The sequence below is a fragment of the Streptacidiphilus albus JL83 genome, assembly GCF_000744705.1.
GTDB classification, from domain to species: Bacteria; Actinomycetota; Actinomycetes; order Streptomycetales; family Streptomycetaceae; genus Streptacidiphilus; species Streptacidiphilus albus.
The window spans coordinates 8,798,966-8,856,636 of sequence record NZ_JQML01000001.1; the positions used below are offsets into that span (position 1 = coordinate 8,798,966).

31 protein-coding genes and 2 pseudogenes (2 of these 33 running past the window's edge) are annotated in these 57,671 nt (G+C 70.8%); 19 read left to right on the forward strand and 14 right to left on the reverse strand.

Annotated elements, in window-relative coordinates; all coding sequences use genetic code 11:
* The 4 genes from BS75_RS38265 to BS75_RS38280 all read right to left on the reverse strand — a co-directional run.
* Positions 1 to 1,008, reverse strand: partial view of an MFS transporter gene (locus BS75_RS38265; RefSeq protein WP_081983029.1) — the 5' portion only. It extends 309 nt beyond the left edge of the window; only the first 1,008 of its 1,317 coding nucleotides appear in the window; it begins with the start codon at positions 1,006 to 1,008; its stop codon lies off the left edge, out of view.
* Between the two features lie 221 nt (positions 1,009 to 1,229).
* The gene (locus BS75_RS38270; RefSeq protein ID WP_034091514.1) at positions 1,230 to 4,133 is read right to left on the reverse strand and encodes a helix-turn-helix transcriptional regulator; all 2,904 of its coding nucleotides are present in this window, start codon (positions 4,131 to 4,133) and stop codon (positions 1,230 to 1,232) included.
* Between the two features lie 115 nt (positions 4,134 to 4,248).
* Positions 4,249 to 5,025, reverse strand: a complete 777-nt coding sequence (locus BS75_RS38275; RefSeq protein ID WP_034091515.1) for a leucyl/phenylalanyl-tRNA--protein transferase — start codon at positions 5,023 to 5,025, stop codon at positions 4,249 to 4,251.
* A gap of 65 nt (positions 5,026 to 5,090) precedes the next feature.
* On the reverse strand, positions 5,091 to 5,306 hold the full coding sequence (locus tag BS75_RS38280) for a hypothetical protein (RefSeq protein ID WP_034091516.1): 216 nt from the start codon (positions 5,304 to 5,306) through the stop codon (positions 5,091 to 5,093).
* 361 nt (positions 5,307 to 5,667) lie between these two features.
* Between BS75_RS38280 and BS75_RS38285 the strand changes: the two genes are divergently transcribed.
* On the forward strand, positions 5,668 to 6,663 hold the full coding sequence (locus BS75_RS38285) for a helix-turn-helix transcriptional regulator (protein WP_042439330.1): 996 nt from the start codon (positions 5,668 to 5,670) through the stop codon (positions 6,661 to 6,663).
* Positions 6,664 to 6,777: 114 nt separating this feature from the next.
* On the opposite strand, the gene BS75_RS47340 is transcribed toward BS75_RS38285, so the two are convergent.
* Together BS75_RS47340 and BS75_RS51740 are read right to left on the reverse strand one after the other, a co-directional pair.
* The gene (locus tag BS75_RS47340; protein WP_081983465.1) at positions 6,778 to 9,885 is read right to left on the reverse strand and encodes a non-ribosomal peptide synthetase; all 3,108 of its coding nucleotides are present in this window, start codon (positions 9,883 to 9,885) and stop codon (positions 6,778 to 6,780) included.
* Between the two features lie 214 nt (positions 9,886 to 10,099).
* Positions 10,100 to 15,610 (reverse strand): annotated as a pseudogene (locus BS75_RS51740) (amino acid adenylation domain-containing protein); the annotation flags it as partial.
* Positions 15,611 to 15,851: 241 nt separating this feature from the next.
* On the opposite strand from BS75_RS51740, the gene BS75_RS38300 reads away from it, so the two are divergent.
* The 11 genes from BS75_RS38300 to BS75_RS51745 all read left to right on the forward strand — a co-directional run bounded on the left by BS75_RS38300 (position 15,852) and on the right by BS75_RS51745 (position 42,512).
* Positions 15,852 to 16,292 carry a cobalamin B12-binding domain-containing protein gene (locus BS75_RS38300; protein WP_231608015.1) on the forward strand — a complete coding sequence of 147 codons (441 nt, stop codon included), beginning with the start codon at positions 15,852 to 15,854 and terminating at the stop codon, positions 16,290 to 16,292.
* The gene (locus tag BS75_RS38305; RefSeq protein ID WP_034091517.1) at positions 16,279 to 17,577 is read left to right on the forward strand and encodes a methylaspartate mutase; all 1,299 of its coding nucleotides are present in this window, start codon (positions 16,279 to 16,281) and stop codon (positions 17,575 to 17,577) included. Before BS75_RS38300 ends, BS75_RS38305 begins: the two co-directional genes overlap by 14 nt.
* An 8-nt stretch (positions 17,578 to 17,585) precedes the next feature.
* A complete protein-coding gene (locus tag BS75_RS38310; RefSeq protein ID WP_034091518.1) occupies positions 17,586 to 18,599 on the forward strand; it encodes an asparagine synthetase A in 1,014 nt (337 codons plus the stop codon).
* Positions 18,596 to 19,891, forward strand: coding sequence for a glutamate synthase-related protein (locus BS75_RS38315; RefSeq protein ID WP_042440959.1), 1,296 nt, complete (start codon positions 18,596 to 18,598; stop codon positions 19,889 to 19,891). The genes BS75_RS38310 and BS75_RS38315 overlap by 4 nt, the downstream gene beginning before the upstream one ends.
* Positions 19,892 to 19,905: 14 nt before the next feature.
* Positions 19,906 to 20,898: a 2,3-diaminopropionate biosynthesis protein SbnA gene (gene sbnA, locus BS75_RS38320; protein WP_034091519.1), complete on the forward strand. Its 993-nt coding sequence runs from the start codon at positions 19,906 to 19,908 to the stop codon at positions 20,896 to 20,898.
* 31 nt (positions 20,899 to 20,929) lie between these two features.
* Positions 20,930 to 21,937 (forward strand): 2,3-diaminopropionate biosynthesis protein SbnB, encoded by a 1,008-nt coding sequence (gene sbnB, locus BS75_RS38325; protein ID WP_034091520.1) that lies wholly within the window; start codon positions 20,930 to 20,932, stop codon positions 21,935 to 21,937.
* A gap of 39 nt (positions 21,938 to 21,976) precedes the next feature.
* Entirely contained in the window at positions 21,977 to 23,419 is a 1,443-nt protein-coding gene (locus BS75_RS38330; RefSeq protein WP_174515108.1) for an MFS transporter, read from the forward strand.
* A gap of 273 nt (positions 23,420 to 23,692) precedes the next feature.
* Positions 23,693 to 30,451: a non-ribosomal peptide synthetase gene (locus BS75_RS38335; RefSeq protein ID WP_197092000.1), complete on the forward strand. Its 6,759-nt coding sequence runs from the start codon at positions 23,693 to 23,695 to the stop codon at positions 30,449 to 30,451.
* A 75-nt stretch (positions 30,452 to 30,526) separates the two neighbouring features.
* Positions 30,527 to 38,383 (forward strand): non-ribosomal peptide synthetase, encoded by a 7,857-nt coding sequence (locus tag BS75_RS38340; protein WP_231608016.1) that lies wholly within the window; start codon positions 30,527 to 30,529, stop codon positions 38,381 to 38,383.
* The gene (locus tag BS75_RS38345) at positions 38,380 to 42,390 is read left to right on the forward strand and encodes a non-ribosomal peptide synthetase (RefSeq protein WP_034091522.1); all 4,011 of its coding nucleotides are present in this window, start codon (positions 38,380 to 38,382) and stop codon (positions 42,388 to 42,390) included. Before BS75_RS38340 ends, BS75_RS38345 begins: the two co-directional genes overlap by 4 nt.
* A complete protein-coding gene (locus tag BS75_RS51745; RefSeq protein WP_267970532.1) occupies positions 42,387 to 42,512 on the forward strand; it encodes a hypothetical protein in 126 nt (41 codons plus the stop codon). The genes BS75_RS38345 and BS75_RS51745 overlap by 4 nt, the downstream gene beginning before the upstream one ends.
* 74 nt (positions 42,513 to 42,586) lie before the next feature.
* Here the strand turns inward: BS75_RS51745 and BS75_RS48835 are convergent.
* Positions 42,587 to 42,703: pseudogene (locus tag BS75_RS48835) on the reverse strand (SAM-dependent methyltransferase); the annotation flags it as partial.
* A 343-nt stretch (positions 42,704 to 43,046) separates the two neighbouring features.
* Here BS75_RS48835 and BS75_RS45265 point away from each other — a divergent pair.
* Entirely contained in the window at positions 43,047 to 44,777 is a 1,731-nt protein-coding gene (locus BS75_RS45265) for a hypothetical protein (protein WP_052070237.1), read from the forward strand.
* A 198-nt stretch (positions 44,778 to 44,975) separates the two neighbouring features.
* Here the strand turns inward: BS75_RS45265 and BS75_RS49670 are convergent, their stop codons facing one another.
* From BS75_RS49670 to BS75_RS38370, 4 genes are all read right to left on the reverse strand, one after another.
* Positions 44,976 to 45,242, reverse strand: coding sequence for a tannase/feruloyl esterase family alpha/beta hydrolase (locus BS75_RS49670; protein WP_034091523.1), 267 nt, complete (start codon positions 45,240 to 45,242; stop codon positions 44,976 to 44,978).
* 173 nt (positions 45,243 to 45,415) lie between these two features.
* A complete protein-coding gene (locus tag BS75_RS38360) occupies positions 45,416 to 46,072 on the reverse strand; it encodes a response regulator (protein ID WP_034094621.1) in 657 nt (218 codons plus the stop codon).
* Entirely contained in the window at positions 46,020 to 46,559 is a 540-nt protein-coding gene (locus BS75_RS38365; RefSeq protein ID WP_052070239.1) for a DUF7134 domain-containing protein, read from the reverse strand. Before BS75_RS38365 ends, BS75_RS38360 begins: the two co-directional genes overlap by 53 nt.
* A gap of 85 nt (positions 46,560 to 46,644) precedes the next feature.
* Positions 46,645 to 47,163 (reverse strand): hypothetical protein, encoded by a 519-nt coding sequence (locus BS75_RS38370; protein ID WP_152646114.1) that lies wholly within the window; start codon positions 47,161 to 47,163, stop codon positions 46,645 to 46,647.
* Between the two features lie 636 nt (positions 47,164 to 47,799).
* Here BS75_RS38370 and BS75_RS38375 point away from each other — a divergent pair.
* Entirely contained in the window at positions 47,800 to 48,495 is a 696-nt protein-coding gene (locus BS75_RS38375) for a response regulator transcription factor (RefSeq protein WP_034091526.1), read from the forward strand.
* Entirely contained in the window at positions 48,492 to 49,907 is a 1,416-nt protein-coding gene (locus BS75_RS38380) for a sensor histidine kinase (RefSeq protein WP_034091527.1), read from the forward strand. Before BS75_RS38375 ends, BS75_RS38380 begins: the two co-directional genes overlap by 4 nt.
* Positions 49,908 to 50,248: 341 nt before the next feature.
* On the opposite strand, the gene BS75_RS38385 is transcribed toward BS75_RS38380, so the two are convergent.
* Positions 50,249 to 50,620: a hypothetical protein gene (locus tag BS75_RS38385; RefSeq protein ID WP_034091528.1), complete on the reverse strand. Its 372-nt coding sequence runs from the start codon at positions 50,618 to 50,620 to the stop codon at positions 50,249 to 50,251.
* A 1,110-nt stretch (positions 50,621 to 51,730) separates the two neighbouring features.
* On the opposite strand from BS75_RS38385, the gene BS75_RS51075 reads away from it, so the two are divergent.
* Positions 51,731 to 53,665: a putative Ig domain-containing protein gene (locus tag BS75_RS51075; protein ID WP_063771565.1), complete on the forward strand. Its 1,935-nt coding sequence runs from the start codon at positions 51,731 to 51,733 to the stop codon at positions 53,663 to 53,665.
* A gap of 103 nt (positions 53,666 to 53,768) precedes the next feature.
* On the forward strand, positions 53,769 to 54,194 hold the full coding sequence (locus tag BS75_RS38395; RefSeq protein ID WP_034091529.1) for a hypothetical protein: 426 nt from the start codon (positions 53,769 to 53,771) through the stop codon (positions 54,192 to 54,194).
* A gap of 32 nt (positions 54,195 to 54,226) precedes the next feature.
* Here the strand turns inward: BS75_RS38395 and BS75_RS38400 are convergent, their stop codons facing one another.
* Both BS75_RS38400 and BS75_RS38405 read right to left on the reverse strand, forming a co-directional pair.
* Positions 54,227 to 54,649, reverse strand: a complete 423-nt coding sequence (locus BS75_RS38400; RefSeq protein ID WP_152646113.1) for a DUF6069 family protein — start codon at positions 54,647 to 54,649, stop codon at positions 54,227 to 54,229.
* 382 nt (positions 54,650 to 55,031) lie between these two features.
* A complete protein-coding gene (locus BS75_RS38405) occupies positions 55,032 to 55,658 on the reverse strand; it encodes a flavin reductase family protein (RefSeq protein WP_034091531.1) in 627 nt (208 codons plus the stop codon).
* A gap of 289 nt (positions 55,659 to 55,947) precedes the next feature.
* Here BS75_RS38405 and BS75_RS38410 point away from each other — a divergent pair, with 289 nt between their 5' ends.
* Together BS75_RS38410 and BS75_RS38415 are read left to right on the forward strand one after the other, a co-directional pair.
* Entirely contained in the window at positions 55,948 to 56,682 is a 735-nt protein-coding gene (locus tag BS75_RS38410; protein ID WP_231608017.1) for a VOC family protein, read from the forward strand.
* A 204-nt stretch (positions 56,683 to 56,886) separates the two neighbouring features.
* Positions 56,887 to 57,671 carry the 5' portion of an FUSC family protein gene (locus BS75_RS38415; protein WP_034091533.1) on the forward strand. Its footprint extends 1,570 nt past the window's final position, so the window shows 785 of its 2,355 coding nt (coding positions 1-785); the start codon lies at positions 56,887 to 56,889; its stop codon lies beyond the right edge, outside the window.

The window sequence follows — 57,671 nt, forward strand, 5'->3', positions numbered from 1 at the left end:
GTTGCCGATGGCGATGAACGAGACGCTCGCCCAGCCGACGAACAGCATCGCGGCGTAGGCGAGGGCCAGCGCCGGAGCGAACGCGGTGACGAGTATCCCGAGGCCGAAGCCGGTGGAGGCGACGATCATGGGCCGGATCCCGGTGCGCCCCCGGGCTGCGGTGAACAGTCCGCCGATCACCGCACCGATGCCCATGGCTGCGGTCATGAACCCGTAGGTCTCCGAGTTGCCGTGGAAGGTGTGCGAGGCGAGCACCGGCAGCGACACCTGGAACTCGTAGGCGAGCAGCCCGACCAGGCCCATCATCGCCAGCGGCACGGCGATCGAGGGGACGCCCGCCGCATAGCGCAGTCCCTCGCGCAGCTGTCCGGCCACCCTGGGCGCGGGCGGGCTCGGCCGCAGCGCGGAGCGGTCCATCAGCAGCAGGGAGGCGACCACCGCGACGAAGCTGGCGGCGTTCAGCAGGAAGCACACGCCGGTACCGACGGTCGCGATCAGGATGCCGCCGAGTCCGGGGCCGACCGCCCGGGCAGCGTTCACGGTGACCGAGTTCAGCGTGATCGCGTTGCGCAGCTCGTCCTTGCCGACCATCTCCCGCACGAAGGACTGCCGGGCGGAGTTCTCGAAAGCGTTGTTCAGCCCGAGGACCACCGCCAGCAGGCAGACCTGCCAGAACCGCACGGTGTCGAGAACCACCAGCAGGCCCAGCACCAGCGCCTGGACCCCCATCGCGACCTGGAGCCAGATCATCAGCCGACGTTTGTCGGAGCGATCCGCGATCACTCCGCCGTAGGGCCCCAGGAGCAGCACCGGCAGGGTCTGCAGGGCGACGGCCAGGCCCAGGTCAGTACTCGAATGGGTGAGCTGCAGCACCAGCCAGGACTGCGCCGTCATCTGCATCCAGGTGCCGATGAGCGAGACGGACTGGCCGGTGAAGTAGAGACGATAGTTCGGGATCCTGAGCGAGGAGAACGTCACCCGCCAGAACCCGCCGGACTGCTGAGCCACTGCCACCCTTCCCTGGCGACGGGGCGCCCGCTGCCGCGGTCAGCCTACCCACGTCGGTCCCGCCACCGTCGCCGCCCCCACCACCATCACCACCGTGTCGGGGAACCCCGGCGGCGTCTCCCAGTAGGGGTCACCGAGCGCCGTGGCGCGGTGGAGTGCGCCGCTCCGCCCTCCGGCAGAGGCGAGTGCGAGCAGCCCGGCCGCGCCGGCGAAGGCGGTACTCAGCCGCCGCCGACCAGCTCGGAGAGCCCCCTGCGGTCGGCACGGTCCAGCTTGTCCAGCAGGCTGGCCACGTGCTTCTCCACTGTCCGTGGGGAGATGAACAGCAGCTTGGCGATCTCCGGGTTGCCCCGGCGTTCGCCGAGCAGCATGAGTACTTCGAACTCACGGGCGGTGACGCCGCGGCTGGAGAACTGCGCGGGCACGGCGCTGTTGCCGGTCCGGCGCTGCATCACCCGGGCACCCGTCTTGCGCAGCAGCGTGCGGCAGGCCCCGGCGATGCCGGCCACATCGGCGCTGTGGAAGTGCTGCTCGGCGGCGCGCAGCCAGTCGACCGGCTCACCCCACCCGTCGGCGAGCGCCGCCTCGGCGACCAGCCGCAGGGCGAGATGGCGGGCCATCGGGTAGGGGGCCGCCGCGGCCTGGGCCTCGGCCATCTTCACCGCCGCCAGCGGATCACCTTCCCGGCCCAGCAGCACCGCCTCCGCCGCCAGCACGAACTGCAGGTTCCAACGCAGGTGGGAGGCCTCGGCGGCGCGGGTCTCGGCGAGCTCCGCCCGACCTGCGCGGTCGGCCAGCACCTCCAGCAGCAGGCCCAGTCCGTAGCGGCCCGACTGGTAGTAGATCGTCGGGTGCGTGCGCTCCCACTCGCGGATGCGCGCCATCTCCGCCTCCGCGCCCGGCCGGTCCTCGCCCAACAGTGCGCAGATGGCGCGGTGGCCGAAGACGACCGGAGCGTGGAAGGACTGCTCCCCACCGAGCCGGCGGAACTCGGCCAGCATCCGGCGCATCCCCTCCTGGCGCCCCTGGTGCGCCTGGACCGCGATCTTGATGACCAGGGAGAACTGCGCCTCGCTCTCCTGGTGCATCCGGGTCGTCGATTCCAGCAGCTGTTCGGCCAGGCTCTCGGCCTGACCGAACTCGCAGAAGAGCACCTGTTGCATCGCCACGGTGGCGTCCGCCTGCGCTCCGGCGGTGATCGCGCCCAGGCTGAGGGCTGCTTCACGGGCGAGCATGATCTGCTCGGTGTCCCCGGTGCGCATCAGTTCGTTGGTCGCCAGCCGGATCTGCGCCCGCAGCCGCCAGATCGGCAGCCCGTACGCGTCCGCGGTCGCGAACATGCTGCGCAGATGGACGTCCGCGTCCTCGAAGCTGCGCCGCCGGGCGAGCAGGGCGAGCACCTGACGGCCCTGGCAGGCGGTGGCCGGCAGGGGGATCTCCTCGGCGATCCGTACCGCCCGCAGCGCCAGTGCCTCGGCCCGGGCCGCACGGTCGTCGCCCTGGTTGTCGGCCAGCGTGAACAGGTGCGCCTCGACCACGTCCAGCGGTGCGAATTGGGCCGGTGACGGCGATTCGGCCAGCAGCCTGCGGGCGATGGCCACCTGCTCTGCGGCCTTCTCCCAGTGGCCGCCGACCACGCAGACCCAGGCCAGCCGGGTCAGCAGTTCGGCCCGCTGGGCCGGTGCGAGCAGCGTGGAGCCGTAGAGGTCGACGCCCCGGCGCAGTGCCTGATCGACGTCGCCGGCCTCCGTCAGGGCGTAGAGCAGCGACTCCAGCGCCTCGGCGCGCTGGACCGCGTGGGACTGGGCCGGGATCAGCTCGATCGCCCGGTTCAGCAGGCGTTCGGCCGAGGCCGCCGCGCCGTCGGCCAGGGCCCTGCGTCCGGCCACCGCGAAGAGCAGTCCTGCGGCGGGCTCGTCGCCGGCCGTGAGCCGCAGCGTGGCGGCCAACTGGCACAGTTCGCCGGGCATGTCGGGGTAGAGCGACTCCACGGCTGCCGCCGCGGCGGCAGCCAGGGACCGGCGCTTGGCGGGCATGACCTGGATGGCGAAGGCTTCGGCGGTCCACGCGTTGCGGAAGGTGCACCAGTCGGGCGAGCTGCGCGACGGCTCCAGCAGCTGTGCCTCGGAGCCGACCTGGACGAGGGTGTAGAGCTCGTCGTCGGACAGGCCGCACATCTGCTGGAGTACGTCCAGCGGGAACCGTCGCCCGATGACGGAGGCGGCTTCGAGGGCGTGGTGCCACTGGGGTCCCAGCCGCCGGGCGCGGTCGATCACGCTGGCGGCCACCGTGGACGGGACGTTGCGCGGCACGCCGTCGACGACCTGCCATCCGGCGCCGGAGCGGACCAGCGCTCCGGCGTCGATGCCGCCGCGCAGCAGCTCCTCCACGACGAAGGGGTTGCCGTCGGCGCCCTGGGTGAGCCATCGCAGCAGGCTCTCCGGCAGCTCGTCGGCGGCGACGCCGAGCGACGCGGCAGCGAGCTCGCAGACCTGATCGTCGGTGAGTGGACGGAGCTCCATCAGCTGTGCCGCACGGTCGCGCGCGCTGGACTGGGCCAGGCTCAGTGCGGGCGAGGGTGTGGACCGGATGGTGGCCAGCAGCAGGACCGGCTGCCCGGACAGGTTGTCCACCAGGTACTCGAGGATGCCCATGGTCTCGGCGTCGCAGTCCTGCAGGTCGCTCAGGCAGATCAGGGCTCCGCGGCCCCGGCCGACGACGCTCAGCAGTCGCAGGATCGATTCTGCAAGCACGATCGGGGAGTCGTCCTCCCGGTGTCCCGCGCCCTCGCTCCACTCGGGGATCAGCCGGCCCAGGGCGGCCCGGTACGGAGCCAGCGCAGGGTCGTCCGGCACTCCACCGGCGCGCATCAGCGAGAACAGCGCCTCGGTGAGCGGACGGAAGGGAACCGTCGCGCCGGCCTCGGTAGCCCTGCCCCGGAGCACGGCCATCCCGCTGCGGGTTGCGTCGGCGATGCACTCGTGGACGAGCCGGGACTTACCGAGGCCGGCTTCGGAGACCACGAAGACAGTTCCGCCGTGTCCGGTTCGGGCACCGGACAGAGCGTTGTGAAGAGCACTCAGTTCTGCTGCACGACCGACCACACTCGGTGACGAAACCTGCACGCTGGCACATTACCCCCAAACCCCTGATCGCACCCCTGTTCGGCCGAACTTGTGCGAGTCAGGGGGCCGGCGGCGGCTCGGGGGTCCCCACCGTCCCCGTCAATCGCACCACGGGTCAGCCGAACGGCAGGGGGCGGACGGAGAGCACGCCCTCGCGCGGTGTCAGCGGCATGTCCACCGACAGCAGGGCCTCCAGGTACTGCTCGCGGCGGATCGGCGAAGTGCCGAGCGCCGCTGTGTAGTCGTGCAGGACCTGAAGGTCGATCAGGTCCGCCTGGCCGAGCAGCCGGCGACTGAGGTCGGCGAAGGCCACCCGGGTCGCCCGCGGGCGTCGTTCGAACGCCGAGTCGACGCTGAAGACATTGCCCATGCCGATCCCGAAGAGGCCTGCGATCAGTCTGTCCTCGGACCAGACCTCGATGCTGTGCGACCAGCCGGCCCGGTGCAGGGCGATGAGCGAGGCACGGAGGTCGTCCGTGATCCAGGCGGCGTCGGCTTCGGCCCGGCAGGCGTCGAGGACCTCGGCGAAGGCGTGGTTGCCGGTGACGATCCAACGCGGGCCGTCGGACCGGCTGTGCCGCAGGTGCCCGGCCAGCTGGATCGACCCGACCCGCACCACTGGCCGCTCGGCCGGGTTCCACCAGGTGACCGCGTAGCCGTCATCGCTCTCGGCCGCAGGGAAGGCGGTGATCCGCCGGTCGGCGACATGCTGTTCGTAGAGGGTCCGCCTGGTGACTCCGGCCTGGACCGGCTGCTGCCGGGGGAAGGGGAAGGCGCCGTGGCGGTGGGCCTCCAGCAGGCGGTGGGGCTCGGTGGAGCCGCCGACCGCGATGGGTAGGTCGAGCGCGGCTGCGGAGAGATCGACCTGCTCCCAGGCCATCTCGCCCTTCAACGTGGGTCCTTCATGATCTTGTCCAAGGGATTGAGTGTGCGGATCGTCCAAGGCGGTGCCGTCGATCAGCCGTTGGCGGTGCCGCCGTCGGCCGGGGCGACGGTGCTGGTGGGCGCCGGAGTGGGGGTGGTGCCGTCCGCCTGGATGACGCAGGACTGGGCGCGGCCCGCGCAGTGGGCGGTCGTGCCGAGCGATGCCACCGTTGCTCCGGTGAGCGCCGCGAAGCCCAGGACCGTCATCGCCACGATCGACCGGGCCCGGGTCCAGGTGTTGTTCGCCATGTCCGTGTCTCCCTCATCCGCTTGTCCGCCTGCTGATGGACACAGCCTGGCCGCGGCGGAGGAGGGGGTCATACGTATGTCTCACCCATATTTGCGGGACGCGTACGCATTCGCCCACCCATGCCGTCCCGGAGTGGGTGGCTGCGACTCGGCCACGGCTCTGGCAGGGGCCGGAGCCTCATTGCCCGGGCGGCCCGCCGGGCCGGCGGAGTCCGCTGCAGAGGGGGCCGTAGCCGGTACGTGCCCGGTACGTGCCCGGTCCGGAACATGGGTGTCCGGTACGCATGTACGCCGTATCGGAAGCCCGTTGACTCTCTCCCAGCAGGCGAGCCGACCGGGGAACACACTGGGAGCGTAGAAAATGCTGACCACTCTGGGGATTGATTCCGTGGCCAAGAGCGTCTATCTGGCGATGGTGGCCCAGCCGCACGCGGAGATACCGAAGCTGGCCGAGGAACTGGACGAGAGCGACGACGCGATCGCCGGGGCGCTGGAGCAGCTGGCGAACCTGTCGCTGGTCGCCCCGGGCGCCGGCGCCACCGGATGGCTGCCGGTGGCGCCCGAGTTCGGCCTCGCCTCACTGCTCGCCCGGCAGCAGGCGGATCTGGCCCGGCATCAGCTCCAGGTCGACGACAGCCGGCGGGAGGTCGCTCAGCTGCTGGCCAGCCACGGCCGCCGCTCGCAGGGGCAGGTCCCCGGGGTGGAGTGGCTCTCCGGTGAGGCGGCGGTCTGGCAGCGGGTCGCCGAGCTGGCCGACGGCTGCCAGGAGGAGGCGCTCTCCCTGGGCCCGACGGAGCGGTTGACGGAGTCGGTCATCGAGGCCGCCCGGCCGGTGGACGAGGCCCTGCTCCGGCGGGGCGCGCGGTCGCGCTCGATCCTGCTGGAGAGTGCCCGCAACGACAACTCCTCCATGCCCTACCTGCGGTGGAAGATGGAGGCGGTCGGCGGTGTGCGGATGCTGCCGTCGCTGCCGGTATGGATGATGATGATCGACCACCGGTATGCCGTCGTGCCGGTCGCCAACGGCCGCTCGGTCGTGGGCGGCCTGGTCTGCACCGCCGAGTCGATCATCAGCGCGTTCGCGGCGCTGTTCGCCACGCTGTGGAAGGAGGCACTGCCGCTGACCGAGGCCCGCCCGCGCACCGGCGGCCGGCTCTCGCTCCAGGAGCAGCACATCCTCCGGCTCTGGGCTCAGGGCCTCACCGATGCCTCCGCGGCGCGGCAGATGGACGTCTCGCTGCGCACGGTGCGTCGGCTCTCCGACAAGCTCACCGAGCGGTTCGGTGCCCACAGTCGGTTCCAGCTCGGGGCGATGGCGATCGCCGAGGGCAGCATCCGCGCCGAGGACATGATCTGACGGTCGGTCCGGGTCGCCATCGGCCAGTGGCCGGACAAGGGATGTCCGGCCACTGGCTGCGCTGTGCTCCGGCGCCGACCGGCCCTGACTGGTGCGGCTCTGACTGGTGCGGCCCTAACTGGCCCGGCCGAACTGGGCCGAGAGCGAGGCCATCATGATCTCGGCCATGGCGGTGCCGAGTTGGGCCGGGGTGGGATTGCTGAAGAGGGTGCGGACGGGGAGGTCGATGCCGAGCGTCTTCCGGATGCGGCTGGTGACCTGGGTGGCGAGCAGGGAGTGCCCGCCGAGTTGGAAGAAGTTGTCGTGGATGCCGACGGGGTCGATGCCGAGCAGGTCGGACCAGATGGCGGTGAGTGCCCGCTCGACCGGGGTGCGCGGTGCGGTGTAGGCGGCGTCCAGTTCGGGCCGCTGGTGGTCGGGGGCGGGGAGGGCCTTGCGGTCGATCTTTCCATTGGGGGTCAGCGGCATTCGGTCCAGGACGACGAACGCCGCCGGGACCATGTAGTCGGGCAGGTGGCGCTGCAGGTGCGCGCGCAGCTCGCCGGCGGTCGGCCCGGACGGGTCGCTGCCGGGGGCCGGGACCAGGTACCCGACCAGGCGCTTGCCGCCGGGGGCGTCCTCGTGGACGACGACGGTGACGGCGGTGATGTCCGGGTGGGTGAGCAGGGTGGCTTCGATCTCGCCCAGTTCGATCCGGAAGCCGCGCAGCTTGACCTGGTTGTCGATCCGGCCCAGGAACTCCAGCTGCCCGTCCGGACGCCGGACGACCAGGTCGCCGGTGCGGTAGACGCGCCGGGTCGAGCCGTCGTGGCCCCGGTACTCGGGGAACTTCTGCGCGGTCAGCTCCGGCTGGTGGAGGTAGCCGCGGGCCAGCCCGGCGCCGCTGATGAGGAGCTCGCCGGGGACACCGACGGGGACCGGGCGGTTGTGCCGGTCCACCACGTGGACCTGGGCGTTGGCCATCGGGCGGCCGATCGGGGGGAGCGGGTCGCCGGGGGTGACCTCGGTGGAGGTGGCCAGCACGGTCGCCTCGGTGGGCCCGTAGAGGTTGACGACCCGGAACGGCAGGCGGACTCCGGCCGGCAGGCGCAGCTGGTCGCCGCCGGTGGCGATGTACTCGATGCTGCTGCCGTCCCAGGGGAGGGCCGCGAGGGCCTCCAGCATCGGGGTGGACAGGAAGGTGCCGCGGATGTGCTGGTCCTGGAGCCACTGCTGGAGCAGGGTGGGGGAGAGGCGGACGGAGTCGGTGGTGATGCAGCAGGTGGCTCCGGCGGCCAGGGCGGGCCAGAGCTCCAAGGCGGAGGCGTCGAAGGCGACCCCGGCGAGCAGGGCGACCCGGTTCCCCGGTTCCAGCGCGAAGGTGTCGAGCGTCCAGTGGACGAGGTTGACGAGGCTGCGGTGCTCGATCTGGACGCCCTTGGGCCGGCCGGTCGAGCCTGAGGTGTAGATGACGTAGGCCAGGTTGTCCGGTCCGGCGGCGGGGACGGGGTTGCCGGTGCCGTCGGTTGCGGGCCAGTCCTGGTCGACCAGCAGCCGGGGCACGCCGGACGGGAGCCGGTTCGCGTGGTCGGTGTGGGTGATGACCAGGGGCGCGGCGGTGTCCTCGATCATGTAGGTGAGACGGTCGACGGGGTTGCCCGGGTCGAGCGGGACGTAGGCGGCACCGGCCTTGAGGATGCCGAGGACGGCGCAGAGCAGTTCAGGGCTGCGGTCCAGGCAGACTGCGACCAGGCTGTCCGGAAGGACTCCGAGCCCGCGCAGGTGGTGCGCCAACTGGTTCGCGCGCTCGTTGACCTGGCGGTACGTCAGGATCGTCCCGGGGCTGTGCACGGCGACGGCGTCAGGGGCGGAGGCCACCCGCTGCTCGAAGAGCTGGTGGACGGTGGCGGTGTCGGGGTAGCGGGCGGCGGTGCGGTTCCACTCGACGGTGAGCTGCTGCCGCTCCGGCTCGGTGAGCATGTCCAGCTCGGACAGCGGGGCCCCCGGTGTCGCCGTGGCAGCAGCCAGCAGCGACCGGAAGTGTCCGACCAGACGGGTCACCGAGGCCTGGTCGAAGAGGTCGGTGCGGTACTCGACCGAGGCCCGTAGATCGCCCGCCGCTGCGTCGTGGACGGTGAGGGTCAGGTCGAACTTGGCGCTCGGAGCAGTGACCGTCCGGGGTTCGACGGTCAGTCCGGGGAGGTCCCAGGCGTGGGTGTCGGGGGTGTTCTGGAGGACGAACATGGTCTGGAAGAGGGGGTTGCGGGAGAGGTCGCGGTCGGGGGCCAGTTCTTCCACCAGTCGTTCGAAGGGCAGGTCCTGGTGGTCGTAGGCGCCCAGCGCGGTGTCCTTGACCCGGTCCAGTAGCTCGGTGAAGGTCGGGTCGCCGGACAGGTCGGTGCGCATGACCAGGGTGTTGACGAAGAATCCGATCATGTCCTCGATCTCGGCCCGGTTCCGGCCCGCGATCGGCGTCCCCACCGCGATGTCCTCCTGACCGCTGTACTTCGACAGCAGCAGCTGGAACACCGACAACAGCGTCATGAACAGACTCGCGCCACTGCCGGCGGCAGCCTCCCGCACCCGCTGCGCGATGTCGGCCGGGATGGTGAACAGCACGGTTCCGTCGTCGATGCGCTCTGCGGACCGCCGGTGCTGGTTGGGCAGTTCGAGGGGTTCCAGGCCGGTGAGGTGGTCGCGCCAGTAGCCGAGCTGCCGGTCCAGGGTGTCGCCGGTCAGCCACTGCCGCTGCCAGAGCGAGAAGTCGGCGTACTGCACCGGCAGCGCGGGCAGCACGGCCTCCCGCTGCTGGAGGGCGGCGCTGTACAGCTCCCGCAGTTCACGCGCCAGGATGGCCTCGGACCAGCCGTCGGCGACGATGTGATGGACCGTCAGCATCAGGTACTGGTCCTCGTCGGCGAGTCGGACCACGTCCGCGCGCAGCAACGGTCCGGCCGCCAGGTCGAACGGTCGGCGGCCCTCGGCCGCGACGAGCTGCAGGGCCGCGGCCTCGCGGGCGTCGGCGTCCGCGATGTCCCGCAGATCGTGCAGGGCGGGGGCCAGTGGCCCGGGCGGGTCGATGAGCTGCGCGGGCCGGCCGCTGTCGTCGGCGACGAACCGGGTCCGCAGGATCTCGTGCCGGGCCACCAGCGCGCTGAGCGCGGTCGCCAGCGCGTCGGTGTCGAGCAGGCCCTTGACGCGGAGCACGAAGGGGATCAGGTACTCGGCGCCTCCGGGCTTCAGCTGGTCGAGGAACCAGAGGCGTTGTTGGGCGAAGCTGAGGGGGGTGGGGTGTGGGTGTGGGTGGGGTGAGGGGTGTGGGGTGGTGGTTTGGGTGGGTGGGTGGTGTGGATGGTGGTGGCGAGTTGGGCGGGGGTGGGGTTGGCGAAGAGGGTGCGGAGGGGAGGTCGATGCCGAGGGTTTTGCGCAGGCGGCTGGTGACCTGGGTGGCGAGGAGGGAGTGTCCGCCGAGTTGGAAGAAGTTGTCGTGGATGCCGATGGGGTCGATGCCCAGGAGGTCGGTCCAGATGGTGGTGATGGTGGTTTCGGTGGGGTTGGTGGGGGCGGTGTAGCCGGTGTCGAGGTCGGGGCGGTGGTGGTCGGGGGCGGGGAGGGCTTTGCGGTCGATTTTTCCGTTGGGGGTGAGCGGGAGGGTGTCCAGGGTGGTGAAGGTGGCGGGGACCATGTAGTCGGGGAGGTGGTGCTGGAGGTGGGTGCGCAGGTCGGTGGTGGTGGGTGCGGTGCGGTCGGTGGGGACGAGGTAGGCGGCGAGGCGTTTGTCGCCGGGGGTGTCCTCGCGGACGGTGACGACGGCGGCGGTGACGGCGGGGTGGGTGAGCAGGGTGGCTTCGATCTCGCCGAGCTCGATGCGGTAGCCGCGCAGTTTGACCTGGTTGTCGATGCGTCCGACGAACTCCAGCTGTCCGTCCGGGCGCCACAGGGCCAGGTCCCCGGTCCGGTAGACCCGGTGGCTGGTCCCGGCGATCACCCGCTCGGTGAACCTCTCCCGCGACAGCTCCGGCTGGTTGAGATACCCCCGCGCCAACCCGGCTCCGCCGATGAGCAGTTCCCCGGGGATTCCCACCGGGACCGGGCGGTCGTGCCGGTCCACCAGATAGACGCTGGAGTTGGCGACCGGGCGTCCGATCGGCGGGACCGGGTCCCCCGGGGTGACCTCGGTCGAGGTCACCAGCACCGTGGCCTCGGTCGGGCCGTAGTTGTTGTAGACCCGGAACGGCAGCGGGGAGTCGGCCGGCAGGTGGAGTTGGTCGCCGCCGGTGAGGACGTAGTCGAGGGAGGTCGTGCTGTCCCAGGGAAGCGCGGCCAGGGCTTCGAGCATGGGCGTGGGCACGAAGGTGCCCCGGATCCCCTGCTCCTGGAGCCACTGCTGGAGCAGGGCGGGGGTGAGCCGGACGGTGTCGGTGGTGATGCAGCAGGTGGCCCCGGCGGCCAGGGCGGGCCAGAGCTCCCAGGCAGCGGCGTCGAAGCCGACCCCGGCGAGCAGGGCGACCCGGTCGCCGGGTGCGATGGCGAAGGTGGTGGCCGTCCAGTGGACGAGGTTGCCCAGGCTGCGGTGCTCGATCTGGACGCCCTTGGGCCGGCCGGTGGAGCCGGAGGTGTAGATGGTGTAGGCGAGGTCCTCCGGCCCGGCCCAGGGCTCGGGGTCGGTGACCGGCTGCCGGGCGACCACGGCCCAGTCCTGGTCGATCAGCAGCCTGGGGGTGGTGGCCGGCAGCCGGTCCGCATGCTCGCTGCGGGTGATCACCACCGGAGCGGAGGAGTCCTCGACCATGTAGCCGAGCCGGTCGGCGGGGTGGTCAGGGTCGAGCGGCACATAGGCTGCGCCGGCCTTCAGGACGCCGAGGAGCGCACAGATCAGCTCCGGGCTGCGGTCCAGGCACACGGCCACCAGCGCACCGGGGCCGACCCCCTGCGTGCGCAGCTGGTGTGCCAGCTGATTGGCCCGCTCATTGAGCCGACGGTACGTCAGTGACCGGCCGCCGTCGCGGACGGCGACCGTGTCGGGGTCGACCGCCACCCGCTGCTCGAAGAGCCGGTGCACGGTCGAGGTCTCGGGGTAGTCGGTGGCGGTGTCGTTCCAGTCGACCAGTATCTGCTGCCGCTCGGCGGCGGTCAGCAGCTCCAGCTCGGACAGCCGGGCCTGCGGGGTCGCGGCGACGGCCGCCAGCAGCGTCTGGAAATGTCCGGCCACGCGCTCCACGGTGGGCCCGTCGAACAGGTCGGTCGCGTAGACCAGGGTCCCGCCGAGGGAGCCGTCGCGCTGCTCGGTGAGGAACAGGGTGAGATCGAACTTGGCGTCCTGGGCCTCGACGCCGATGGGTTCGACGGTCAGTCCGGGGAGGCTCCAGGTGTGGGCGTCGGGGGTGTTCTGGAGGACGAACATGGTCTGGAAGAGGGGGTTGCGGGAGAGGTCGCGGTCGGGGGCGAGTTCTTCCACCAGTCGTTCGAAGGGCAGGTCCTGGTGGTCGTAGGCGCCCAGGGCGGTGTCCTTGACCCGGTCCAGTAGCTCGGTGAAGGTCGGGTCGCCGGAGAGGTCGGTGCGCATGACCAGGGTGTTGACGAAGAATCCGATCATGTCCTCGATCTCGGCCCGGTTGCGGCCGGCGATCGGCGTCCCCACGGCGATGTCCTCCTGGCCGCTGTACTTCGACAGCAGCAGCTGGAACACCGACAACAGCGTCATGAACAGACTCGCGCCGCTGCCGGTCGCGGTACTGCGCAGCCGACCGGTGAGCTCCTCGGGGACGGTGAACGTCAGTACCCCGCCATCACTGCTGCGGACCGGTGGGCGACGGCGGTCGGTCGGCAGCTCCAGCGGCTCCAGGCCCGTGAGCACACCGCGCCAGTAGCCCAGCTGGCGGTCCAGCAGGTCACCGGCGAGCCATTCCCGCTGCCGGACCGAGAAGTCGGCGTACTGCACCGGCAGGGCGGGCAGCCGGGCCCCGCGCTGCTCCAGCGCGGCCGCGTAGTGCTCGTGCAGCTCCCTGGCCAGGATGCCCTCCGACCAGCCGTCGGCGACGATGTGGTGCACGGTGACCAGCAGGTAGTGGTCCTCGTCGGCGATCCGGGCGAGCACCGCGCGCAGCAGCGGTCCGGTGGCCAGGTCGAACGGGCGGACGGCCTCGGTTTCGAGCAACCGCCGCGCCGCGCTCTCGCGCTCCGCGTCGTCGCCGACGCCGCGCAGGTCGTGCAGGCCGGCCGCCACGGGCCAGGGGCCGTCGACGATCTGCTGAGGACGGCCGTCCTCGTCGGCGACGAACCGGGTCCGCAGGATCTCGTGCCGGGCCACCAGTGCACTCAGCGCGGTCTCCAGCACGGCGGTGTCCAGCGGGCCGCGCACGCGCAGTCCGAAGGGGATCACGTACTCGGCGCTGCCGGGCGCCAGTTGGTCGAGGAACCAGAGCCGCTGCTGGGCGAAGGAGAGCGGCAGCGGGCCGTCCGTGCGCGGGGCCGGCGTGATCGCGCCGAGCCCGGCGCCGGCGTCCGCGCCGCCGACGGCGGCGGCGAGCAGGGCCGGCGTGGGTGCGTCGAAGAGGGCGCGGACCGGCAGGTCGACGCCGAGGTCCTGGCGCAACCGGGAGGTGACCCGGGTGGCGAGCAGGGAGTGCCCGCCCAGCTCGAAGAAGTTGTCGTGGACGCCGAGCGAGTCGATGCCCAGCACCTCGCACCAGATGGCGGTGACGGCGGCTTCGGTGGCGGTGGTGGGGGCGGCGTAGCCGCTGTCGAGGTCGGGTCGGTGGTGGTCGGGGGCGGGCAGGGCCCTGCGGTCGATCTTTCCGTTGGGGGTCAGCGGGAGCCGGTCCAGCGTGGTGAAGGAGGCCGGGACCATATGGCCGGGGAGGTCCCGCAGCAGGTGTGCGCGCAGGTCGCCGATGGTGGGCGCGGTCTCGTCGGCGGGGACGAGGTAGGCGGCGAGGCGCTTGTCGCCGGGGGTGTCCTCGCGGACGGTGACCACGGCGGCGCCGACGCCTGGGTGGGTGAGCAGGGTGGCTTCGATCTCGCCCAGCTCGATCCGGTAGCCGCGCAGCTTCACCTGGTCGTCGATGCGGCCCAGGAACTCCAGCTGCCCGTCCGGACTCCAGCTGACCAGGTCGCCGGTGCGGTAGACGCGGGCACCGGGCTCGGTGGAGAACGGATGCGCGACGAACCGGGCCTCGGTCAGCTCCGGCCGGTTGAGGTAGCCCCGGGCCAGTCCGGCCCCGCCGATGAGCAGCTCGCCGGGCACCCCGACCGGGACGGCCCGGTTGTGCCGGTCGACCACGTACACGGTGCAGTTGGTGATCGGTGCGCCGATCAGCGGGAGGCTCTCGCCGGTGGTGGTCCCGGCCGAGGTGACCAGGACCGTGCATTCGGTGGGCCCGTAGTTGTTGACCACCCGGAACGGCAGTGCGCCCTCCTCGGGGAGGTGCAGCTGGTCGCCGCCGGTGAGCAGGTATTCGAGGCTGCTGTCGGCGCTCCAGGGGAGGGCGATCAGGGCTTCGAGCATCGGGGTGGGGACGAAGGTGCCGCGGATGGACTGGTCCTGGAGCCACTGCTGGAGCAGCGGCGGGCTGGTGCGGACGGTGTCGGGGGTGATGCAGCAGGTGGCTCCGGCGGCCAGCGCGGGCCAGAGCTCCCAGACGGCGGCGTCGAAGCCGACCCCGGCGAGCAGGGCCACCCGGTCCGCCGGGCGCATCCCGAAGTTCCCGACCGTCCACTGGATGAGGTTGACCACGCCCTGGTGCTGGATCTGCACACCCTTCGGCCTGCCGGTGGAGCCGCTGGTGTAGATGACGTAGGCGAGGTCCTGCGCGGTCGCGGCCGGGGCCGGGTCGTCGGCCGGCTGATCGGCCGGGGTCGGCCAGTCGCGGTCGGTCAGCAGGCGCGGCGTCGAGCCGGGGAGCAGCTGTGCGAGCCGGGTGTCGGTGACCACCAACGGGGCGGCGCTGTCCGCCAGCATGTAGGCGAGCCGTTCGGCCGGGTAGTCGGGGTCCAGCGGGATGTATGCGGCGCCCGACTTGAGGATCCCGAGCAGCGCGCAGATCATGTCCGGGCTGCGGTCGAGGCAGACGGCGACCAGGCTGCCCCGGCCGATGCCCCGGTCGAGCAGGTGGTGGGCAAGCAGGTTGGCGCGCTCGTTGAGCGCGCGGTAGCTCAGCTCGCCGGTCCCGGTGGAGAGGGCCACCGCCTCGGGGTGCAGGGCGGCGCGCTCCTCGACCAGCTGGTGCACGGTCTTGGTGTCGGCGAAGTCACCGGCGGTGTCGTTCCACTCGACCAGGATCTGCCGCCGCTCGGACTCGGTGAGCATGTCCAGTTCGGAGAGGCGGGCGCCGGGCTCGGCCGCGGCGGCGGCCAGCAGCGTCCGCAGGTGACCGACCAGCCGCTGGGCCGCGGGCCGCTCGAACAGGCCGGGCCGGTAGCGCAGCGTCGCGTGCAGGCCCTCGGCGGTCTCGGTGACCTCCAGGGCCAGCTCCGCGTCCTCCGCTCCCTCGGCGCCGCCGGTCAGGACGGATCCGCCGTCCGCCCGGCGCAGCGCGAACGCCGGGTGGCGGCGCAGGTCGCAGCCGTCCGGGAACGCCTCGGCCAGTTGTGCGAGCGGCAGCTGCTGCGGACCGGCCGCCGCGAGGACGTCGCGCACCTGATCCACCAGCCCGGTGAAGGCGGGGTCCCCGGCCAGGTCGGTGCGGACGATCACACCGGCGCGGACGGCGACGTCCTGCCGGCCGGTGTAGCGGGCCAGCAGCAGCTGGTACGCCGACAGCAGGGCGACGGACAGGTCCGCACCCCGGTCGGCCGCGATCCGGGTCAGTCGGCCGGCGAGGCCGGAGGGGAGGTCGAAGGCGATCGTTCCGCCTGCGAGGGGCGACCCGGACCGGCGACGGTCAGTGCGCAACTCCAGCGGCTCAAGGCCCGCCAGTGTCTGCTTCCAGTAAGCCAACCGGTGATCGGTCACCGTCTCACTCCCCACATCGTCGGTCCTGCGTCGGTCATACGGCGACGCTAGGCGGCCCTCGCGGACGGCCCCAGTGGTCGGAAGTGCCAAGCCGGCCGGTGGTCACAACTACCCAGTTCCGGGCGGCGGTTGCGCTGGACACCATGAGATCCGTCGCTGGTGGACACCCTGGTGGACACCGGAGCCTGTCAACGAGAGAGGTAGGTCGGCTGTGCCGCGTCAGCAGCCCCCGAGCATCGAGCGCCCACCCCGCGTCGTGCTCAGTACGATCCCGTCCGATTCGCACACCTGGAACCTGCTGTTCCTGCAGCTGCTGCTGGAGGAGCACGGCTGCGACGTCGCCAATCTCGGCGCCTGTGTCCCGGTGGAGACCCTGGTCCGCGAGTCGGTGCAGTACCTGCCCGACCTGATCGTGGTGAGCACCGTCAACGGGCACGGTCTCCACGAGGGCCTGGACATCGCCTGGGCCGTCCGCGGCAGCAAGGAGCTGCGGCACGTCCCGCTGGTCATCGGCGGCAAGATCGACACGTCCGGATCGCAGACAGCGGCGGACTTCGGACCGTTGCTGGACGCGGGATTCGACGCGGTGCTGGTCGGCGGGACCGCGGTGCCGGACCTGCTCTCGCTGCTCGACCGGCTCCCCCCGGCGGAACCGGCTGCGGCCCCGCAGAGAGCCTACGCCGATGCCAACGTCTGAGCCCGCGGCCCCCGGTGGCGCCTTCCACGACTTCCTGGAGGCGGCCCGCCGCCGCGGCGACCTGGTCGTCCAGCCGCGGATGGGATTCAGCGACACCGCCCGGATGCGGGCGGGGCTGATCGCCACCAGGAACGCGGATGCCGTCACCGTCGGCACCCTGACGCTGGACAGCTTCACCCGGGTCGGGGACTTCGCCGCCGCCGACCGTGCGCTGCGCCAGGGCCGGCCCCTCAACGGCTACCCGATCGTCAGTCACTCCACGTCCACGACGAGGACCATGGTCGAGGGGGTGTCCGGGCCCGGGTTCCCGATTCAGGTCCGGCACGGGTCGCCGCTGCCGGGCCGGATCTTCGACGCCCTGATCGACGCCGGGATCGACGCCACGGAAGGCGGACCGATCTCCTACTGCCTGCCCTACAGCCGCACCCCGGTGCAGAAGTCGGTGGAGGCGTGGAAGGAGGCCTGCGGCAAGCTCGCCTCGCTGCGGGACCGGGGCGTGGAGCCGCACCTGGAGAGCTTCGGCGGCTGCATGCTCGGGCAGCTGTGCCCGCCCTCGCTGCTGATCGCCATCACGGTGCTGGAGGGCCTGTTCTTCCGCCAGCACGGGATCCGCAGCCTCTCGCTGAGCTACGCCCAGCAGACCAGTGCCGAGCAGGACGAGGAGGCTGTGCTCGCGCTGCACGAGATCGCGGCCGACCTGCTGCCGAACGCCTCCTGGCACGTGGTGGTCTACGCCTACATGGGCCTGTACCCGAGCACGGAGTCCGGAGCGCTGGGGCTGGTCGCCGACGCGGCCAGGCTGGCGGTGCGGACCGGTTCGACCCGACTGATCGTCAAGACCGCTGCGGAGGCCTCGCGGATCCCCACCATCGCGGAGAACACGACCGCGTTGGAGGTGGCCGCCGCCGCGGCGAGGGTCACCGGCCGGCGCAGGCCGCCGAGCGCGGGGACGGGCATCGGGGACGAGGCCCGGGCGATCATCGACGCGGTCCTGGACCTCAACGACGACATCGGCAAGGCGCTGGTGCAGGCCTTCGCCCAGGGCTACCTGGACGTCCCGTACTGCCTGCACCCGGACAACGCCGGCCGCACCCGCAGTGCCATCTCCGACCGCGGACACCTGGAGTGGTCCCGGACCGGCTCACTGCCGATCGCCCACCTGGCGCCGGCCCGGCGGTCGGCCCAGCTGACCTCCTCCCGCCTGCTGCAGGCCCTCAGTTACGTCAAGAACCGCTACGACGAAGCCGCGACCGTCGGCTCCCCCCGTCAATTCGAACTGACCTAGGACCGGACATGACCATTCAGGCAGACCGCCCGCTCACCCCGGGCACCCAGATCCTTCCCTCCCCCCGCACGCACCTGGCCGACCCCCGTACCCGGGCGACGCTGCGGATCCAGCAGACGCTGCTGGCCGGTGCCCGCGAGTTCCTGCGCGCCGGCGAGGCCGTGGAGATGGGGCACCCCATCATCGGCCCGGTCACCGACCCGGGTTCGCGCGGTGCCAAGCAGGCGGACATCGACTACTACGGGCACCACTACAAGCTGATGACCAGCGCCATCCTCTACAAGCAGGCCTCGCTGCTGGCATTCGACCGGATCTTCCTGATAGCGCCGAACGTCAGACTGGAGCCCATCGAGACCAGTTCCACCCGGCGACACCTCACCGAGTTCCGGCAGATCGACGTCGAGGTCGCCCGGGCCACCCGCGACGACGCCATGGACCTGGTCGAGGGCGTGGTCCGGCACGCGGTCACCAAGGTGCTCACCGAGAGCGCGGACGACCTGGCGGTGCTGGAGCGCGACCCGGAGGTCCTGCGGGCCTTCGTGGCCAAGCCGTTCGCCCGGGTCCCGCACGGGGAGGTGGTCGAGCAGCTGCGCGGCGGCGGTTATCCGCAGGCGGCCGGCACCGAGATCGAGTGGGAGGCCGAGGAGATCATCTCCCGGGAGGCCCCGGCACCGTTCTTCATCGTCGGCTACCCGAAGGGCTCCCGGGGCTTCTACGACAAGGAGAGCACGACGGAGCCGGGGACGCTGCTGAACTTCGACCTCATCGCCCCGGAGGGCTGCGGCGAGATCTGCAGCGGCAGCGAGCGGGAATTCGAGTACGTCAAGATCATCACCCGGATGCGGGAGACCGGCGAGAACCCGTCGAAGTACGCCTGGTACCTCGACGTGGTGCGCAACGGCATCCCGAACAGCGCCGGCTTCGGGATCGGCGTCGAGCGCCTCACCCGCTGGGTGACCGGACTGGACTCGGTGTGGCAGGCGACGGCCTTCCCCAAGCTGGCGGGGGTCGTGTCGCCGTGACCTACCTCAACGCACCCGGATTCCCCGAGGACGCCGTACGGCGCCGCGCACGCGAGGGCGCAGCCGCCCTCTTCCCCCCACTGGAGGACTACGGCACCGCCGTCTACGGCGCCGACCCCGCTGACCGGGCGTCAGCACCCGAGGACGGGATCGACGCACTGAGGCTGGCCCCGCCGGTCTTCATGCCGGGCCGGCTCGCCGAACTGATCGAACTGGGACGCGAACCGCTGTACTCCGACGTCCGCCTGCAGTCCGAGTTCGGCGGGCTCCGCTCGCCGCTGCCCGTCTACATCTCGGCGCTCGGCTCCACCCGGGTCGCCGGCGGCAGCCTGGCCATCAGCCGCCAGGCCGGCCGGATCGGCCTGCCGATGATCATCGGTGAGAACGTCGCGCCGATGAACGGCTTCCGCGCCGGCGGCGACGACCAGCGCAAGGGCCTGCTGGAGCGGATCCAGGCCTATGTCGAGGAACTGCCCGACGGCCTCGGCGGCCTGTGCGTCCAGCAGAGCACCGAGGACGCCAACTCCGAGGTGTGGAACCAGGTCTACAGCGACCCGGCAGTCGACCGGCTGATCACCACCGGCCGGCTGGTGTTCGAGATGAAGGTCGGGCAGGGCGCCAAGCCCGGCCTGGGCGGCCTCACCATGATCAACGAGGGCGCGGTGGCCGGGCTGGACGACCAGTACGCCATCGAGCGGCTCGGCGAGGGCGGCACCGTCCTGCGGGCCTCCTCCCCGGGCACCTTCACCGAGGAGATCTTCCGCCAGCAGATCCATCTGATGCGCAACAACTATCCGCGTGCCCGCTGCTGGGTCAAGCTCTTCCCCGGCCGCGACGTCGGACAGGCGGCGAGCGTCGCCTGGAGGGCCGGGGCGGACGCGGTCACCGTCGACGGCGCCGAGGGCGGGACCGGCTGGGCCCCCACCTCGTTCCTCGACCACGTCGGCCTCCCGCTCGCCGAGTGCCTGAGCCGGGTCGATCCCGGTGAGGGCACGCTGCTCGCCAGCGGCCGGGTGTGGAGCGGGCCGCGCGCGGTCAAGCTGCTGGCCCTGGGCGCGTCGGCGGTGGGCCTGGGCCGGGCGGCGCTGGTGGCCGTCGACGAGGACCCCGAGGCGGGACTCGAACGGCTGCTCCGCGCCCTCGGGCTGGAGATGAGGATGCTCATCAGCTCGCTGGGGAAGTACGCGCCGGGCGAGCTCGGCGCAGAGGACCTGTGGTCGCCCTTCGCACACGCCCGCCACGGGGACATGAACGGCCGCTCCAGCCACCTCAGCACCACGCTTCGGGCGTAGACGGAGGCTCCGACATGATTTATGACAACGCGTACGACATCGTTACCGACGACATCTTCTTCCACCTGCCCCGACTGGCCCAGGACGCGGATGTCTTCCTCAAGATCGAAGGACTGAACCCGGCCGGGTCGGTCAAGCTGAAGACCGCGCTGAGCCTGATCGAGGACGCCGAGAAGCGCGGCCGGCTGGCGCCCGGCGCCCGGATCATCGAGTCCTCCTCCGGGAACCTGGGCATCGCCCTGAGCTCGATCTGCGCCGCGAAGGGCTACTTCTTCACCTGTGTCGTCGACCCCAACGCCTCCACCACCAGTACCGCCCACATGCGCGCCCTCGGCGCCCAGGTCGTCGTCGTGGACAACGTCGACGGCAACGGGGGCTACCTCCAGTCGCGCATCTCCTACATCCAGCAGCGCACCGCCCGCGACCCGGGGATGGTCTGGCTCAACCAGTACGCCAATCCGGCCAACCCCCGCGCGCACTACGAGCAGACGGCGCGCAACCTGCTCAAGGAACTGCAGCAGATCGACTACCTGTTCGTCGGCGCCGGGACGACCGGCACGTTCGTCGGCTGCGCCGAGTACCTGCGCGAGTACTCGCCCGAGACCCGGATCATCGCGGTCGACGCCCGCGGCTCGGTGACCTTCGGCGCGAAACCGGGCCGCCGCTGCATCCCGGGCCTGGGTGCGAGCCGCAGACCGGAGCTGTGCCGGCCGGAGCTGGCCGACGAGATCGTCTTCGTCGCCGAGGAGGACGCGGTCCGGGAGTGCCGGCGGCTGGCCCGCGAGCACGGTCTGCTGGTCGGCGGCTCCACCGGTTCGGTGCTGTCGGCCATCCGGCACTACCACGCGGGTTTTCCGGCAGCCAGCAGGGTCGCGGCCATCTCCCCCGACCTGGGGGAGCGCTACCTGCGGACCGTCTACGACGACGAGTGGGTCGGCGCGCAGTTCGGCTCCCTGTTGTACCCGCCGGCGGTGCCGATGCCCGCGCTGGCGCCCGTCCTGTCCTGACCGACCCCCCACCGAGCGAAAGGCAGAGCCGATGTCGTCATTCCACGTGATCGACGGAAAGATCGCGCAGGGGGTCGTCGCCGCCTCCCCGTCGACGATCATGGAGATCGTCAGGGACACCTATCTCCGCCACAGCGCGGGGGAGACGGTGAACCCCAACAGCTACTTCCTGCGGTTCCCGGACAAGCCCGACTGCCGGATCATCGCGCTCCCCGCCCACCTCGGTGGCGAGCAACCGGTGTCCGGGCTGAAGTGGATCGCCAGCTACCCGCCCAATGTCGGACGGAACCTGCCCCGTGCCTCCGCCGTCCTCATCCTCAACGACGCCGAGACCGGCTACCCGTTCGCCTGCCTGGAGGCCTCGCAGATCAGCGCCGCGCGGACCGCCGCCTCCGCCGCGCTGGCCGTGGAGACGCTCGCCCCCCACGACGGCCCCCGCACCGTCCTGTTCGTCGGCGCCGGGGTGATCGGCCGGACCGTGTCCGACTTCCTCGCCGCCCGTGACCTGGACGTCAAGGACTGCCTGGTGCACGACCACGTCGAGGGCTACGCGCAGACGTTCTCCACCTATCTGCGCGACACCCACGGCTGGTCGGCGCGGTACGAGCCCGACATCGACTCCGCGCTGGCGACGGCGGACATCATCGTGCTGGCCACCACCGCGCCCGCCCCGTGGCTCTGCGACGAGCAGACCCTGCGGCCGGACCAGCTGATCCTCAACCTGTCGCTCCGCGATGTGCACCCCACCGTGATGATCAACTGCCACAACGTCCTCGACGACCTGGACCACTGCCTGACCGCGCAGACCTCGCCGCACCTGACCGAGATCGAGTACGGGCACCGGGACTTCATCGACGGCACCCTCGCCGAGGTCCTGCGCGGCGACGTGGTGATCACCCAGGACCGCCCGACCATCTTCTCCCCGTTCGGCCTCGGCGTGCTCGACCTCGCCGTCGGCTGCCACATCTACCGGGCCGCCCGGGAGCAGGGGCAGGCCACCGAGATCCCCGGGTTCTTCCCCGAACTGTCGCGCTGGTGACCGGCGCCTCCACCCCTCAACCGGAACGGACGTAGAACCATGACCACGGAGACCACGGAGACCACGGAGAGCCCGGCTGCTCCCGGAGCACGATCACTGCGCGGCCTGGTCGGCATGCTCGCGGCCAACGCCTCGGCCCTGTCGGCCAACCGGGTGCTGGCGATCGCACTGCCCTGGTTCGTGCTGACCACCACCGGCAGCATCGGCAAGACCGGCCTGGTGGCCTTCTGCCAGGTCGGACCGTATGTCATAGCGCAGGCCCTGTCCGGCCCGATCATCGACCGGGTCGGCCCGAAGAAGATCAGCGTCATCGGCGACACGGTGTCCATGACCGCCATGGCGGTGGCCCCGCTGCTCTACCTCAGCGGGCAGCTCTCCTTCGGCGTCCTGCTGGCCCTGATGGCCGTCGTCGGCATCGCCGACGGTCCGGCCAACGGCGCCAAGGGGCTCTTCCTGCCCTCCGCCACCCGCGCCGCCCGGGTGTCGTTCGAGCGCGGGACCGGGCTGGCCGGCGCGGTCGAACGCACCGCCACCACCGCCGGTCCGGCCGTCGCCGGTGTGGTCGTCGCCTCCTTCGGCAGCGTCTACGCGCTGTGGGTCACCGCCGCCCTGTTCGGACTCTCGGCCCTGATCGTCTCGACCACCCTGACCAACCCGGTCCCCGAGCCCCACGAGAAGCCCGCCGACGACTCGGCGAGCTACCTCACCCGGCTGCGCGAGGGAGCCGACTTCCTGCGCAGCGCGGGCCTGCTGCGCTCCATGATCGGCATGCTCGCCGCGACCAACCTGCTGGACCAGGCCTTCATGTCGGTCCTGCTCCCGGTGTGGGCCAAGGAGTCGGGCAACGGCCCGACCGCGATCGGACTGGTCGTCAGCGTCTTCGCCGCCACCTCCATCGTCGCCGCGCTGGTGGCCGCCGCGGTGGCCGAGCGGCTGCCCCGCCGCCAGGTCTACCTGATCGGCTTCGTCATCGGCGGGATCCCGCGCTTCGTCGCAATGGCGGCGGGTGTTCCGCTGTGGGCGGTCCTGGGGGTGCTCGCGGTCGGCGGGCTCGGCTCCGGGTTCATCAATCCGATCATCGGCGCGGTGACCTACGAGCTGATCCCGATCGGGCTGCTCGGGCGGGTGAAGACCCTCGCCCAGGCGGTGACCTGGGCCGGCATCCCCTTCGGCGGCCTGGTCGGCGCCGGGCTGGTGACCGCCGCCGGGCTGACCCCGGCACTGTGGGTCGTCGGCGGGCTCTACCTGGTGGCGATCGTCGTCCCGGGCATGAGCAAGGAGTGGGCCGGCATGCGCAAGCAGCAGGCCCCCGCCGCCGGCTCGCCCGCGCAGGAGTCGGACGCCATGCAGTCGGACGCCGTGCAGTCGGACGCCACGCAGCCGATCGACGGACAGTCGGACGCCACGCAGCCGGTCGCCACGCAGCTGGTCGACGAACAGCGGGCCGTCGATCAGCCGGCCACAGAGATGGCCAGGGTCTGAGGCCCTCGCGGTTCGGCCCCGGCTCGGCCGAGGACCACGTGCAGCCATCGGCGCCCGGCGCCGGGGCGGCTCGTGGTCCCGCCGGTACGGGGGCGGGGCGAAGGGGGCCGCGGGGCGCCCGTGACCTGCGAGGACACCGTCGCGGTCAGAAGCTGCCACGGCCGCTCGGGTGAAAGTAACCAGTTATCTCGTCAAATCAGCCCTGCCAGCATCGATATCAGGCGGCCGAAGGGGCCGGACCTGAGCCGGTCGATGACGAGAACTGGTGGACGCATGATGACGAATGCTGGTGCGGGTCCCCTCCTGGGCACGGGGACGGCGCCCGACGAGCTTTCCCCGGCGGAGATGCGCGTTGCCGGGATATGGCAGGAGCTGCTCGGAATCGAGGCGGTGGGCGCCGAAGCCGACTTCTTCGCCCTCGGCGGTGACCGCGCCCTGGCCGAGGAAATGGCCCGGCGGGTGGAGCATGAATTCGGCACCGAATTCCGGGCCGAATCCGCGGCTGTTCCGCTGACGGTGCGTTCGATATCCTCCTTCCTCGCCGAGCAGGCCTTCCTCCGCGCCCGGCTCATGTTCGCGGAGAGCATCGGCACCGACACCGACACGGCCGCGACGACCACCTGGACCTCGCCGGAGGAACCCGCCATCCCCGCCGCCGTCCGCGACGGCAGCCCGCTCCCGCTGTCCTTCGCGCAGCAGCGGCTGTGGTTCCTCGACCAGCTCGAACCCGGCCGCGCCGAGTACCTGATCCCGATCGGGCTGCGCATCCACGGCCCGCTGGACACCACGGCCCTGGCAACAGCGCTGACCGGCCTGTCGGCCCGGCACGAGTCCCTGCGGACCCGGTTCGTCGCCGACGGCGACGGCCACCCGGCCCAGATCGTCGACGAGCCGCGACCGGTCGTCCTCGACCTCCGCGACCTGCGCCACCTCGACGTCGGCCTCCGCGAGGGGACGGCCGCGCGGATGGTCGACACCGACGCGTTCCAGCCGGTGGACCTCGCCACCGGGCCGGTGCTGCGGGCCATCCTGATCCGGTCGGCCGACGAGGAGTACATCCTCGCGGTCACCGTGCACCACATCGTCTTCGACGGCTGGTCGGCGGGAATCCTCTCCCGCGAGCTCACCGAGCTCTACACCGCGGCCCTTGCGGCGCGTCAGCCGCAGCTGCCGGAACTGCCGCTCCAGTACCCGGACTTCTCGGTCTGGCAGCGGCAGTGGCTCACCGGTGACATCCTCGACGGCCAGCTCGGCTACTGGCGCGACCAGCTGACCGGCATCGAGCCGCTGGAGCTGCCCACCGACCACCGGCGGCCCGCACAGCGCAGCGGCCAGGGCGCCGCCCTCACCTTCGGCATCCCCGCCGACATCGCCGAACGGGCCAGGGAGGCTGCCGCCGGCAGTGGCGCGAGTCTGTTCATGACGCTGTTGTCGGTGTTCCAGCTGCTGCTGTCGAAGTACAGCGGTCAGGAGGACATCGCGGTGGGGACGCCGATCGCGGGCCGGAACCGGGCCGAGATCGAGGACATGATCGGATTCTTCGTCAACACCCTGGTCATGCGCACCGACCTGTCCGGCGACCCGACCTTCACCGAACTCCTGGACCGGGTCAAGGACACCGCCCTGGGCGCCTACGACCACCAGGACCTGCCCTTCGAACGACTGGTGGAAGAACTCGCCCCCGACCGCGACCTCTCCCGCAACCCGCTCTTCCAGACCATGTTCGTCCTCCAGAACACCCCCGACACCCACACCTGGAGCCTCCCCGGACTGACCGTCGAACCCATCGGCGTCGAGGCCCAGGACGCCAAGTTCGACTTCACCCTCTACCTGACGGAAACGCCCGGCGGCGGCCTCGACGGGATGATCGTCTACACCACCGACCTGTTCGACGAGCCCACCATGGAGCGCCTGGCCGGCCACTTCCGCAGCCTGCTGGACGCCGCCACGGCTGCCCCCGGCACCCGGCTGTCGCAGCTGGAGCTGCTCACCGACGCGGAGCGGCAGCAGATCCTGGTGGACTGGAACGGCGTCGCCACCGACGCGCCGGACCGGCTGACCATCCACCAGCTGATCGAGGAACAGGCCGGCCTGCGCCCGGACGCGCTGGCGGTCACCTGCGGGGCCGGATCGCTCAACTACCGGGAACTCAACGAACAGGCCAACCAGTTGGCGCACAGCCTGCGCGAACGGGGGGTCGGGCCCGGCTCGCTGGTGGCCCTGTGCCTGGACCGCAGCCCGGAGATGATCTCCGTCCTGCTCGGCATCCTCAAGAGCGGCGCGGCCTATGTGCCGCTCGATCCCGACTACCCGACCGACCGGCTGTGCTACATGGTCGAGGACTCGGCCACCCCGCTGGTGATCACCTCCAGCGCCCATGCTGACCGGCTGCCGGCCACCACCCCCAGGCTGCTGATCGACCGGGACCGGGCCGTGGTCGCCCGGCAGCCGGTCACCGACCCCGAGCCCTGGGCCGGGCCGGAGGACCTCGCCTACACCATCTACACCTCCGGCTCCACCGGCCGGCCCAAGGGCGTCCAGATCGAGCACGGAGCCCTACGAGCCCGGATGCGCGAGACCCGGCGGGAGCTCGAACTGACCCACCACGACCGGGTCCTGCAGTTCGCCTCGATCGCCTTCGACTCCTCGGTCGGCCAGATGTTCGCAGCACTCAGCTGCGGTGCCGCCCTGGTGCTGCGCGAGGACCGGTTCGACCCGTCCACCCTCGCCGAGCTGCTCCGGACCTCCCGGGTGACCGTCGCCTGGCTCACCCCGTCTGCCTTCTCCGCCCTGACCGCCCAGTTGGACGGCACCGAGGCACTGGGACCGGACCTGCGGCTGGTCCGCCTCGGCGGAGAGGCGCTCCAGCTCGAACAGGTCAGGCAGTGGTTCGAGCACTCCTCCGTCCCACTGGTGAACGGCTACGGACCCACCGAGGCCGCGCAGGAGGCGTCCACGGCACGGATCACCGGGACACCGGAGTTCGTCCCGGTCGGTCGGCCCGTCCGCAACGCCCGGGTCTTCCTCGTCGACCGGCACGGCCTGCCCGTGCCGGTGGGCGTCCCGGGCGAGATCTGGATCAGCTGCGCCGGGTTGGCGCGGGGGTATCTCAACCAGCCGGAGCTGTCGCGGGAGAGGTTCACCGAGCGGGTGGTCGCCGGGACCAGCCACCGGGTCTACCGGACCGGGGACCTGGCCCTGTGGCGCCCGGACGGACAGCTGGAGTTCGTCGGACGCATCGACAACCAGGTCAAACTGCGCGGCTACCGCATCGAGCTCGGCGAGATCGAAGCCACCCTGCTCACCCACCCCGCCGTCACCGCCGCCGTCGTCACCGTCCGCGAGGACACCCCCGGCGACAAACGCCTCGCCGCCTACCTCGTCCCCACCGACCGGACCACACCCACCACCACCGACCTGCGCACCCACCTCCAGCACCACCTCCCCGACTACATGGTCCCCGCCACCTTCACCACCCTGGACACCCTCCCGCTCACCCCCAACGGAAAAATCGACCGCAAAGCCCTCCCCGCCCCCGACCACCACCGCCCCGACCTCGACACCGGCTACACCGCCCCCACCAACCCCACCGAAACCACCATCACCACCATCTGGACCGACCTCCTGGGCATCGACCCCATCGGCATCCACGACAACTTCTTCCAACTCGGCGGACACTCCCTCCTCGCCACCCAGGTCACCAGCCGCATCCGCAAAACCCTCGGCATCGACCTCCCCCTCCGCACCCTCTTCGCCAACCCCACCCCCGCCCAACTCGCCACCACCATCCACACCACCCACCCCACCACCCCCCACACCCCCCTCACCCCCACCCCCCACACCCACACCCCCACCCCCCTCAGCTTCGCCCAACAACGCCTCTGGTTCCTCGACCAGCTGGAACCCGGGCGGGCGGAATACCTGATGCACTGCCCGCTCCGGCTGACCGGCCCGCTCGACGCCGACGCGCTTCGCGCCGCCTTCACCGCGCTCGTCGCCCGGCACGAGATCCTGCGGACCCGGTTCGTCGCCGACGACGACGGCGAGCCCGTGCAGACCGTCGACGAGCCGGGACCGGCCACGCTCGCCTGCCACGACCTGCGCACCATCACCGAGGCCGGCGCCCGGGAGGTCGCCGCCCGGCGCATCGTCGACGCCGACGGGCTCCGCCCGGTCGACCTCGCCACCGGGCCGCTGCTGCGGGCCACACTGGTGCAACTGGCCGACGAGGACTGGATCCTCGCGATCACCGTGCACCACATCGCCTTCGACGGCTGGTCGGTGGCCATCCTCTCGCGCGAACTCACCGAGCTGTACGACGCGGCGGCGACGGCCCGCGACCACGCCCTGCCCGCGCTCCCGGTGCAGTACGCCGACTACGCGGTCTGGCAGCGGCAGTGGCTCACCGGCGACACCCTGGACCGGCAGCTCGGCTACTGGCGCGACCACCTCACCGGCCTGGAACCGCTGGAACTGCCCACCGACCACCGGCGGCCCGCCGAACGCAGCGGCCAGGGCGCCATGGTCCCCTTCACCGTCCCCGCCGACGTCGCGCAGCGGGTGCGGGAGGCCGCCGGCGGCAGCGGCGCGAGCCTGTTCATGACGCTGTTGTCGGTGTTCCAGCTGCTGCTGTCGAAGTACAGCGGCCAGGAGGACATCGCGGTGGGGACGCCGATCGCCGGCCGGAACCGGGCCGAGATCGAGGACATGATCGGATTCTTCGTCAACACCCTGGTCATGCGCACCGACCTCTCCGGCGACCCGACCTTCACCGAACTCCTGGACCGGGTCAAGGACACCGCCCTGGGCGCCTACGACCACCAGGACCTGCCCTTCGAACGACTGGTGGAGGAACTCGCCCCCGACCGCGACCTCTCCCGCAACCCCCTCTTCCAGACCATGCTCGTCCTCCAGAACACCCGCGACAGCAAGGGCTGGGAACTGTCCGGCCTGACCGTCGAACCCCTCACCAGCGCCGCCCACGATGCCAAGTTCGACCTGGCGATGTACCTCGCGGAGGCCGCTGACGGCACTCTCGACGGGGCCGTCGTCTACACCACGGACCTGTTCGCCGAACCCACCGTGGCCCGGCTGGTCGGCCACTTCCAGAACCTGCTGCTCGCCGCCGCCGACCGGCCCGGTGCCCGGCTGTCCGAACTGGAGATGCTCACCGCGGCCGAACGCGAGCAGATCCTCGTCGAGTGGAACCACACCGCGACCGACTACCCCGACACCGCCACCATCCACCGACTGTTCGAGGAGCGCGCCCGGCTCAGCCCGGACGCCGTCGCCGTGACCTGCGGCCCGGACACCCTGACCTACCGCCGGCTCAACGAGCGGTCCAACCAGTTGGCCCACCACCTGCGCGACCGGTACGGCATCGGCCCGGACATCCCGGTCGGCGTGTGCCTCGACCGGAGCCCGGACATGGTCTGCGCCATCCTCGGCATCCTCAAGGCCGGCGGCGCCTACGTCCCGCTCGACCCGGAGCACCCGGACGACCGGCTCGCCTACCTGGTCGAGGACACCGCCACTCCGCTCGTCATCACCCAGGCCAGCCACGCCGACCGGCTGCCGACCGGCACCGCCTGCCTGGCCCTGGACCGCGACTGGCCCGCCATCGCCGAGCGGCCGGTCACCGACCCGGCGCCGGTCGCCGGACCCCACGACCTGTCCTATGTCATCTACACCAGCGGCTCCACCGGCAGGCCCAAGGGCGTACGGATCGAGCACCAGGGCGTCGTCAACTACCTCGCCGGCATGCAGGACGAGTTCCCCATCTCCGCCGGAGAGGGGTTCCTCCAGGCCACTCCGCTCTCCTTCGACGTGTCTGCCTACGAGATCTTCTGGCCGCTGTGGCGCGGTGGGAACGTCGTCCTGGTACCCGGGGCCGAACGCCTGGACATGGGGTCTGTCACCCGGCTCATGCGCGAGCACCGCATCGTCGGGCTGCACTTCGTGCCCAGCCTGCTGGACCTGTTCGTCTCCGAGGCCAGGCCCGAGGACTGCGCCCACCTGCGGTACGCGTTCTGCAGCGGCGAACCCCTCCAGCCGGCCCTGGTACGCCGGTTCGTGGAGCGGCTGCCCGGGGACCTGATCAACCTCTACGGCGCCACCGAGGTCTCGGTGGACACCACGTTCTGGCGCGCCTCCCGAACCGATCCCCAGGGTCCGGTACTGGCCGGACGGCCGATGATCAACCAGACCGTCTACATCCTCGACCGGGCCGGGCGACTGGTACCGCCGGGCGTCCTGGGCGAGGTCCACCTCGGCGGCGCCAGCGTCGGACGCGGCTACCACAACCGTCCCGAGCTGACCGCCGAACGGTTCCTCGCCGACCCCTTCGCCGAACCGCCCGCCGACCGGCCGCAGGCCAGGATGTACCGCACCGGCGACCTCGGCAGGTTCACCGCCGCCGGCGAACTGGACCTGCTCGGCCGGGTCGATCGCCAGGTCAAGCTGCGCGGCGTCCGCATCGAACTCGGCGAGATCGAAGCCACCCTGCTCACCCACGGGGCCGTCGGCACCTGCGCCGTCGTCGTCCGCGAGGACACCCCCGGGGACAAGCGACTGACCGCCTACTGCGTCCCCGCACCCGACCAGCCGCTCGACCTGGCGGCGCTCCGAGGCTGGTGCGGCGGGATACTGCCACGCGCCCTGATGCCCTCCGCCTTCGTGGCCCTCGACGCACTGCCGCTCAATTCGAACGGCAAGGTCGACCACAGGGCACTGCCCTCGCCCGACGGCGAAGGCGTGGAGACCGGCACTGAATTCGTCGCACCGCGCGACGAGATCGAGACGGCGCTCGCGGAAATCTGGTCCAAGGTCCTGGGAGTCGAGCGGGTCGGAATCCACGACAGCTTCTTCGACCTCGGCGGCCATTCCCTCCTCGCCACCCGTCTGGTCAACCAGGTGGAAATCCTGACCGGTGTGCGGGTGAGCCTGCGAAAGATGTTCCTGGAACCCACGATCATCGGCATCAAGAATCAGCTCATCGAATTGTTCGACAAGCAGGACGAGATCTCCCGCTAATCCCCCTCCCGACTTGCAGAGACAGGAACTCAAATCATGGGTGAGAACTCGAGTGGAAACCGTCTCCTGGCGCGCATGCGGCAGCGGGCAGACCTTGGCGGGATCCCCCGCAGGAGCACCACCGGCCCCGTGCCGCTGTCGTTCGCGCAGCAGCGGCTCTGGTTCCTGGACCAGTTGGAGCCCGGCGGCGCCGAGTACGTGATGCCGTTCGGACTCCACCTCACCGGAGAACTGGACATTCCCGCCCTGGAGACCGCGCTGTCGGGCCTGGTGGCCCGGCACGAGATCCTGCGGACCCGCTTCGTCGCCGACGGAACCGGCCGGCCCGAGCAGATCGTCGACCCTCAGCAGCCGCTCGCCGTCACCGTCCACGACCTGCGCCGGACCGAGGACCCCGGCGCCCGTGAGCAGGCGGCCCTGGAGATCCTGCGCACCGAGGCCAGCCGCCCGTTCGACCTGGCCGTCGGACCGCTGCTGCGGGCGGATGTGGTCCGGCTGGCGGACCAGGAGCAGTACCTGCTGCTCGCCATGCACCACATTGTCTCGGACGGTTGGTCCGAGGCCATCCTGGCGCGTGAACTGCGGGAGCTGTACAGCGCCGCCCTCCAGCAGCGGGAGGCCGTGCTGCCCGCGCTGCCGGTGCAGTACGCCGACTTCTCGCTCTGGCAGCGCCAGTGGCTGACCGGCGACACCCTGGACCGGCAGCTCGGCTACTGGCGGGACCACCTCGCCGGCGTGGCACCGCTGGAACTGCCCACCGACCGGCGCCGGCCCGCGCACCACGGCGGCAGCGGTGACGCGATCGCCTTCAGTGTCCCGGCCGAGATCACCGACCGGCTCAAGAGCGCTGCGGCCGGCCAGGGCGCGAGTCTGTTCATGACGCTGTTGTCGGTGTTCCAGCTGCTGCTGTCGAAGTACAGCGGTCAGGAGGACATCGCGGTGGGGACGCCGATCGCCGGCCGCAACCGGGCCGAGATCGAAGGGGCGATCGGTTTCTTCGTCAACACCCTGGTGATGCGCACCGACCTGTCCGGCGACCCGACGTTCGGCGAGCTCCTGGACCGGGTCAAGGACACCGCGCTGAGTGCCTACGACCACCAGGACCTGCCCTTCGAACGACTGGTGGAGGAGCTGGCCCCCGACCGCGATCTCTCCCGCAACCCGCTCTTCCAGACCATGCTCGTCCTCCAGGCCCAGGGCAGCCCCGAGACCGACGACGGCGGCGCCTGGGACCTCTCCGGCACCCGAAGCCGTCCCGTGGCCATCAAGCGCGGCTTCGCGAAGTTCGACCTGACACTGAATGTCATGGAGACCGCCGGCGGCCTGGAGGCCTCGCTGGAGTACCGGACGGATCTCTTCGAGTCGGCCACGATGGCGCGTCTGGTGGGTCATTTCCAGACCTTGCTGGCCTCGGTTGCGGGTAGTCCGGGGGCGCGGTTGTCGGAGTTGGAGATGCTGACTGCGGGGGAGCGGGAGCAGATCCTGGTGGAGTGGAACGACACGGCGGGTCCGTATCCGGATGCGGCGACGATTCATCAGCTGGTGGAGGAGCGTGCCGGGCGGGATCCGGAGGCGGTGGCGGTGTCGTTCGGGGCGGAGAGTCTGACGTACCGCCAGGTCAACGAGCGGGCCAACCAGTTGGCGCACCATCTGCGCGGCTCGGGGGTCGTTCCGGGGGCGTTGGTGGCGGTGTGTCTGGACCGTAGTCCGGACCTGGTGTGTGCGCTGCTGGGGATCCTCAAGGCGGGTGCTGCGTTCGTTCCGCTGGACCCGGACTATCCGACCGAGCGTATCGCGTACATGGTCGAGGACACGGCGACGCCGCTGGTCGTGACGCACACCGACCATGCGGGCCGGCTGCCGGCTGGGACGGCGCTGCTGTTGGTGGACCGGGAGTGGCCGCAGGGTGCGACCAGCGACCCGGTGCCGGTTGCGGGTCCGGACGACGCGGCGTATGTGATCTACACGTCGGGTTCGACGGGTCGGCCCAAGGGTGTGCAGTTGGACCACCGGGGTGTGGTGAACTACCTGGACTGGTGCGACCGGAACTATCCGCCGACTGCGGCGAGTGGTGTCGGGACGCTGCTGTACTCCTCGGTGACGTTCGATCTGACGATCACGGCGTTGTTCCTGCCGTTGATGCAGGGCCTGCGGATCGACATCCCGCGTCCGGACGCCGACCAGAGCGCGTTCGACGCGGCGGTCGAGACGGTCCTGACGGGTGTGGAGGTCAGTTTCCTGAAGGCGACGCCGTCGCATCTGGAGTTGCTGGTCGCGCAGTTGGAGAGCGCGGGTGTGCGGCATGCGATTCGGACGGTGGTGGCGGGTGGTGAGGACCTGTCGCCGGCGCTGGCGGAGCGGGTGCTGGCTTCGAGCGGGGTCGGGACGGTGATCTCGAACGAGTACGGGGCGACCGAGGGTTCGGTCGCGAATGTGATGAGTCTGTTCTCGGCGGTGGATCCGGGGTGGGAGGCCACGCCGGTGGGGGTGCCGATCAGCAATACGACGGCGTATGTGGTGGACCGGTTCGACCGGCCGGTGCCGGTGGGTGTGCCGGGTGAGTGCCTGCTGGGCGGGATCTGCGTGGCGCGGGGGTACTTGAACCGTGCGGAGCTGACGGGGGAGCGGTTCGTTCCGGATCCGTTCTCCGGGGTTCCCGGTGCGCGGGTGTACCGGACGGGTGACCTGGTGGTGTGGCGGGCGGACGGGCAGATGGAGTTCGTCGGCCGGATCGATGACCAGGTCAAGCTGCGCGGCTATCGGATCGAGCTGGGCGAGATCGAGAACAACCTGCTCACCCACCCCGGTATCAGCGCCACGGCGGTGGTCGTGCGGGAGGACTCGCCGGGCGACAAGCGGCTGGTCGCGTACCTGGTCCCGGCCGGCGACACCGCGCCGGCGATCGGTGACCTGCGGGCGCACCTGCAGCGGGACCTGCCCGACTACATGGTCCCCACCTCCTACGTCACCCTCGACGCCCTGCCGCTCACCCCCAACGGTAAGACCGACCGCAAAGCCCTCCCCGCCCCCGACCACCACCGACCCGACCTCGACACCGGCTACACCGCCCCGCGCAGCCGCATCGAGGAGGAGATCGTCGCCATCTGGCAGGACGTCCTCGGCCTCGCGCAGGTCGGCATCCACGACAACTTCTTCCAACTCGGCGGGCACTCCCTGCTTGCCACCCGGGTCACCAGTCGGATCCGCAGCGGGCTCGGGATCGACGTCCCGGTCCGGACCCTGTTCACCTCGCCCACGCCCGCCGCATTCGCGGCTGCCATCGGCGGCCTGGCGGCAGGCGAGACCGCGCGGCTGGCCCCGGCGCCCCGCGACGGCGGCCCGCTCCCGCTGTCCTTCGCCCAGCAACGACTCTGGTTCCTCGATCAGTTGGAGCCGGGAAGTGCCGAGTACCTGGTCCCCTCCGGTCTCCGGATCCGGGGCCGCCTGGATCTCGCCGCGCTCGACGCCGCACTGTCGGGCCTGGTCGCCCGGCACGAGATCCTGCGCACCCGGTTCATTGCCGACAGCGACGGCAAGCCGGCCCAACTCATCGACCCGGCCTGGTCGGTGACGACCAGCGTGCACGACCTGCGCGGCACGGGCGACGCCGAGGCCCGCGAGGCCGCCGCGCAGCGGATCCTAGAGGCCGAGGCCGGGCGGCCGTTCGACCTGGCCGTCGGACCGCTGCTGCGGGCGGATGTGGTCCGGCTGGCCGACGAGGACCAGTACCTCCTGCTGACGGTTCATCACATAGTCTCGGACGGCTGGTCCGAGGGCATCATCGCCCGTGAGCTGCGCGAGTTCTACGCCGCTGGTCTCCAGGGGCGTGAGCCGGACCTGCCGGATCTGGCGGTGCAGTACGGCGACTTCTCGGTCTGGCAGCGACAGTGGCTGACCGGCGACACCCTCGACGGCCAGCTCGACTACTGGCGCACCCGGCTCACCGGCCTGGAACCGCTGGAGCTGCCCACCGACCACCGGCGGCCGGCCGAACGCGGCACCGAGGGGGACGCCATCCGGTTCACCGTTCCGGCCGGGGTCGCCGAGCGGATCAAGGAGATCTCGGCCGGCCAGGGCGCGAGTCTGTTCATGACGCTGTTGTCGGTGTTCCAGCTGCTGCTGTCGAAGTACAGCGGCCAGGAGGACATCGCGGTGGGGACGCCGATCGCCGGCCGCAACCGGGCCGAGATCGAGGACATGATCGGATTCTTCGTCAACACCCTGGTGATGCGCACCGACCTGTCCGGCGACCCGACCTTCACCGAACTCCTGAACCGGGTCAAGGACACGGCCATCGGAGCCTACGACCACCAGGACCTGCCCTTCGAACGGCTGGTCGACGAGCTGGCGCCCAAGCGTGACCTGTCCCGCAACCCGCTCTTCCAGACCATGCTGGTCCTGCAGAACGTCTCCGAGGGCGACACCTGGACGCTGCCGGACCTGGAGGTCGAGCCGGTCGGCATCAACGGCCAGGAGGTGAAGTTCGACTGCCAACTCACCGTCGGTGAGACAGCGACCGGCCTGGAGGCCTCGCTGGAGTACCGGACGGATCTCTTCGAGTCGGCCACGATGGCTCGTCTGGTGGGTCATTTCCAGACCTTGCTGGCCTCGGTTGCGGACAGTCCTGGGGCGCGGTTGTCGGAGTTGGAGATGCTGACTGCGGGGGAGCGGGAGCAGATCCTGGTGGAGTGGAACGACACGGCGGGTCCGTATCCGGATGCGGCGACGATTCATCAGCTGGTGGAGGAGCGTGCCGGGCGGGATCCGGAGGCGGTGGCGGTGTCGTTCGGGGCGGAGAGCCTGACGTACCGCCAGGTCAACGAGCGGGCCAACCAGCTGGCGCACCACTTGCGCGGCTCCGGCGTCACTCCGGGGATGCTGGTGGCGGTGTGCCTGGACCGCAGCCCCGACCTGGTGTGCGCACTGCTGGGGATCCTCAAGGCGGGTGCGGCGTATGTGCCGCTGGACCCGGACTATCCCACCGAGCGTATCGCGTACATGGTCGAGGACACGGCGACTCCGCTGATCGTGACCCACACCGACCACGTGGGCCGGCTGCCTGCGGGGGTTGAGCTGCTGCTCGCGGACCGGGACTGGCCTCAGGGTGCGACGAGCGACCCGGTGCCGGTCGCGGGTCCGGACGACCCGGCCTACGTGATCTACACATCGGGTTCGACGGGTCGGCCGAAGGGTGTGCAACTCGACCACCGGGGCGTGGTGAACTACCTGGACTGGTGCGACAAGAACTACCCGCCGACCGCCGCCGGCAGCATCGGAACGCTGCTCTACTCCTCCGTCACCTTCGACCTCACCGTCACCGCCCTGTTCCTGCCGTTGATGCAGGGCCTGCGGATCGACATCCCGCGTCCGGACGCCGACCAGAGCGCTTTCGATGCTGCGGTCGAGACGGTTCTGACCGGTGTGGAGATCAGTTTCCTGAAGGCGACGCCGTCGCATCTGGAGTTGCTGGTCGCGCAGTTGGAGCTCGCTGGTGTCCGGCATGCGATTCGGACGGTGGTGGCGGGCGGTGAGGACCTGTCGCCGGCGTTGGCGGAGCGGGTGCTGGCGTCGAGCGGGGTCGGGACGGTGATCTCGAACGAGTACGGGGCCACCGAGGGCTCGGTCGCGAATGTGATGAGCCTGTTCTCGGCGGTGGATCCGGGGTGGGAGGCCACGCCGGTGGGGGTGCCGATCAGCAATACGACGGCGTATGTGGTGGACCGGTTCGACCGGCCGGTGCCGGTGGGTGTGCCGGGCGAGTGCCTGCTGGGCGGGATCTGCGTGGCGCGGGGCTACTTGAACCGCCCCGAGCTGACCGGCGCACGTTTCGTCGCGGACCCGTTCTCCGGGGGTCCCGGTGCGCGGGTGTACCGGACGGGTGACCTGGTGGTGTGGCGGGCGGACGGGCAGATGGAGTTCGTCGGCCGGATCGATGACCAGGTCAAGCTGCGCGGCTATCGGATCGAGCTGGGCGAGATCGAGAACAACCTGCTCACCCACCCCGGTATCAGCGCCACGGCGGTGGTCGTGCGGGAGGACTCGCCGGGCGACAAGCGGCTGGTCGCGTACCTGGTCCCGGCCGGCGACACCGCGCCCGCCATCGGTGACCTGCGGGCGCACCTGCAGCGGGACCTGCCCGACTACATGGTCCCCACCTCCTACGTCACCCTGGAGGCCCTCCCGCTGACCCCCAACGGCAAGACCGACCGCAAAGCCCTCCCCGCCCCCGACCACCACCGACCCGACCTCGACACCGGCTACACCGCCCCCACCAACCACATCGAGCAGACTCTCGCCACGGTCTGGAGCGAGATCCTCGGCATCGACCCCATCGGCATCCACGACAACTTCTTCGAACTCGGCGGCGACTCGATCGTCAGCATCCAGATGATCGCCCGAGCCAAGAAGTTCGGCGTGCACCTCACCCCCAGGATGATCTTCAAGCATCAGACCATCGCCGAGATCGCCGCCCACGCCCAGGCCGACAGCGCGGTGGACGCCGAACAGGGAACGGTTCTCGGCGATGTGGCGCTGACGCCGATCCAGCACTGGTTCTTCGAGAAGGAGCTGCCGGACAGCCACCACTTCAACCAGGCCGAGCTGCTGGAGACCGATGACCTGGACCCGGACGCCCTCGAACTCGCCCTGCACGACCTGATCGGGCACCACGACGCACTCCGCCTGCGCTACGACAGCGGGGACGCCGGCTGGAGCCAGTACCTGGACGACCCCGCGGGCACCCGCCTCCTCGACGTCCACGACCTCTCCGGCCTGTCCGACCAGGACCTGTGGCCGGTGGTCGGCGCCATCGGCGAGGAAGTCCAGCAGAGCCTCGACCTCCTCAAGGGGCCGCTCGTCCGCAGCGCACTGCTGAGCCTGGGGGCCACGCGCGGACAGCGGCTGCTCGTCGCAGTGCACCACCTCGCGGTCGACGGCGTGTCCTGGCGCATCCTGCTGGAGGACCTGGGCAGCGCCTACGAGCGGCGCTCCGCCGGCAAAGCGCCGCTGCTGCCGGCCAAGACCACCTCCTTCAAGGCCTGGGCCGAGAAGCTGACCCGGTTCGCGGTGTCGCCCGAGGCACGCGAGGAGTTCGCCTACTGGGCGGAACCCAAGCCGAGCGGCCGGATCCCGCGCGACCGGTACGGCGCCAACGAGGCGCGAACGGCCGACACCGTCACCGCCTCGCTCAGCGCCAAGGAGACGGGGGCGCTGCTCCGGGACATCCCCAGGGCTTTCAACACCCAGATCAACGATGTCCTGCTGACCGCGCTGGCCCGCGCGCTGGCTGCCTGGACCGGCGACGGACACACCCTCATCGGCCTGGAGGGCCATGGCCGCGAGGACCTGTTCACCGACGTGGACCTGTCCCGCACGGTCGGCTGGTTCACCAGCGTGTTCCCGGTCGCCCTGCGGGTCGACCGCAGCACGGACGCGGTCGCCTCGCTCGCCGCCGTCAGGGAGCAGCTGGCCAGGATTCCCAACAAGGGTGTCGGGTACGGGATCCTCCGCTACCTGGGCAGCCCGGAGATGGCGTCAGTGCTGCAGGAGCAGTCGTCGCCCGAGGTCAACTTCAACTACCTCGGACAGTTCACCCAGCAGCTGCCGGGGATCGGGCGCTACGCCGATCCCACCGAGCCCAAGGGCCACTCGATCAGTCCCAACGGCATGCGCTGGAACGTCCTCGACGTCACCGCGGCAGTCGAGGGCGACACGTTCAACGTGTACATCAACTACTCCGAGGCACTGCACGACCGCCGGACCGTCGAGCGTCTCGCCGACGAGATGACCGTCTGCCTCCGCGATCTCATCGCACAGAGCTCCAGTGCGGGCTCCAGCACCAACGTCGGCGCGGGCCGGGCCACTGAAGGCGCCCCCCTGACCGACGTCAACGACACCGACATGGCAGCCATCCTGGAGAGGTTCTCGTCATGAGCAAGCCCAACGTCGAAGACGTCTACGGACTCTCGCCCCTGCAGTTCGGAATGCTGTTCCACTCGCTGGAGGACACCTCCGACACCCGCCCCTACATGGTGCAGATGACCGAAGAGGTCAGCGGCCAGTTCGACGAGGACTGCTTCCGGGACGCATGGCAGCAGCTCATCAACCGCCACTCGATCCTGCGCAGTGCCTTCGTGTGGGAGGGCGTCTCCGAGCCGGTCCAGGTCGTCCAGCGGACGGCGGAACTCCCCTTCTCGATCAAGAACCTGCTCGGCCAGGCCCCCCAGGTGCAGGAGGAGCGGCTTCAGCAGTTCCTGGCCGACGACTGGGAGCGCGGGTTCGACCTCGCCAAGGCGCCGCTGGTGAGGGTCACCATTCTCAGGATGGCGGCGCAGCGCCGGATCGTGGTGTGGTCGTTCCACCACATCCTGCTGGACGGGTGGAGCATCCAGATCCTCCAGCAGGAGCTCTCCGCGATCTACCAGGGCCTGCTGGCCGGCCGGCCGGCACAGCTCCCGCCGGCGACGCCGTACCGCCGGTACGTCGAGTGGCTGAACTCCCAGCAGCCCGCCGGTTCGAAGGAGTTCTGGACCGGCTACCTCGCGGGAGTCACCGAACCGACCGACCTCCACGTCGACCGGGCCACGGGGGAGTCGGGCGTCGGCGAGATCGAGGTCCGTGCCGACGCGCAGCTGTTCGCCCAGGCGAGCGCCTATGCCCGGGGCTCGCGGATCACGATGAACACCCTGGTCCAGGGCCTGTGGGCAATCCTCCTGTCCCGGTACAGCGGCAACGACGACGTGATGTTCGGCTCCACGATCTCCGGCAGGTCGATCTCCCTGCCCAATGTCGAGTCGATGATGGGGCTGTTCATCAACACGCTACCGGTGCGCGGCCGCATCGACGGGGACCGGAAGGTGTCGGACTGGCTGCAGGAGCTCCAGGACGAGCAGCTCGACATGCGGCACTGGGAGTACTGCCACCTGGTCGACGTCCGCGAGCACAGCCAGATCCCGCGCGGCGAACCGCTCTTCCGCTCCATCTTGGTCTTCGAGAACTACCCGGTGATGCAGGCAGCCTCGGACATCCCGGACGGGATGACCAGCCGACTGGTCAACTGCGTGGAACGGACCGGGTACCCGCTGACCCTGGTGGCATCGGCCGGCTCGGCCCTGGAGTTCCGATTCGTTTATGACCGGGCCCTGTTCGACGATACGACCATGGAGCGTCTGGTGGGCCATTTCCAGACGTTGCTGGCCTCGGTTGCGGGTAGTCCGGGGGCGCGGTTGTCGGAGTTGGAGATGCTGACTGCGGGGGAGCGGGAGCAGATCCTGGTGGAGTGGAACGACACGGCGGGTCCGTATCCGGATGCGGCGACGATTCATCAGCTGGTGGAGGAGCGTGCCGGGCGGGATCCGGAGGCGGTGGCGGTGTCGTTCGGGGCGGAGAGTCTGACGTACCGCCAGGTCAACGAGCGGGCCAACCAGTTGGCGCACCATCTGCGCGGCTCGGGGGTCGTTCCGGGGGCGTTGGTGGCGGTGTGTCTGGACCGTAGTCCGGACCTGGTGTGTGCGCTGCTGGGGATCCTCAAGGCGGGTGCTGCGTTCGTTCCGCTGGACCCGGACTATCCGACCGAGCGTATCGCGTACATGGTCGAGGACACGGCGACGCCGCTGGTCGTGACGCACACCGACCATGCGGGCCGGCTGCCGGCTGGGACGGCGCTGCTGTTGGTGGACCGGGAGTGGCCGCAGGGTGCGACCAGCGACCCGGTGCCGGTTGCGGGTCCGGACGACGCGGCGTATGTGATCTACACGTCGGGTTCGACGGGTCGGCCCAAGGGTGTGCAGTTGGACCACCGGGGTGTGGTGAACTACCTGGACTGGTGCGACCGGAACTATCCGCCGACTGCGGCGAGTGGTGTCGGGACGCTGCTGTACTCCTCGGTGACGTTCGATCTGACGATCACGGCGTTGTTCCTGCCGTTGATGCAGGGCCTGCGGATCGACATCCCGCGTCCGGACGCCGACCAGAGCGCGTTCGACGCGGCGGTCGAGACGGTCCTGACGGGTGTGGAGGTCAGTTTCCTGAAGGCGACGCCGTCGCATCTGGAGTTGCTGGTCGCGCAGTTGGAGAGCGCGGGTGTGCGGCATGCGATTCGGACGGTGGTGGCGGGTGGTGAGGACCTGTCGCCGGCGCTGGCGGAGCGGGTGCTGGCTTCGAGCGGGTGCGGGACGGTGATCTCGAACGAGTACGGGGCGACCGAGGGTTCGGTGGCGAATGTGATGAGTCTGTTCTCGGCGGTGGATCCGGGGTGGGAGGCCACGCCGGTGGGGGTGCCGATCAGCAATACGACGGCGTATGTGGTGGACCGGTTCGACCGGCCGGTGCCGGTGGGTGTGCCGGGTGAGTGCCTGCTGGGCGGGATCTGCGTGGCGCGGGGCTACTTGAACCGCCCCGAGCTGACCGGCGCACGTTTCGTCGCGGACCCGTTCTCCGGGGTTCCCGGTGCGCGGGTGTACCGGACGGGTGACCTGGTGGTGTGGCGGGCGGACGGGCAGATGGAGTTCGTCGGCCGGATCGACGACCAGGTCAAGCTGCGCGGCTATCGGATCGAGCTGGGCGAGATCGAGAACAACCTGCTCACCCACCCCGGCATCAGCGCCACGGCCGTCATCGTGCGCGAGGACTCGCCGGGCGACAAGCGGCTGGTCGCGTACCTGGTCCCGGCCGGCGACACCGCCCCCGCCATCGGTGACCTGCGCACCCACCTGCAGCGGGACCTGCCCGACTACATGGTCCCCACCTCCTACGTCACCCTGGACGCCCTGCCACTCACCCCCAACGGCAAGACCGACCGCAAGGCCCTCCCCGCCCCCGACCACCACCGACCCGACCTGGGCGTCGACTATGCGGCCCCGCGCAACGCCGTCGAGGAGGAGATCGTCGCCATCTGGCGGGATGTCCTGGGCCTCACGGAGGTCGGTATCCACGACAACTTCTTCCACCTCGGCGGCCAGTCGATCAAGGCGGTGCGGGTCGCTGCCCGGGTCAGAGCGAACGGGCGGACGGTGAGTCTGCAGCAGATCATGCGGCACGCCACCGTCGCTGACCTCGCTGCCGCGATCGCCGGCCCGCAACCGACGGCCTCCGGCCTGATAGTCCAGCTGTCGGACGCAGCGGACTTGCAGGCGGCGGACACACAGGCGGCGGACACACAGGTGGCGGAGGCGCGGAAGCCCCGGTTGTTCTGCATCCACCCCGGTGGCGGCAGTACGCACTCCTACCGGGAGCTGGCTGCTCGGCTCGCCGACTCGTTCGAGGTGTACGGGGTACAGGCGTCCGGGCTGAACGCGGGTGAGGAACCGATCGTCGGCATCGAGGCCATGGCACGCCGGTACTGGGAGGAGATCCGGTCGGTCCAGCCGGAGGGGCCCTGCCTGCTTCTCGGGTGGTCGACCGGGGCGGTGGTGGCCCACGAGATGTGCGTGCAGCAGCCGGACCAGGTCGCCGCCGCCTACCTGCTCGAACCCGCCGTCACCGGGCCCGACCAGGGCCCCCGGTTCCGCCGGTACGCCGAGATCTATCAGCGGGTCAACGACCTCTGGCAGAAGGGGCAGTGCCAGACCGGGGCCGCGCGAGCGGAGACGGAGCGTGCGCTCAAGAGCCTGGCTCCGCAGATGAATATCGAGGTGGACGCCATCACCCTGGACGAGTGGCTGCCCTACGAGGTCCTTGAGGCCGAGGTCAGATCGCTTGCCGAGTACCGGGCGGGCCGCTCCTTCGCCAGGGCCACCCTGTTCGTCAGTGCGTCGGTCCGTGACTCGGGCCCGGACGGGTCGGTGGACGAGGTGTCCCACAGCCAGTACACCGCCCACTGGCAGCGTCTCCACCCCGCCGGTATCGAGATCCTCGATCTGCAGGGCGGCCACGTGCAGATGGTCAGCGGCACCGAGCAACTGGCGATGCTGGTGGCCACGATCGCGAAGCCGACGTCGTGATGCAGGCACCGTCGCCGACGGGTGAGGGCAGCCTGTTGGCCGAGCTCACCCGTCGGGTGCTGGAGTCGGCGGCGGAGGGGGAGACGACCGACCACCCGGGCCGGGGCCGGCACGAGTGCTGAAGAGCGCGTGGCGTGGCCCTCGCAACCTGCGGAGCAGGAAGCGGGGGCCACGCTCACCGACGCGGTCGGTCGGATCACACCTTGTCGGCCGCGATCATCAGGTACTGGAAGCTTCCCTCCTGGTAGCCGGTCAGGAACGGCGACTCGATGCCGGTCGCCACCGACGAGCCGGCGCGCAGCTCCCAGCGGGGTCCGACGACCCAGCCACTTCCGGTCTGCTCGAACTCCCACCGTTCGCCATCCGTTGTTTTCCGGCGGGCCCGTTCAACTGACGGCCACCGTCGCGACATACGGGCTGGCAGACGAGTTGCGTCCGCGGTGAAGGCGCCCCGGCAGAAGTACGTCGAACTTCTACCTCTGCCGGTGCAACCATCTGGGTTGCCGAAGCATCTCCATGATCGGCTTCATTCCCACGAGGCCATTGCAGCGCCCCGGCCCCCGCCGGGGCGCGACACCAATCAGGAGAACCCAGTGGACCCTTCAGCCATATCGACTGGCCTTCGTCGGCGAACACCGCGGAGTCGGCGCACCCGAGTGGGCGCGCTGGCCACGCTGGCGGCGGCTGCCGTCGCCGCTGCGCCGATCTTCCTCGCGCAGCCCGCGACCGCCGCAGCGGGTCCTGCCTCCCCGCCGGTCCACGGCATGCGTGCGCTCCCGGCGACACCGCCCGTAGGCGTGGAGCTGAATTCACCCATCCCCGGAGCGCTGTCGGACCGAGGGGGCCCGGTCCAGACCCAGCCGCACGTCTACATCGACTACTGGGGTTGGCCGTCGGACCCGCGTGGCGTGAAGCCGTATCTGAACACCTTCCTGGCCAGCATCGGCGGCTCGTCATGGACGGCCACGGTGCGGCAGTACGGCGCGGACGCGCAGAACACCCTGCTGGACGGCTCCTACAACGACTCGACCACGCCGCTGCCGACCACGCCCACCGAGAGCGACATCGCCGCCGAGGCCGCGAGAGCGGCCGCGCACTTCGGGGCCGCCGCGAACAACGAGACGCAGATAGTCGTGGCGCTGCCCGCCGGGCACGGCGGCAGTGTCTACGCCGGGCAGGACTGCGCCTACCACAACTACACCCAATATGCGGGCCAGGACATCACTTTCACGGCGCTGCCGGACCTGACGGAGAGCGCCGCGAGCAGCGCCGGCTGCCAGGGTGCGCCGAGCAGCGACAACGTGCTGGCCAACATCAGCATCGTCGAGGGGCACGAACTCGCCGAGACGATCACCGACCCTCTGCTGAACGCCTGGGGCGACAAGTCCGGCAACGAGGTCGCCGACAAGTGTGCCTGGTACAACATCCAGATGGTCGACACCCCCGGCGGGTCCTTCCCCATGCAGCCGCTCTGGAGCAACGCTGCGAACGGCTGCGTCCAGTCCACCTCCGTGTCCCCGCACTGGTCCGACTGGCTCAGCGAGATCGGCTCGCCGCCGGTCGGCCTGGCTTCCGGGTCCTCTCCGGTCACTTCCTCGTGGGGTCCTGACGAGTTGGAGGTGTTCGTCCGCGGCGCGGACGGGGCGATCTGGCACGACTGGTACAGCACGAACTCCGGATACGGCCACTGGGAATCACTCGGCGGCACCTTCACCTCCAACCCCGCGGCGGTGTCCACCGGCACGAACCGCATCGACCTCTACGGCACCGGGACGGACGGCAAGATCTGGCACGAGTCGTGGAACGGTTCGAGCTGGACCGGCTGGCAGTCTCCGATCGGTGCCCCGCCGGTGGGCATCCCCTCCGGCGCGTCGCCGGCCGTGTCCACCGGGCCGAACACGGTCGACATCTTCGTGCGCGGCAACGACGGCGCGCTCTGGCACGACTGGTACAACTCCAGCGGTGGCTACGGCTCCTGGGAGTCCCTGGGCGGCGGCATCATCTCCGACCCCACTGCGGTGTCGTGGAACAGCGGACGCCTGGACGTGTTCGCGGTCGCCCCTGACAACAACATCTGGCACAAGTACTGGACCTCGTCGTCGGGCTGGGGCGGCTGGGAGGACGTGATCGGCGCGCCGCCCGCCGGCGTCGCCTCCGGCTCCTCCCCGTCGGTGACCTCCGGCGCGAACATGCTCGACATCTTCGTCCGCGGCAAGGACGGCGCGGTCTGGCACGACTGGTACAACAGCAGTGCCGGCTACGGCTCCTGGCAGTCGCTGGGCGGCGGGCTCATCTCGAACCCGGCAGCCGTGTCGTGGGGCCCGAACCACATCGACGTGTTCGGGTTCGGTACTGATTCGGCAGTCTGGCACAAGTTCTACTTCTAACGGGGCTTCGCCCCAGCCCGACGAGGCATGTGCTGGGTAGCGCTTCTGGCGTTGGGCTCCGGTCGGCGATCGACGGTGACACGCGGTGTCCCGCAATGAGCCGCCACTGGCGGTAGGTGGCCCCAGCGAAGGGGCCGTCGCCCGACCGGAGCCCTGTGCGTGCCGAGAACGGCTGGGAGATCCTCAAGGCCGAGGGCATCAACCCTGCGCGAGGCGATCTACCGAGTCCTCGAAGGCGTTCAGCTCGGTCTGGACCGAGGCCGGCGATCCGGCGATGATGCCGTTGCAGTCGGTCGGGTAGCGCGGGGCCTCGATCAGGGCCTCGCGGCCGCCGTCCGAGCAGCCGTCGAAGTAGGAGCCCTTGGGAGAAGCCCTGTGCAGGGGAGACCCCGTCGCGGCCGAGGCCGCCGTGCGCACGCACCTCCGCAGCGTCATCGAGGCGCTGCCCGAGGTGGGGAAGCCCACGCTCCGCCCCGCCTCACCGTGACGGCCCGCCTGCCGACCCGGCCCTCAGCCACTCGGCTGCAGCCCGGCGCCCCGGCCTTCACGTCCTGACCGCGCCTTCACGTCCTGGCCGCGCCTGCGCCACTGATCCCGCTTCACTTGCCTGACTGGCGCGGCAGCTGGATGTTGGCAGGTCAGGGCTCCAGATACCGGAGGGTGGCGATGACACGTCGGTTGTGGCCGGTGGACGGTGCCAGCTCCAACTTGCCGAAGATGCTGGCGACATGCTTCTCCACCACCCCCGGGGTGATGGAGAGCAGCTCCGCGATCGCGGCGTTGGAGCGGCCCTGGGCGACCAGAGCGAGCACCTCCCGCTCGCGCGGGGTGAGGGTCGCCAGGGAGGCGGCCCGACGGGTGGCGCGGAGCAGATGCCGGACCACCTCGGGGTCCAGCACGGTACCGCCGCACGCCACCTGGGAGACGGCCTCGACGAACTCACCGACGTCGGCAACCCGGTCCTTGAGCAGATATCCCAGGCCGCCCGCTTCCCCGGTGAACAGCTCAGTCGCGGACCGGGTCTCGATGTACTGGGAGAAGACCAGTACGCCGACCCTCGGCAGATCGCGGTGGATCTCCAGGGCCGCCCGCATCCCCTCGTCGGTGTGGGTCGGCGGCATCCGCACGTCGATGATGGCGACGTCGGGGAGGAATTCGTCAACGGCTTGGCGCAGGGCCTTCGCATCGCCGACGGCAGCGACCACGTGCAGGCCGCGGCGGGTCAGGGTCTGGGTGAGGCCGTCACGCATGATCGCGGCGTCCTCGGCTATCACCACTCGTAGTCGACTGTCCATCAGGCGTGCCACGGCAGCTGGACGGTGACGGCGGTGGGTCCGCGGCCAGCAGCGGGATCCCGGGGTATGCCTGGTGCGCCGGCGACCACTGGAGGACGGCCACGGCGGACCCCAGCAGACAGGCCACCAGACCGGCGACGGAGATCCGCCGCGAGCGGTGCACGGTCAGGGTGTAGAGCAGCACCGGGATTGCCAGGTCGGTCGCAGTGGGCTGCAGGGCCGCTATCGGGGGCACGCTCCCTGGCCGCTGGCCCAGGGCGATCTGCAGGGACCCGAGCACCGCCACTGCGGTGAACGCCGCCACCGGAAACCGCCTGCGCGGGATCACGGTGGCGGCGACCAGAGCGTTGACGACGGTGGCGGCGAAGGCGGTGCCGGGCCCGCCGACGTGGGCCTCGTCGGTGCTCGACGCGAACAGCAGCACCGCCAGCGCGGTGTCCCACTGCCAGGGATGCCGCTGTATCCACGAGTTCGCCCTCTGCAGCACGTACCCAGGGTAGGGGTCCGCCTCCGGGGCGGACCCGCCGCGCCTGGCTGTTCGTGTCATCCTGCCGCGCCCGGTGCTCCCCCCGTCAGTGGAACGCGACTTCACCGCTGCCCGCCACCAGGATCAGCTGCGAGAGGAAGGCGCTGCTGCCGTCGCACACCGGCGGGGTGTCAACCTCGTCGATGGTGACGGTCAGGTCGAATGCCCCGCTGATCCCGCGGTACGAGCCGGTACCGGAGCCAGGCACGACCGGCGTCGGCATGGTGAAGCTGATGCTGCCGGAGCAGGTGGCCGCGTTGTGCGGCCAGGGGTCGTACGCTTGACGGACCTTCTGGTCGAGCTCGGCGATGTTCAACCGGAACGAGCCGTGGTGGAGCCCCAGTTGCATCTCGCTGGTGTGCTCCGGGTCGACCGTGCCGTTCGGGTGGACAGTCACCGCCTGCCCGAAGTCCCCGATCGCCCCGGTCAGGATCACCGATGAGTCGGGGCCGTCGCTGTCGATGCTGTAGTCGATGAGGTGAACCGCGCCGCCCTTGACCGCCGATGCTGCCCCGGCGGTCCTGCCCGCCGGGACCGTGGTCGTCGGGTTCGTGGTTGCCGCCACGGCGCACCCACCTGCCAGGAGCGAGCCACCGCACACCGAGGCGATGACCACATGCACAAGCCGCTTTCCGAACATGCCGAACTCCTTCTGTTCTCTGCCTACGTTGCCCAGGGCGCCGGGGTGGAGCGGGGACAACCGGGTGCTCCGGACTCGTCCACTGCCGGTGCGTCCTGGAGGGCGATCTCGCCTCGGCAATAGGCTAGGAACGCGCGTCTTCAGCCGGCAGCCGGGCAACTCCCGTCATCGGCTGGGGGTTTTCCCCCAGCCGATGACGGCGGACACGGGGCCGCCGAAGGGAGGAGGGGCACGCCCCCGAGCTGCTGTGACGACCTCGGGCAGCTCAACCCCTGAGCGGCTGGACCCAGGTGACTCCGAGCGAGCGAATGCTCCGGACGCAGAACGCGGCCAGGATGCCGGCGAGGATCAGGACCTGGGCCCCTCGGTTGCCTGCATCTTCGCCTCCCTCGCACTCGTGCACGCCTACGCGGGCGCCCACCCTGCCCCGACACCGGTGCACTGAGGAAAGCGGTCCGCAGCAGTGTCCACCGGGATCGCGCGACCGGGCGGCCTCAGGGCGGCCCGGTCGCCGCACCGTCCGGCACCGGTACCGGCCAGCTGGTCGCCTACTCTGACGCCATGCAGGAGACGGACGCTGACGCGGTGAGGGTTCGGGTGCTGGTGGTCGAGGACGATCCGGGGATCGCCCGGTCGCTGGTGCGCGGGCTGGAGCGGGCCGGTTACCTGGCGCGGAGCGTGGACACCGGCCGGGCGGCGTTGTCCGTCGAGCCGGCTCCCGATCTGGTACTGCTGGACCTGGGCCTGCCTGATCTGGACGGTGTCGAGGTCTGCCGCCTGCTGCGGCGGCGCTCGGACGTGGCGGTGATCGTGGTGACCGCGCGGGGCGAGGAGGGCGATCGGGTGTCGGCGCTGGACGAGGGCGCGGACGACTACCTGGTCAAGCCGTTCGGCCTGGCCGAATTGCTGGCGCGGGTCCGCGCGGTGCTGCGGCGGACCCGTCCGCAGGTCTCCGAGCTTCTGCAACACGGACCTCTGTCGGTGGATCCACGGACCCGGAAGGTCACCGTCAGCGGGACGGAGGTGGTGCTGACGGCCAAGGAGTTCGACATCCTGGAGTGCCTGGCGGTGGATCCGGGACGGGTGGTGACCCGGCAGGAGATCCTGGAACGCGCCTGGGACGCCCACTGGTACGGCCCCACCAAGGTCCTGGACGTCCACATGGCCGCGCTGCGCCGCAAACTGGGCGTGCCCGGGCTGGTGGAGACGGTGTACGGCCGTGGCTTCCGGCTCGGTGACCCGGGCGAGCCCCAGTGACCCGGCGGATCGCACTGACCGTACTGGCCCTGGTCACCGTGCTGCTGACGCTGGCCGTGGTCCCGCTCGGGGTGCTGCTCACCGACCGCGAGCAGACCTCCTTCCGCGCCTCTGCGCAGGCGGATGCCCAGCAGTTGGCCGCCGCCGCCGAGGAGACCCTGTCCGACCACCGGTCCGACACTTCGATGCTGCAACTGCTGGCAGCTGCCAGGGTCCGGGGCGACTGCGCGGCCGTCTACGACTCCGCGTCCCACCCGGTTGCGCGCACCCCCTGCGCGGACGCCACCGGCGGAGACGTCCCGGCCCTGGTCGCCGCCACGCTGGCCCATCCGCAGACCAGCGCCCGGCAGGTGGGGGAGCAGCTGACGGTCACGACGCCGGTCGGCGACATCCAGGACGTCTCCGGGGTGACCGTACTGGTGCGGTCCGCCGACCCGCTGCACGACCGGATCTGGGCGGTGTGGGGCTGGCTCGCGTTGATCGGGGTGGGTGGCCTGCTCGCGGGGACGTTCGTCTCGGTCCGCCTCGCCCGCTGGGTCGGCAGCCCTCTGAACACCCTCGACGAAGCCGCACAGCGCCTGGGGGAGGGTGCGTTGGAGGTCCGGGCGCCTGCCGGGCAGGGCCCGCAGGAGGTGCGCCGGCTGGCGGCGACCTTCAACACCATGGCCGGGCGCACCGAGGCCCTGGTCCACGGCCACCGCACAGTTCTGGCCGATGTCTCGCACCAGTTGCGGACGCCGCTGGCCGCACTGCGGCTGCGGCTGGACCTGCTGGCCGGCGACGTCGACGGGGACACGGCGCAGGAGCTGGCGGGCGCCCAGGAGGAGATCGCCCGGCTGTCGCGGTTGGTGGACGGGCTGTTGGCGGTGGCCAGGGCGGAGGGCGCGGTGCCGCGTCCGGTCGCGGTGCGGGTGGACCAGGTGGTGGCCGAGCGGCTGGCCGCCTGGGAGCCGGTGGCCGGAGAGCGGCGGGTGGCGTTGTCGGCGCGCGGCGAGAAGGAGCTGACGGTGCTCCTGGGCGCCGGTGACCTGGAGCAGGTGCTGGACAACCTGGTGGCGAACGCGCTGGACGCGGTCCCCGAGGGCGGCAGCGTGCGGATCGAGGTGGCCACTGGCTCCGGGCTGGCCGGGCAGGCAGCGGTTGAACTGCGGGTGGTCGACGACGGCCCGGGGATGAGTGCCCAGGCTCGGGAGTCGGCGTTCCGCCGGTTCGGCAATCCGGAAGCGGGAGGGACCGGCCTGGGGCTGGCGATCGTGCACCGCCTGGTCACCGCGAACGGCGGCGCGGCCCGGCTGGAGGACAGCGCCGGTGGCGGCCTGACGGTGGTCCTGGACCTGCCACGACGCCTACGCGGCCAGGGGCGCAGCGGCAGTCAGCAGCCGCCGACCGGAGAGCCGCCGATCGCACGGTGAAGCCGGCGGATCTGATCGAGGAACATGGGGAACACCGCCGTACCGGAGCACACACCTCAGTCCTTCAGGATCCCTGGACCCTTTCCGAGCCGGCCTTCCTCGGGCTTTGCGGGCGCGGACCTCCGCGCCAGGACCCGCTGCGCAGGTACGAGTTGCGCACCCTGGTCCCCGACGCGGCCGTACGCGACGTCCACCTGTGCGGACCGGCCGGGATGACACGGACGGTCAGCGCCCGTCAGCGCGCGGCCGGAGTTCCCCGCAACGCGTCCGCATCGCCAACTCCTGGCACACGGCAGGGCACATATGCTTCGCGCTGCCCGAAATCTGAGGTGAAGCCCCGATCACCAAGGCGGCTCGTCAAGGTCAAGGTGAAGGTCAAGGTCGCTGAGGACGTCGAGACAATCGCCGTCCCGGTTGAGGCGCTCACGCAGCGCTTCTGCGGCGTACGGCTCCGGGATCGGCCATAACCCGAAGTCGTGGAACGCGCGCCACTTGACATCCGTCACCGTCACCAGCGTCAGGCCCCCCGGGGGCGTCGAACTCCGGGCCGCAGCGACGGCCCGGTCGGCTGCTTCGGTCAACTGCCGGTGGTGGCGATAGGCGGGGAGCCCAGCCGACGCCCGCCTGCGGAGCCGACGCACGTAGAGCTCTTCCACCACCATCGTGGGCAGCACCAGCAGCACGATGAAGGCGACCAGCCACATGGTCGGCACGATGGGCCTCCTCGTCCAGATCCGCTCAGCAGTGCTGGCCTCCCCCAAGCACTCGAAGACCGGCCGTCCCAGCGGGTGTGACCTCGTGCCCAGGCGTACGCGCCGGGGACACGCGTCGCTCGCCGTGGCCGCCCGCAGGTGCCGTCGCCTCGTCGGCCGCGGTCGTCACCGGCCGACGCTGCCGACACCTGGGGTGGGGTCCCTCCAGCAGAGCCGCCGCCCAAGCCGCGCCGCTGCCGGGCGCTGTGGCCGGGGGCGTTCCACCTCCCGCCACGACCCGAGTTCCGCTGGGGTCCGTTGCCGTCATGCGAGTATCTCCTCGCAGGCCTAACGCTCAGGTAACAGGCATGAGCGCGACGGCGATCGAGTGGATGAACCGACTGGTGGGCCCGGGCCCGGGCCCATGCACGGCGACCGCCTGTTGTGGTTCGGACTGCGGATACCGCGCTCCTCAAGCGGACACTGTGGCCGCGGGCAAGCCGCTCGTGGCGAATGCCACCCGATCAGCGCTGCAGCCGACCCGTGCACACGTCGTCGAGGGTGTCGAACTGCCGGACATCGTCCGGGTGTCCACAGCCTCTGAACGCGGGTGTGGTGACGGGCGTCGCCCGACCTGCTTACGGACGCTCTCCGGCAGGGCCACCGCCGTGGCTCCCAGCGCACGCACAGGAAAATTCCAGGAGTTGTCCCCCTCGCCTACCGGCGCGCACCTGGAATCTTAGCCAGTTCTTAGGATTTGGTCTGCGATTGCATGGTCGGCGCGGGTATTGACCGCCTCCTGTCAAGTCTGCTTTGCTTCTGCGCAGCACCCCCATAAACCACTTGACGTGGTGTCAGGACGACCGGCACTTATCGCCTGCATCAAAGCCCCGCGACATTTCCACCGGCTCGGGACAGTGCTGCCATCGCTGAGGAAATCACCGTCAATTCCGGGAGGGTTTCCAGGTCCGGTGGACGGCTTCTTTCGAATTCCCGGCAGTGCACGGAGAAAGACGGCAGAAACGCGGCGGAGCCGGGGCGGGAGCACAGCTCCCACCTTCGCGGTCCATGCACGTGATCCCGTGACGCCTACCGGCGGCCACGCCATCAGCAGGAGAGGACACCCACACCATGGGCACACCCCCCGTATCGCATCGCAGAGGACGTACGGCCCTGGCCGGCCTCGCGTCCCTCGCCCTGGCCACCGGCGCCATGGTGGCAGCAACCGCACCCCAGGCGGCGGCCGCCCCGGCCACGACGCACCAGACGCAGCACTCCACCACCGCCGACCCCTACAGCCCGGCCTACCAGCACGCCTACCGGCACGGCGCGTTGCCGACGATCCAGCGCAACGGCGAGATGAAGAACTGGGCCGCTTCCCGGTCGACCCCGGCCGTCGCGACCGGGCCGGAGACGCTGTCCTACGGCGGCGGCATCGACGGTATCGGCGTCAACGACGGCCACTCCAAGGTCTACCTCGTGTTCTACGGCAACCAGTGGGGAACCGAGAGCACCAACGGCAACGGCGACGCGACGTTCTCGGGCGACCCGGACGGCGGCGCCCCGGTCGCGCAGGAGATGTTCAAGGGCATAGGCACCGGCGGCGAACTGTGGTCCGCCGACCTGACCCAGTGGTGCGACGGTCCCAACGTGGCTACGGGTGCCACCAGTTGCCCCTCGAATGCCAGCTTCGTCCCCTACCAGGGCGGCGGCGTGCTGGCCGGCGTCTGGTACGACAACTCGGCCGCCTCGCCGAGCGCCGCGACCGGACACCAGTTGGGTGCGGAGGCCGTCAACGCGGCAGCCCACTTCGGCAACACCACGGCCGCGTCGAACCGCAACGCCTACTACGTGGTCCTCTCGCCCACCGGAACCAATCCGGACAACTACCAGGGCCAGTACTGCGCCTGGCACGACTACAACGGCGACAGCTCGCTCACCGGCGGCCCGGTGACCTCGCCCTACGGCGACATCGCCTTCAGCAACCAGCCGTACAACATGGACTCGGGTGCGGGCTGCGGCGTGGGCTTCGTCAACTCGCCCGGAACCCTGGACGGCTACACCATCACCCTCGGCCACGAGTGGCACGAGATGATGTCGGACCAGAACCCGGCCGGCGGCTGGACCAACAACACCGGCAGCTCCTACAACGGCCAGGAGGACTCCGACGAGTGCGCCTGGCTGTCCCCCGGCACAACGGGCGGCGCGGCCAACGTCACCATGGCCACCGGCACCTTCGCCGAACAGGCCAGCTGGTCCAACGACACCAACGCCTGCTCCATCTCCCACCCGATCGTCGGCGGCGGCAGCGGCAGCAACACCGTGACGGTCACCAACCCGGGCAGCCAGAGCAGCACGGTCGGCACCGCGGTCTCGCTGCAGGTCACCGCCGGAGACTCCGCCTCGGGTCAGAGCCTCACCTACTCGGCGACCGGCCTGCCGGCCGGCCTGGCCATCAACACCACCAGCGGCCTGATCACCGGAACTCCGACCACCGTCGGCACGTCCTCGGTCACCGTCAGCGCCAAGGACACCACCGGCGCCACCGGCAGCGCGAGCTTCGGCTGGACCGTCTCCAGCACGGGCGGCGGGGGCTGCACCGCAGCACAGCTGCTCGGCAACCCCGGCTTCGAGACCGGTAGCGCCGCCCCCTGGACGGCCACCGCCGGCGTGATCAACAACAGCAGCAGCGAGCCCGCCCACTCCGGCAGCTGGGACGCCTGGCTGGACGGCTACGGCGCCGCCCACACCGACACCCTGACCCAGGCCGTCACCGTGCCGACCGGGTGCACCAACGCCACCCTGTCCTACTGGCTGCACATCGACACCGCCAAGACCGGCACCACCGCTGCCGACACCCTCAAGGTCGAGATCACCAGCGGCTCCACCACGACCACCCTGGCGACCTACTCCAACCTGAACGCCGCCGGCGGCTACACCCAGCACTCCGTGAGCCTCACCGCCTACATCGGCAAGGCGGTCACCGTGAAGTTCATCGGCACGGAGAACTCCTCCTCACAGCAGACCAGCTTCGTCCTGGACGACACCGCGCTCAACGTGTCCTGAACCTTCGAAGTCACCACCGCGCCGCCCCGGGAGGGAACCACGCCCGGGGCGGCGCCGTCCCATCGGCCCGGCCCCGGGGAAGCTCCGGAAGGAACGCCCGTCCATGGCGAACACCCGCAGAACCACGGCCGCGCTGCTCCTGTGCGGCGCGACCCTCGCCACCGCTGCCTGTTCGGGCCGGCCTCCGGTCGACGCGCCCAGCCCCGGCACCGTTCGGCTGGGCGACGGGGCCAACGGCAGCACCGTGAGAGTCGCACTGGGCGCGACCGTGGTGCTGACCCTCGGCAGCACCTACTGGTCCGCACCGCAGAGCAGTGTCCCCGGCATCCTCTCCAGCACGGCTGCTCCCTCGGTCAGCGCCGACCACGCCTGTATGGCCGGAATGGGCTGCGGCACCGTCCAATCCGACCTGCGGGCGACCGCCCCGGGCACCACCCGCCTCAGCGCCACCCGCGTCAGCTGCGGCGAGGCCAGGCCGTGCCCACCCGACCAGCGCCGGTTCACCATCACCGTCGTCGTCGGGCATTGACACCACACGGTCCCGGGCGCCAGCACCCGGGGTCAGCGGTCGTTGGATACCGTGTCCGCCTGCGGTCGCGAGTGCTGCGGCAGGGCCGCGCGGGTCGGGGCGAGGCGCACGAGGGCTTCGTAGGTCACCACGCCGATCGCGATGTGCATCACCATCAGGACGGCCACCGCCTGCGCGGACTGGCCCTGCGCCCAGATGTAGACGTCCGGCAGCAGTAGCACCAGGGTGACCAGGACGGCCATGCGCAGGAACAGCCAGCGCGGATCCGAGCTGATCCTCGTCGTGACGGGCCAGGCGATACAGGCGATGACCACGCCGATCACGGTCAGCTTGCTGTAGTCGGCGAACTGGAAGTGCACGTACCCCTCGGTCGCGGGGAACACAGCCTCACCGATCACGACCAGCAGCGCGTCGGCTGCCAGCGAGCCGACGATCGCGCACAGACTCGCCAGCACGAAGCGCAGCGTGTGGGGCTGACGGTGAGCCGGCGCCAAGTCCAGACGCAGACGCGCGGCAAGAGTATTCATGAGGGGGAGCGTCCTTCCTTGAGTACTGGGAGAGGAGTCCCATGGCAGCTGCTCATCGGGGCCATGGAGCATTCTGCAGGACCAGAGACTAAGAACTGGTTCAGATGCGCCGTGCCCGGGGGCTGTTCGGGACGCGGGTGCTCGCACTCCTTGAAGCAGCCGCCCCTGCCTGGGGAGAGAGCTGTGGATGCCATGCTGCTCGGGACCTCCGGGAAGACGCTGACCTGCTGCTGACCCCGGGTGGTCGACGCTGTCCCGCAGCTGGGGTGGAGACGCCCCTTCAGCGATGTATCGCCGCAGGTCAGCCGGGTTACCGCGGGGTCTCCGAGCGGAAGGTGCGGCCGAGCTCCGGGCCGAGGCCGAAGTAGTGGCGGAAGTTGTAGACCAGCGGGCTCCAGGCGGCCGGGTCGATGTGCTGGGTCCCCGGGACGAGCAGGCGCGGATCGGCGTGCACCCTGAGCACCCGGGCCTCCACGATCACGAACGAACCCGAGGCGTCCGGGGCGACCCGCTCGGCGCGCGCCTCCAACTGCATCGGGCAGTCCGCCACCCTGGGCGGCCGGACCAGGTCGGAGGGCTCGGGCAGCAGTCCGGCGGCGGCGAACTTGTCGGGCTCGAAGCGGAAGGTGCCCCGCTTGCCCTCGGGGACCGGATCGCGACCGGTCAGCGGGGCCAGCCGCTCCACGTTCGGCCACTGGGCCGGGCCGGGCAGGTTGATCACCAGGTCGCGGCGGCTGCGGAGGTTGTGCGCGGTCTGGCCGTCCGCGCCGATGCCGAGGACGACGACCTGACCGAGCGCCCAGGCGGAGGACATCGGCGCGAGGTTGGCGGAGCCGTCCTCGTTCTCGGTCGAGAGCAGTACCACCGGGGTGCCGAAGTACAGGATGCTCGGCGCGATCGTGACATGGTCGGGTGCGATGCGGGTCGTGGTGTCCATGATTCGACCGTAGGCGGGGGAAGGTTCGGCCCCGGCCGAACAGTCGCGGACCCGAGCCGATGACGGCCACCCCGACGGCGGGTCATCCGTTCGGCGCGGCGCGCCTGCCCCGCCGTCCGCCGCCGGATGCGGATGCTGGGATGCGCCGGGCGACGACTCGCCTCTTCTCCCCGGCGCGGGCCCCCGCTTCGAAAGACGGGGGCCCGATGCGAGCTAGGGAGAGGGTGGTATGGGCGGGACGACCAGGCAGGCGCGGTGTGTGCCGGGCGCGCCGTGCTGGGTGAGTCTGATGGCGCGGGACCTGGAGGTGGCACGGGAGTTCTACGAGCCGCTGCTGGGCTGGCGGTTCGAGGAGGGCCCCGAGCGCTGGGGCCCGTACTGCCGGGCGGTGCTCGACGGCGTCGCGGTGGCCGGGATCAGCGCCGTCGCCCGCGACTGGGAGATGCCGGTCGTCTGGACCACCTACATCGGCGCCGAGGACATCGACCAGGTGGCGGCGCGGGTGCGCGAGCGCACCGGCACGATGGCGGTCGGCCCGCTCGCCTTCGACGCGGGACGCCTGGCGCTGGGCACCGACCCGCAGGGCGCCGGCTTCGGCATCTGGCAGGGCGAGCCCGGCCCGGTCCAGGACCTGGAGCGGCCCGGGTCGCTGGCCTGGAGCGAGCTGCGCACCGCCGACGCCTTCGCCGCCGCCCTCTTCTACGGAGAGGTGTTCGGCTGGGACGACGCCGAGCACTTCGACGTCATCTGGGAGCACGAGCGCGTCCTGCTGCGCAGCGCCGACGCCCCGGAGCGGACGCTGGCCTCGCTGAACGGCGGCGGCGTCCGCGCGGCGCCGGACCCCCGGTTCCGGCCGCGCTGGCACGTCTTCTTCGCCGTCACCGACACCGACCGCGCGGTCCGGCGCGCGGTGGAGCTCGGTGGGAGGGTGGCCACCCCGGCCGAGGACTCGCCGCTCGGGCGGGTCGCCCAACTGCGGGACCGTGAGGGCGGACTGTTCTGGATCGTGACCCGGCGCGGCTGATCCGGAAGGCGTCCCGGACTCTGCTCCGGGGTCGCTCCGGGGTCGCTCCGGCGGCCGGACCGGCGGCCGGAGCGAGCGGTCGCCCGGGAGGTCGGTCCGCAGGTCGCCCCGCTGGTCCGCCCGCAGGTGGGAGCGGGGACGGCGACCGACGCAATCCCGCCCCGCTGCCCGCCCGGGCCACCCGATGCGGTAGAAATGCTGGATATGGGAGCGGTGCGTAGGGCCTGGGACGACCTGTGGGACCGCTTCAGCGCCTCGGACCCCGGACTGATCCGGCTGTCCAGTGCGCTGAACACGGTCTGCGGCATCCTGCTCACCCTGCTGGTGCTGGCGGTCGCTCACACCGCAGTGCCGCTCCTGGTCACCGGGGCGATGACGGCGATGGTCGCGGCCTTCGCGATCAGCGACTCCCGGCCGCGCGACCAGGCCGTGACGCTGGGGCTCGGCTTCCTGGCCGCGCTGGCGGCGGTCGGCCTCGGCGCCGAGCTCTACCGCTACCGGGTCGCCTCCGACCTGGTGTTCCTCGGCCTGATCTTCGCCGCCGTCTACGTCAGACGGTTCGGACCGCGCGGCACCGGGCTGGGCATGATCGGCTTTCAGCTCTTCTTCGTCTCCCAGTTCACCCATGCCGCCCCGAGCACGCTGCTGAAGATGTACGAGGTGATGGCCGTCGCCTTCGCCGCCTCGGCGGCGGTCCGCTTCGGGCTGGTCCGGGCGACGCCCGAACGCACCCTGCACCGGCTGCGCCGCGCCTTCCGGGCCCGGCTCGCCGCGCTGGTCGACGTCCTGGTCGAGATCGCCGGGGCCGAGCCGGGGTCGCGGGCCGACGTCCAGGCCATCGACCTGCTGCACACCCGGGTGGCCCGACTGCACCAGTGCGCGCTGATGATCCAGTCCCGGCTGGAGCACGGGACCGCCGACCCGCGCACCGCCTCGCTGATCCAGCGGCGGATCGCCGAGGCGGAGATCGCAGCCGAGCGGCTCGGGCT

Coding starts and splice junctions, on each gene's coding strand:
- BS75_RS38345 (WP_034091522.1), top strand. CDS start 38,380: ATGAGCAAGCCCAACGTCGAAGACGTCTACGGACTCTCGCCCCTGCAG.
- BS75_RS38285 (WP_042439330.1), top strand. CDS start 5,668: ATGCTGACCACTCTGGGGATTGATTCCGTGGCCAAGAGCGTCTATCTG.
- BS75_RS38335 (WP_197092000.1), top strand. CDS start 23,693: ATGATGACGAATGCTGGTGCGGGTCCCCTCCTGGGCACGGGGACGGCG.
- sbnA (WP_034091519.1), top strand. CDS start 19,906: ATGATTTATGACAACGCGTACGACATCGTTACCGACGACATCTTCTTC.
- BS75_RS38410 (WP_231608017.1), top strand. CDS start 55,948: ATGGCGCGGGACCTGGAGGTGGCACGGGAGTTCTACGAGCCGCTGCTG.
- BS75_RS38395 (WP_034091529.1), top strand. CDS start 53,769: ATGGCGAACACCCGCAGAACCACGGCCGCGCTGCTCCTGTGCGGCGCG.
- BS75_RS38310 (WP_034091518.1), top strand. CDS start 17,586: ATGACCATTCAGGCAGACCGCCCGCTCACCCCGGGCACCCAGATCCTT.
- BS75_RS51075 (WP_063771565.1), top strand. CDS start 51,731: ATGGGCACACCCCCCGTATCGCATCGCAGAGGACGTACGGCCCTGGCC.
- BS75_RS38360 (WP_034094621.1), bottom strand. CDS start 46,072: ATGGACAGTCGACTACGAGTGGTGATAGCCGAGGACGCCGCGATCATG.
- sbnB (WP_034091520.1), top strand. CDS start 20,930: ATGTCGTCATTCCACGTGATCGACGGAAAGATCGCGCAGGGGGTCGTC.
- BS75_RS38305 (WP_034091517.1), top strand. CDS start 16,279: ATGCCAACGTCTGAGCCCGCGGCCCCCGGTGGCGCCTTCCACGACTTC.
- BS75_RS38405 (WP_034091531.1), bottom strand. CDS start 55,658: ATGGACACCACGACCCGCATCGCACCCGACCATGTCACGATCGCGCCG.
- BS75_RS38340 (WP_231608016.1), top strand. CDS start 30,527: ATGCGGCAGCGGGCAGACCTTGGCGGGATCCCCCGCAGGAGCACCACC.
- BS75_RS38280 (WP_034091516.1), bottom strand. CDS start 5,306: ATGGCGAACAACACCTGGACCCGGGCCCGGTCGATCGTGGCGATGACG.
- BS75_RS38330 (WP_174515108.1), top strand. CDS start 21,977: ATGACCACGGAGACCACGGAGACCACGGAGAGCCCGGCTGCTCCCGGA.
- BS75_RS38375 (WP_034091526.1), top strand. CDS start 47,800: ATGCAGGAGACGGACGCTGACGCGGTGAGGGTTCGGGTGCTGGTGGTC.